This window comes from Herbiconiux liangxiaofengii (genome assembly GCF_041927335.1).
Lineage (GTDB): Bacteria > Actinomycetota > Actinomycetes > Actinomycetales > Microbacteriaceae > Herbiconiux > Herbiconiux liangxiaofengii.
In genome coordinates, this window is record NZ_JBHFHD010000006.1 from 280,318 (window position 1) to 336,788 (window position 56,471).

Here is a 56,471-nt window from a genome sequence, read left to right on the forward strand (position 1 = left end):
GCCGTCTACCGCACCCTCGAAGGCGTGCACGACGTGGTGTCGGGCTACACCGGGGGCACCGTTCCGAACCCCACCTACGAGGAGGTCTGCACGGGTACGACCGGTCAGGCCGAGGCCGTCGCGGTCACCTTCGACCCCGCCGTCATCCCGGCCGACATCATCCTCGACGTGTTCTTCACCCTGCACGACCCGCGCCAGCTCAACCGCCAGGGCAACGACGTGGGCACTCAGTACCGCTCCGCCATGTTCTACGACGGCGACGAGCAGAAGCACCTGTTCGAGGCCGCGCTGCAGCGCGCCGACGAGCTGTGGGACGGCGGGGTCGTCACCACGCTCGAGCCGCTGGGCGAGTTCTTCCGCGCCGAGGAGTACCACCAGGACTTCTTCGCCAAGAACCCGGGCCAGGGCTACTGCATGGCCGTCGCCGTGCCGAAGGTCACCAAGGTGCGTAAGGCCTACGCGAAGTACATCAAGGCCGCGTAGCCCGCACTCCTCCTGCACATCCGCCAACGGGCGGGGCCTGTCCACAGAACAGGCCCCGCCCGTTCGTCGTGTGCTCCGGATGCGCAGACTCGGTGCACCGGAACGCCGCCAGTGGCGCTTCGGCTCACCGACCGCTACCGACAGAAGGAGCACGACATGCCCGACCTCATCACCCTCACCGGCGTCGTCGCCACAGAACCGAGGCACATCACCACGAACGCCGGGCTCGAGATCACGAGCTTCCGGCTGGCTTCGAGTCAGCGCAAGTTCGATCGCGAGCAGAAGCGCTGGGTCGAGGCCGACACGAACTGGTACACCGTCACGGCCTTCCGGCAGCTCGCGGCGAACGCCGCGTCGTGCCTCAAGCTCGGTCAGCGGGTGCTGGTCACCGGCCGGCTCCGCATCCGCGACTGGCAGAACAACGACAAGTCCGGCACCACGGTCGAGATCGAGGCAGAGGCCCTCGGGCACGACTTGAGTTGGGGAACGACGGTGTTCGCCCGTTCGGCACCGCCGGCCGGGGCCGGGTCGGGCGACGCGCCCTCGGCCGAAGCATGGCCGGGCGGTTCGACGGAGGCCGCGGGGCCGGTGGCGACCCAGACCGGCGACGCCGACCATGCGGGCGATGTGGGCGACGTGGGCGATGCGGGGGCCCGCCGCGAAGCAGCCGACCTGGTGCCGTTCTGACCGGGGCGGGGCACTCTCCCAGGCGGGGCCGTCGGGCACCGCATAAACTCGTCACGGTTTCACAGGTCGGAGCATGGGGCACCGCGATCGAGAGGACTGTTCGAGCGATGCAGACGAGAAACGGCGAGCCGCGAGGCACACTCCGACAGCTGATCCGGCGGGGCGCGGTGGCTGTGGCGGTGCCGATCGCGCTGGCCGGGCTGCTGACGGCGTGCACGAGCGATCCGGAGCCCACGGCCACGCCGGTGGCGAGCGCGGCTCCCACGAGCGCCGCGCCCACGACACCGGCGGCTGCTCCCACGGGCACGCTGAAACCCGACGGGTCGGCCGCCGACAACAAGGCCTTCTTCGACGAGACGAACCAGGCGCTGATCGCCTCGAACCCGGCCGCCGGGGGAGTCGAGTTCACCAGCAACCTGCGCAGCAAGGGCTTCGACATCGCGGCCATGCAGGTCACGCCCGACATCACCACCGTCGGGGTGGCCGCCGACTCGATCCAGTTCTCGGTGCGCTGGAAAGACGAGTGCCTGATCGGTCAGTACGGTCAGGGCGCGTACACCAGCAGCGTCATGCCGGTGCTGGGCACGGGCGGATGCCTGATCGGCCAGACCCGGACCATAGACTGGTAGGCATGGCCGAATACATTTACTCGATGGTGCGCGCCCGCAAAGCGGTGGGCGACAAGCTGATCCTCGACGACGTCACGATGGCGTTCCTGCCGGGGGCCAAGATCGGGGTGGTCGGTCCGAACGGTGCGGGTAAGTCCACGATCCTCAAGATCATGGCGGGGCTCGACACCCCCTCGAACGGCGAGGCGAAGCTGACCCCCGGGTTCACCGTGGGCATCCTCATGCAGGAGCCAGAGCTCGACGAGTCGAAGACCGTGCTCGAGAACGTGCAGGAGGGCGTCGGCCCCATCAAGGGCAAGATCGACCGCTTCAACGAGATCAGCGCGCTGATGGCCGAGCCCGACGCCGACTTCGACGCTCTGCTGGAGGAGATGGGCACCCTGCAGGAGGCCATCGACGCCGCCGACGCCTGGGATCTCGACTCCCAGCTGGAGCAGGCCATGGACGCCCTGCGCACGCCTCCGGGCGACGCCTCGGTCGCCAACCTCTCCGGTGGTGAGAAGCGCCGGGTCGCGCTCTGCAAGCTGCTGCTGCAGAAGCCCGATCTGCTGCTGCTCGACGAGCCCACCAACCACCTCGACGCCGAGAGCGTGCTCTGGCTCGAGCAGCACCTGTCGCAGTACCACGGCGCCGTGCTCGCCGTCACCCACGACCGATACTTCCTCGACCACGTGGCCGAGTGGATCGCGGAGGTCGACCGCGGTCGCCTCTACCCCTACGAGGGCAACTACTCCACCTACCTCGAGAAGAAGCGCGAGCGCCTCGAGGTGCAGGGCAAGAAAGACGCGAAGCTCGCCAAGCGCCTCGGCGAAGAGCTCGACTGGGTGCGCAGCAACGCCAAGGGCCGTCAGGCGAAGTCGAAGGCCCGTCTGGCCCGGTATGAAGAGATGGTCACCGAGGCCGAGCGCACCCGCAAGCTCGACTTCGAGGAGATCCAGATCCCGGTCGGCCCGCGCCTGGGTGCTCAGGTCATCGAGGCCAAGAAGCTGCACAAGGGCTTCGGCGAGCGGGTGCTCATCGACAACCTGTCCTTCACGCTGCCGCGCAACGGCATCGTCGGTGTGATCGGCCCGAACGGCGTCGGCAAGTCCACGCTGTTCAAGACCATCGTGGGCTTCGAGCCGCTCGACAGCGGTGAGCTCAAGATCGGCGAGACCGTCGACATCTCCTACGTCGACCAGAGCCGTGGCGGAATCGACCCCAACAAGACGCTCTTCGAGGTCGTCAGCGACGGGCTCGACTACATCCAGGTGGGCAAGACCGAGGTGCCCGCGCGCGCCTACGTCTCGACGTTCGGCTTCAAGGGCCCCGACCAGCAGAAGAAGGCCGGCGTGCTCTCGGGTGGTGAGCGCAACCGCCTCAACCTCGCGCTCACCCTGAAGCAGGGCGGCAACCTGCTGCTGCTCGACGAGCCCACCAACGACCTCGACGTCGAGACGCTCTCGAGCCTCGAGAACGCCCTGCTCGAGTTCCCCGGTTGCGCCGTGGTCATCACCCACGACCGATGGTTCCTCGACCGCATCGCCACGCACATCCTCGCCTACGAGGGCACGGCAGACGACCCGGCCAACTGGTACTGGTTCGAGGGCAACTTCGAGGCCTACGAGGAGAACAAGATCGAGCGCCTCGGTGCCGAGGCCGCGAAACCCGGCCGGGCCACGTATCGCAAGCTCACCCGCGACTAGACCCATGCGGCTGCACGTTCCGATCCAGCTGCGCTGGAGCGATCTCGACGCGTACGGGCACGTGAACAACGCCTCGATGCTGAAGATCCTCGAGGAGGCGCGCGTCTTCGCGTTCTGGGTCGACGGCGACCTCGCCGACCCGGAACAGGCACAGTGGTCGACGGCGGTCATCGACGCCGGCCCTGAGGCCGACACCAAGAGCGTGATCTCCCGCCAGGAGATCGAGTACGTCACCTCGATGCCCTACATCCGCCAGCCGATCGACGTCGAGCTCTGGATCGGGCACCTCGGCGGTGCGAGCCTCGACGTGTACTACGAGGTCAAGAGCCCGGTCGGCGTCGAGCCGCGGGTCACCTACGTCAAGGCCTCCACCACGCTGGTGCTCGTCGATGCGGCCACCGATCGGCCGCGGCGGATGCATCCGCACGAGCGCGCCGCGTGGGAGCCGTATCTCGATGCACCGCTGACGTTCCGCCGCCGGGACTGACCGCGGCGCTCTGCGTCGCGGCATCCGGAGCCGACTTCGGCGCCCTGCGCGGTGCCTGCCTCGCTGCCGACTTCGGCGCCTGCGTCAGCGCTTGACGCGGAGCATGCCCTCCTGGGCCACGGAGGCGATCAGGCGACCGGAGAGGTCGTAGATGTGCCCGAGCGCGAGGCCGCGCCCACTGCTCGCGCTCGGCGAGCTCTGCGTGTAGAGCAGCCATTCGTCGGCGCGCGCGAAGCGATGCCACCACATGGCGTGGTCGAGGCTCGCCATCTTGAGGTCGGGCCGGGCCCAGGCCACGTCGTGGCGCCGCATCACCGGTTCGAGGATGGTGTAGTCACTGGCGTACACCAGGGCGGCCCGATGCAGGTCGGGGTCGTCGGGCAGGGTGCCGAGGGCCTTGATCCACACCGCCTGCCTCGGCTCCCGCTCGCCCTCAACCTGGAAGTACAGCGGGCCGGGAACGTGCCGCATGTCGAAAGCGCGTTCCCGCGCCCAGGTGCGGGCCACGGGATGGTCGACCCGCGAGAGCACCTCGGCGGCGCTCGGCAGCTCGTCGGGGCCGGGCAAGTCGGTGGGCATCTCGAGCTGGTGCTCGAGGCCCTCGTCCTCCGACTGGAACGACAGGATGGCCGAGAGGATCGGCACGCCCTTCTGGTAGGCCTGGGCGCGCCGGGTCGAGAACGAGCGGCCGTCATGGATGCGATCGACCGCGAAGGTGATGTCGGCACTGGCGTCGCCCGGCCGCAGGAAGTAGCCGTGCAGTGAGTGCACCGATCGGTCGTCGTCGACCGTGCGGGTGGCCGCCACGAGCGCCTGCGCGAGCACCTGGCCGCCGAAGACACGACCGTTCGGCATCGACTGCGAGGGGCCGGTGAAGATGTCCTCGGTGGTGCGGGCGCCGGTGTCGACGAGGTCGAGGGTGGTGAGGAAGGCGGTCAGCGCGTCAGTCACGATTCTCTCCTGATGGTTCTGCAGGGTGAGGATGCGTGCGCATCCGTCGCTGTGAAGTAGTTTAGACAGCACAGATGGTCCAGTCCTTCACCCTCATCGACGCCGCTTCGCTCGGCGATCTCAAGGTGTACCTCGGGCGCGCCGCCCGGGTCGAGAACGGGTCGACGCGCCTCCTCGGCGGTCTGGGCGTGCTCGCGGCCTACACCGCCACGCTCACGCCGAAGGGCCTGCTCGATCGTGCGCCGACGGTGCTGGGGCTCCGCACTTTCGCTCTGGCCACCCCGGAACCGTTCGACACGGTGGTGTCGATCCGGGCGCTGCTGGACCGGCTGGCTCAGCTGTCGCTTCTCAGCAACTCCGCCGAGGGGCCGCTGGAGATCCCGTTGCCGCCGGGGGAGCAGGGTGTGGCCTGGGCCGGAATCAGCCCGCCGCGCGGCGGCTGGGAGGCGGCCGGCGTGGTCGACTCCGCGGTGATCGAGGAGGCCGCCCGGGCGGGGATCGCCGAGGTCGCCGCCGCGGTCGGCGACAGCACCGGCGAGCAGCTCGTGCACAAGGTGCGGTCCGAGGTGTGGGGCCGCGATCTCGACGTGCTGCCCGACCTCGAACCGCGCATCCCGGCCGGCGCCGCGTTCAGTGCCGTGAGCCTCGGCTTCGTCAAGCCCGGTGACGATGTCTCGGTCTACGCCTCGGGGCCCTGGGTGCGCCTCAGCACCCGCCGCGGCCACGTCCTGGCCCGCCGCTGAAAGCCCCACCCCCACCCCCACCCCCACCCCCACCAAACCCCTCGCCGACCCGTCGCAAAACGCCCTTTGGGGCAGCTGAAAGGGCTGTTTGCGACGGTTCGGCGCACGGTGGCGCGGGGCGCGGGGCGGGAGCGGCCGTCAGAGGGAGGCGGCCGCCGCGCGGCCCGCGGCGCGGCCCGAGAAGAGGCAGCCGCCGAGGAACGTGCCCTCCAGCGCCCGGTACCCGTGCACCCCGCCGCCGCCGAATCCGCTCGCCTCGCCCGCGGCGTAGAGCCCCGGCACCACCTCGCCCGAGGCCGAGAGCACCCGCCCGCCCAGATCGGTCTGGATGCCGCCGAGGCTCTTGCGCGTGAGCACGTGCAGCCGAACGGCGATCAGCGGCCCGGCCGCCGGATCCAGCAGCCGGTGCGGCTTGGCCACCCGGATGAGCTTGTCGCCGAGATACCGCCGCGCGCCGCGCACCGCGGTGATCTGCGCATCCTTCGTGAACGTGTTCGCGATCTCGCGGTCGCGCGCGTGCACCTCACGGGTGATCTGCGCCGCGTCCAGGGGAACAGAGGGCTCGAGCGCCGCCATCCCGTGCACCAGCTCCGGCAGCGACGAGGCCACGACGAAGTCGGAGCCCTTCGCCTTGAAGGCCTCCACCGGCCCCGGTGCACCCGGCCGGATGCGCTGGGCCAGCAACTTCAGGTCACGCCCGGTGAGGTCGGGGTTCTGCTCGCTGCCCGAGAGCGCGAACTCCTTCTCGATGATCGCCTGCGTGAGCACGAACCAGCTGTGCTCGTACCCCGTCGAGAGGATGTGCTCCAGGGTTCCGAGCGTGTCGAACCCCGGGAACAGCGGCACCGGCAGCCGCTTCCCGGTCGCATCGAGCCAGAGCGACGACGGCCCGGGCAGGATCCGGATGCCGTGCAGCGGCCAGACGGGATCGTAGTTCTCGATGCCCTCGGTGTAGTGCCACATGCGGTCGCCGTTCACGAGTCGCGCACCGGCCCGCTCGCTGATGCCGAGCATCCGCCCGTCGACATGTGCGGGCACGCCCGAGAGCATCGACGCCGGGGCCGGGCCGAGTCGCTCGGGCCACTGCTGCCGCACCAGCTCGTGGTTGCCTCCGATACCGCCGCTCGCCACGATCACGGCTCCGGCCGTCAGCTCGAAGGCACCCACCACCTCGCGCGAGCTGGGTTCACCCCGGCCAACCGTGCTCGCGGCCAGTACCGAGCCCCTGGCGCCCGTGACGCGGGTTCCGGATGTCGGTGCCCCCGCGTCATCCGTCGTCACCGACCCCGCGGCCCCCGACGTGACCAGCTCGTCCACCCGGTGCCGGTGCAGGACGCGAGCTCGTCCCTCCGCCACCCCGCGCGCGAAACGCCGGAGGAACGGCTCGAGCACCCCGGGCCCCGTACCCCAGGTGATGTGGAACCGCGGCACCGAGTTGCCGTGCCCGTTCGCGGTGTAGCCGCCGCGTTCGGCCCAGCCCACCACCGGGAAGAACCGCACCCCGAGCGAGTTCAGCCAGGCGCGCTTCTCGCCGGCGGCGAACTGCAGGTACGCCTCGGCCCACTTGCGGCCCCACTCGTCTTCGGGGCGGTCGAAACCGGCCGAGCCGAGCCAGTCCTGCCGGGCGAGCTCGAGGGAGTCGCGCACGCGCATCCGCCGTTGCTCGGGGCTGTCGATGAGGAAGATGCCACCGAACGACCACCACGCCTGCCCGCCGAGGGAGGAGGCGGGCTCCTGCTCCAGCACGGTGACGCGCTTACCCGTCTCGAGCACCTCGCAGGCGGCCACGAGACCGGCCAGACCGGCTCCGATCACGATCACATCGGTGGATTCCACGGGCAACTCCTTCGTCGCGGTGAGATCGGGGCGCAGGCGGCCGGGTGGGCCGACGTCGAGGTGCCCCTAGTCCTCGAACGTATTCACCATGGCATGCGCGGCGCGCTCGAGATAGTCCCAGAGCAGATCGCGGTCGGCCGGGGCGAGGTCGATCGAGTCGACGGCGGCGCGCATGTGCAGCAGCCAGCGGTCGCGGGCGTCGGGGTTGACCTTGAAGGGGTTGTGGCGCATCCGGAGCCGCGGGTGGCCGCGCTCCTCGCTGTAGGTGCCGGGGCCGCCCCAGTACTGCTCGAGGAAGAGGGTGAGCCGGCGCACCGCACCGTCCCAGTCGTCGGCCGGGTACATGGGCTTCAGCACCGGATCGGTCTCGACGCCCTGGTAGAAACGCTCGACGAGGGCGACGAAGGTGTCGTGGCCGCCCACCTGGGCGTAGAACGGGTTCTCGGGCACCTTCGGGGTGAGGTCCAGGGGCTTGGGCGTGAGATCCATGGACTACTCCTGGTTCGAGGGCGGCGTGGGCGGTTCGGATGACGCCGGCGGCGCGGGCCGGTCGGATGAGGCGGGCTGGTCGGATGAGGCGGGCCGGTCGGATGACGCGGGCTTCGGCGGCTTCGTGAACGACAGCGGGTGCTGCGGCTGCTCCTGCGGTGGCACCGTGCCCTGCCTCGGTGCCTTGGCGGCACGGCCGCGCGGCTTCTTGGTGAGCGCCGGCGGATCCTGCGTGGTCACCGGCCTGGTCTTCGGCGGGCGCGCGCCCTGCACGCTCGCCGCCCCCTCGAAGCCGGTGAGCACCACGGTGCTGAGCGAGGGCAGCGTGACACCGATCTCGTCGACGGCGCGTTTGAGCCGCAGGCGCAGCTCGCGGGCCACGTCGTCCTTCGCGGCGGCACGGGTCTTCACCACGATCCGGATGACCAGGTTGTCGGCCGAGATCGACTCCAGTCCCCAGAGCTCGGGCTTCTCCACGATGCGCGACCGCCACTTCGGCTCGGCGGCCATCGCGGTGGCGGTGGACAGCATGAGCTCCTGCACCCGCTCGAGGTCGGTGTCGTACGGGATGGCGAGGTCGATGATCACGCGCGACCAGCCCTGCGACATGTTGCCCACTCGCAGGATCTCGCCGTTGCGGACGAACCAGAGCGTGCCGTTCACGTCGCGCACCTGCGTGATGCGGATGCCGACGCCCTCCACCACACCCGTCGCGGGGCCGAGGTCGACCACGTCACCCACGCCGAGCTGGTCTTCGAACACCATGAACAGGCCGTTCAGCACGTCTTTCACGATGTTCTGCGCGCCGAAGCCGAGGCCGGCGCCGAGGGCGGCGGTCAGCAGCGCGAGAGACCCGAGGATGCTGGAGTCGATCGTCTGCACCACCAGCAGGATCGAGATCACCACCACCGAGACGTTGATGATGTTCTTCAGCACCGAGCCCAGGGTGCGGGTGCGCTGCACCGTTCGCACCGCGGAGAGCGGCGACACCACCAGTGCCTGGGTGTCGGCCACGTTCTGTTTGCGCTTCACCCCGCTGACCACCTGGTCGACGAGTCGCCGCACCGAGGTCAGCAGCACGGCCCGCACGATCACGGCCCCGATGATGATGACGAGCACGCCGATGGGCTTGCTGTAGTCGTGAGTGAAGGACGTGATGTTCGCCCAGATCATGTTCCAGTCCATAGACCTGCGACCTTACCCGTGGCGTCTTGGCGCGACCTCAGTGCGGGGTGGTGGGTCGGCACCACCACCCCGCACGGAGCGCAGCTAGCTCGCGTCGCGCTTCTGCGCCGCGAGCGCGCGGTCGACGCCCGCGAGGTTCTCGATCACGATGCGGCGAAGCGCCGGCGGCTCGCCGTTCTGATCGAGCCAGGCCTGCGTGGCGTCGCGCAGCTCCTGATTGGCGAGCGCAGCCGGGTAGAGACCGTTGATCACCGAGCTGGCGATGGCGTAGCTGCGGGTCTCCCAGAGCCACTGCAGCGACTCGAAGTAGCGCGCCACGAGCGGCTCGAACAGGGCCGGGTCGCTGCCGCGCTGGAAGCCGAGGCCGGTCGCCCGCACGATCGCGTTCGGCGCCGTGTCGACGTCGACGAGCGACGCGAAGGCTGCGGCCTTGCCCTCGACGGTGGGCAGGGCAGCGCGGGCGTGCGCTGCCGACTGCGCGCCCGAGGCCGTGTTGTCGGCCTCCAGCGTCGCGGCGATCTCGTCTTCTCCGGCCTTGCCGCCCGCCACCAGGGCGATCAGCAGCTCCCAGGTGAGGTCGGTGTCGATGTCGAGGCCCTCGAGCACGACGGTGCCGTTCTTGAGGTGGGCCACGTTCTCGAGCTGCTCATCCGTCGACGCGAGAGCGGCGAAGAACTTCACGAACTGGAACTGGGCGTCGGAACCGGGCGCGGCGTCGAGCACGAGCTGCCACAGCGTGGTGGCGGCCTGCTCGATCACGGCGTCACGCGCATCCGGAGCCACGTAGCTCGAGGCGGTGAGCACGAGCTGGCCGAGCACCGTGCGGATGGTGGTGGACTCGGTCTCGGTGGCGATGTTGCCGAGCACCAGGCGCACGAAGTCGCGCGGGCGGGTCTCGGCGTCGCGCGTCGCATCCCACACCGAGCCCCAGACCAGCGAGCGGGCCAGCGGCGACTCGATCTTCGCCAGGTCGTCGAGGGCGGTGTCGAGCGAGTAGCCGTCGAGCCGGATCTTGGCGTAGGCCAGGTCGTCGTCGTTCAGCAGCACGAGCGCCGGGCGTGAGCGGCCCACCAGCTCGGGCACCGGGGTCGACTCGCCGTCGACGTCGAGCTCCACCCGGTAGGTGCGCACGAGCTTCTCGCCCTCGAGCTCGTAGAAGCCGATCGCGAGGCGGTGCGGGCGGATGGTCGGGTAGTCGAGCGTGGCCTCCTGAGCCACCGCGAACGACACGATCTCGTCGTTCTCGTCGTACTCGATCACCGGGCGCAGCGTGTTGACGCCCGCGGTCTCGAGCCACAGCTCCGACCAGCTCGCGAGGTCGCGACCGCTCGTGGCCTCCAGCTCGACCATGAGGTCGTTCAGCTCGGTGTTCGAGAACTGGTGCTTGTTCACGTAGGCGGCGACGCCCTTCATGAACTCGTCCTGGCCCACCCAGGCCACGAGCTGCTTGAGCACCGAGGCGCCCTTGGCGTAGGTGATGCCGTCGAAGTTCACCTGCACGTCTTCGAGGTCGTTGATGCGCGCCACGATCGGGTGGGTGCTCGGCAGCTGATCCTGCCGGTAGGCCCAGCTCTTCTCCATGGCGGCAAAGGTCGTCCAGGCCTCCTTCCACTCCGTGGCCTCGGCGGTGGCGAGGGTCGACATGTACTCGGCGAACGACTCGTTCAGCCACAGGTCGTTCCACCAGCGCATGGTCACGAGGTCGCCGAACCACATGTGGGCCAGCTCGTGCAGGATCGTGACGACCCGGCGCTCACGCACCGCATCCGTCACCTTCGACCGGAACACGTACGTCTCGGTGAACGTCACCGCTCCCGCGTTCTCCATGGCGCCGGCGTTGAACTCGGGCACGAAGAGCTGGTCGTACTTGGCGAAGGGGTAGGGGAAGTCGTACTTCTCCTCGTAGAACGCGAAGCCCTCTCGGGTCTTGGCGAAGATGTAGTCGGCATCCATGTACTGCGCGAGTGAGGCGCGGCTGAAGACGCCGAGCGGGATCTCGCGGCCGTCGGCGCTCGTGAGCGAGGAGCGCTCGACGATGTACGGGCCGGCCACGATGGCGGTGATGTAGCTGGAGATGCGCGGGGTGGGCTCGAACGACCAGGTGGCGCTCTGCCCCTCGACCGCGACGGTCGGCGTCGGCGTGGGGGAGTTCGACACGACCTCCCAGTAGTCGGGCGCCGTGACCGTGAAGCTGAAGGTGGCCTTGAGGTCGGGCTGCTCGAACACCGCGAACATGCGGCGCGAGTCGGGCACCTCGAACTGGCTGTAGAGGTACACCTCGTCGTCGACCGGGTCGACGAAGCGATGCAGGCCCTCACCGGTGTTGGTGTAGATCATGTCGGCGTCGACCACGAGCGTGTTCTCGGTCTGCAGCGAGGGCAGCTGGATGCGCACGCCGTCGCTCACCTCGGCCGGGTCGAGCGTCTCGCCGTTGAGCGTCACCGAGTGCACCGTGCGCGTGATGGCGTCGATGAACGTCGAGGCCCCCACCGCCTCGGGGATGGCACTGAAGGTGACGGTGGTGGTGCTGCGGAACGTCTCGGGGCCCGTGGTGAGGTCGAGGACGACGTCGTAGCTCGAGACGCTGATGATGGCAGCGCGCTCGCGCGCTTCTGCGCGGGTGAGGTTTTCTCCAGGCACGTGTCTGCTCTCCTTTTCGATTGCCCGATCAGCCTAATGCGATGATGAGACGGTGACTTCAGAGAAGACGAGCGTTGATTTCTGGTTCGACCCCTCCTGCCCCTGGGCTTGGATGACCTCCCGCTGGGTGGACGAGGTGGCGCTGCACCGCGACCTCGACGTCACCTGGCACATCATGAGCCTCGCGGTGCTCAACGAGAACAACGACGTGTCGGAGGAGTACCGGGCCTTCTTCCCGCGTGCCCTGCGCTACACGCGGCTGGTGACGGCGGCGGGCGAGCTGCACGGCCAGGAGGTGGTGAAGCCGCTGTACGACGCACTCGGCACGCGCATCCACCCCGGCGGTTCGATCGACCCCGACGAGGTGATCCCCGCGGCGCTCGCCGAGGTGGGGCTGCCGGCCTCGCTCGCGGCGTACTCCGAGTCGGACGAGTACGACCCGCAGATGCGGGCCTCGCACTTCGACGGCATCGAGCGGGTGGGCCAGGATGTCGGCACCCCCGTGATCGCGGTGAACGGCGTGGCCTTCTTCGGCCCGGTGATCAGCCCGGCACCCACCGGCGAGATGGCGCTGACGCTCTGGGACGGAGTGGTGGCGGCCGCCTCCTACGACGGCTTCTTCGAACTCAAGCGCTCCCGCACCCGCGGCCCCCAGTTCTAGCCGGATCCACGGCGAGACAGGCGCACGGCGGATGGGTCGCGAAGCCCGAGGGCGCTGCACGGTCGATGGCGAGCTCGTCGACGTGCGGCTGCACCTCCACTCCGGGGGTCTCGACCTGCGCGGCGGGCTGCAGCGCACGTTCGACCGCGCCGCCATCCACGACATCAGCGGCGCCGACGGTGTGCTGCGGTTCCGGGTGGCCGACGAGGTCGTCGAGATCGCGCTCGACGACTCCGCCGAGCGCTGGGCCGTGGCCCTCGCCGCCGCGCCGCCCACTCTGCTGAGCAAGCTGGGTCTCGGGCCCGGCGCGACCGCCTTCGTCATCGGAGAGCTGCCGGAACCCCTGGGGCACGTGATCGCACCCCACGCGACGGATGCGGGGTCGGCGGCCATGATCGTCGTCGCGGTGGCCGACGACGGTGTGCTCCGTTCTCTTCCGGGCCTGCTGGAGCCCCTGCACGCCGGCCGGCCGGTGTGGGTGGTGCACGGGAAGGGCGCGTCACCCGCTCCGGGCGCCACGGCCGTTCGGCAGCTCCTGCGCGAGGCGGGCTACCGCGACACGAAGGTCTGCGCCGTCGCGGACGCCTGGTCGGCGACGCGGTACAGCGCCGTCCCGTAGTTCGAGCCCGCGAACGGATGCGCGTGGCCCGCTGCCAATAAACTGGCCAGCATGCGCATCCACATCGGCACCGATCATGCCGGACTCGAGTTCAGCCGGGTCATCACCGAGCACCTCACCGCCGCCGGACACGAGGTCGTCGACCACGGCCCCGAGAGTTACGACCCCATCGACGACTATCCCTCGTTCTGCATCAACGCGGCCCGCGCGGTGGTGCGCGACCAGCAGGCAGGCATCGAGGCGCTCGGCGTGGTGTTCGGCGGCTCGGGCAACGGCGAGCAGATCGCGGCCAACAAGGTGGCCGGCGTCCGAGCCGCCCTGGCCTGGAACGAGGCGACCGCGAAGCTCGCCCGCCAGCACAACGACGCCAACGTGGTGGCCGTCGGCGCCCGGCAGCACTCGGTCGACGAGGCGATCGCGCTGATCGACTGGTTCATCGCCGAGCCGTTCTCGTTCGAGGAGCGCCACGTGCGCCGCATCGCCCAGCTGGCCGAGTACGAGGCCACCGGTCTCATCGCCGACCGCGTCATCGACGCCTGAGCCGTTCCGTCATGCCCGAGGGTCATTCCGTTCATCGCATCGCGCGGCAGTTCGCCGCGAACTTCGTGGGCCATCGCGTCTGGGCGAGCTCGCCCCAGGGGCGTTTCGCCGAGGGCGCCGCGATCCTCGACGGCCGCACCATGACGGGCGCCCGCGCGGTGGGCAAGCAGATGTTCCTCGAGTTCGACGACGGCGTGTGGCTCCGGGTGCACCTCGGCATCTACGGCGCCTGGGACTTCGCGGGCGAGATCACCACCGACGCCACCATCCGCTCGGCGGCCGGCCGCATGGGGCAGACGAACATGCGCGGCACCGACCTCGAACCGGGCCTCGGCGCCCAGGCCGAGGGCACGATCGACGAGCTCGCGGCGGCGGGGGAGCTGCCGGCGCGCGCCCGCGAAGCCCTGGCCGCTGAAGCCGCCGGGGAGCTCGACGACGCCGACGGCGAGGACTCCGTGCGCTCGATCGGGGCGCCGAGGCGCTCCCGCCTGCGCATGGCCGAGCAGGAGAAGGAGACCGAGGAGGAGGGCGCCTTCCCGCCCGCCCCGGTCGGCGCCGTGCGCGTGCGCCTGCTCACCGAGACGGCCGTCGCCGACCTCCGCGGCCCCACCGCCTGCGAGGTGCTCGACGCGGCCCAGGTCGACCTGGCGATCGCGAAGCTCGGGCCCGATCCGCTGCTCGACGACTCGGCGGAGGCCGAGGAGCGCTTCGTCGCCGCGGTGGCCAAGAAGCCCACGCCGATCGGGCTGCTGCTGATGGATCAGAGTGTGGTGAGCGGCATCGGAAACGTCTACCGCGCCGAGATGCTCTTCCGCGCCCGCCTCAACCCGCACACCCCGGGCAAGAAGGTTCCGGCCGAGACCACGCGAGCCCTCTGGCGCGACTGGGCCTACCTGCTCGACCTCGGCGTGCGCACCGGCCAGATGCTCACGATGGACGGGCTCGACCCGGCCGCCAAGGCGAAGGCCATGGCCAGCCGTGCCGACCGCCACTGGGTCTACAAACGCGAGGGCCTGCCGTGTCGTGTCTGCGGCACCAACATCGTGCTGGAGGAGTTCGGCGGCCGCAAGCTCTACTGGTGCCCGGTCGACCAGGCCTGAATCCAGCCAGAACCTGCCCCGTCACCCGCCGACCGCACCCGAGAAAGGCCCGCCATGCGCCACACCCCGTCGTTCGACCTCACCGATCCGGCCGAGGTCGCCGAGCTGGTGCGCCAGAACCCGTGGGCCACGCTCGTCTCCGCCACGACCGACGGCCTCGTCGCCTCGCACTACCCGGTGCTGGTCGAACCGGATGCCGACGGCGCCCTCACACTGGTCACACACGTCGGCCGGCCCGACGAACGCCTGCACGAGCTCGGCGACCATGAGCTGCTCGTCATCGTGCAGGGCCCCCACGGCTACATCTCGCCCGGCTGGTACGACGAGCACCCGGCCGTGCCGACGTGGAACTTCGTGGTGGCCCATCTCTACGGCCGGCCCGAGATCCTCGACCCGGCCGAGAACCTCCGCGTGCTCGAGCAGCTCGTCGACCACTTCGAGCAGCGCCTGCCCGACCCGCAGACCATGCGCGGCACCCTGGCCAACTCCGCCTACGCCGACCGCATCAGCGCGGGCACCGTCGGCATCCGGATGCGCGTCGACCGGTTCACCGCGAAACGCAAGATGAGCCAGAACAAGCCCGAGAGCACCGTTCGGCGGGTCGTCGACGGTCTCGAGGGCGACGGACCCTACGCCAGCGAGGCGCTCGCGGCCGAGGTGCGGCTGGCCAACCCGGCCGTGTTCGCCCCACCGGCGCAGTCGGTCGACACCGAGCACACGACCGACACCGAGCGCACGACCGACACCGAGGAGGTCTCCGGATGACCGAGGCACTGCTCCTGGCCGGTGGCCGGCTGCCCGGCAGCTCGGCCGAGGGCCGCTTCTCCGACGGTGGCGCCGCCGTCGACGTCGTGGTCATCGACGGCGAGATCGCCGTGATCAGCCCGGCGGGCTCCGGAACCCCGAAAGGCTTCGAGCGGATCGAGCTCGACGGCCGCTGGGTGGTGCCCGGCCTCTGGGACAACCACGTGCACTTCACCCAGTGGGCCGCGGCCTCCCGGCGGCTCGACGTGTCGGCCGGCCGCTCGGCGGCCGAGGTCGCCACGCTGGTGGGTGAGGCCGCCCGACGGCAGGCCACCGGATCGCCCGTCACCGACACGGCGGCCGCCGGCGGCGTGGTGGGCGGCGTCGAGCTCGCCGCCGGGGGAGCAGGCGCCTCCGACGTGCTCGTGGGTGTCGGGTTCCGCGACGGGCTGTGGGCCGATCAGCCCACCGCCGCGCTGCTGGACGCCGTGACCGGCAGCCGCCCCGTGGTGCTCGTCTCGGCCGACCTGCACTGCGTGTGGCTCAACTCGGCGGCGCTCGGCCGCTTCGGCCTCGACGGCGACGCCGCCGGTTCGCCGCGCGGACTGCTGCGCGAAGACGCCGCGTTCGGGGTGCACCGCGCTCTGGCCGACACCCCGGATGCCGCTGCCGACGCCTGGGCGCGGGATGCCGCACGCGCGGCGGCGTCCCGCGGCGTGGTGGGCGTCGTCGACCTTGAGATGGCCTGGAACGCCGAGGTGTGGGCGCGTCGCGTCGCGGCCGGCCACGACGCGCTCCGCGTGGAGTTCGGCGTCTACCCGCACCATCTCGATCGCGCCGTGGCCGAGGGGCTGCACACCGGCGACCCGCTCGCGGGCGGGGGCGGACTGATCACCGTGGGCCCGTTCAAGGTCATCACCGACGGCTCGCTCAACACCCGAACGGCCTTCTGCTACGACGAGTACCCCGGACTCGAGGGCCGCGCCGACGCGCGCGGCCTGCTCACGGTGCCGCCGGCCGAGCTGGTCGAGCTGCTCTCGCGGGCGAAGGCGGCGGGTTTCGGCGCCGCCGTGCACGCCATCGGCGACCACGCGAACAGCCTGGCGCTCGACGCGTTCCGGGCCACCGGCATCCGGGGTTCGCTCGAGCACGCCCAACTCGTGGCGCCGGCCGACCTGCCGCGGTTCGCCGAACTCGGGGTGATCGCCAGCGTGCAGCCCGAGCATGCGATGGACGACCGCGACGTGGCCGACCGCTACTGGGCGGGCCGCACGGGGCAGGCGTTCGCGCTCGGCGGTCTGCTGGCCGCGGGGGCCACGCTGGCCCTCGGTTCGGATGCGCCGGTGGCGCCGCTGGACCCGTGGGTGGCGATGGCGGCCGCGGTGGGGCGCGCCCGCGACGGCCGGGAGCCGTGGCACCCCGAGCAGCGCATCCCCGCGCCCGCCGCGCTGGCGGCCTCGACCCGGGGACGCAGCTCGGTGCGCACGGGCGACGTGGCCGACCTCGCGGTGGTGGAGCACGACCCGTTCACGGCGAGCCCTGAGGCGCTGCGGGCGATGCCGGTCGCGCTGACGCTCCTCGCGGGGCGCGCCACCCACCGCGCCCTCTGACCCTTAAACACCAGATCCGTCACTTTCCGCCCCAAAAACCAGGTTATGGGGCGAAAAGTGACGGATCTGGTGGGATGCGTCGGGGCGCGGGTTACTCGGAGATGTGAGCGAAGAGGAACCAGCGGTCCTTGTCGAGGCCGCGGGCGATCTCGATCGCCACGTCCTGCGAAGAGGCGTCGATCTCGCCGAGCTCCTTGACCGCCTTGTTCACGACGCCGAGGGCCACGTCGATCTGGCCGATGATGGCCTGGATCATCGTGTCGGACTTCTGGAAACCGGCCGGCATCGCCACGGTGCCGGTCTTCTCGGCCACGGTCTGGATGCGGGCGTCGATCGGCAGCCCCAGGGCCACGACGCGCTCGGCGGCGGTGTCGGCGTACTCCTGAGCGTGGTCGACCACGGTGTCCAGCAGCTCGTGCACGCCGATGAAGTTCGAACCGCGCACGTGCCAGTGCGCCTGCTTGCCGTTCACCGCGAGAGCCTGCAGCTCGATCACGACGGGGCTCAGGAACTGGGCGGCAGCCGCGACCACATCGGGGCTCGTGGTGCTGGTGGGGGTGGTGATGATCTCGCTCATGGGGGTGTCCTTCCGTTCCCTGTGCCTCTAAATTACTCAGCTCAGAGTCCGGCGCAAGCAAGCTGAGGCTGCACTCACGAAGGTGAGGCGACCCTTCTAAAGGCCCGGTGACGTCGGGAAAGGACGACGGATGTAGGCGTTCGAGGCAGGCAGGTACATGGTGACGATGGCCACCACCGCCACCAGGGCGTGCGCGAGGGCCACTGCCGGATTGCCCTGATACTCCAGCACGACGCCCGCCAGTCCAAGCACGCCCAGGATGGTGAGCGCGTTCCGCGCCCACGGCTTGCCGCGCAGGAGCTTCGCGGCGCACACGATGCGGAACACCGCGAGGGCGACGATCGCGATGCCCGCCACGATCAGCAGCACCACCATCAGCGTCGCCTCGGCGTCCTCGGTGCCCACCACCAGGCCCACGAGCCCGCCCGCGCCGGCCACGAGCAGTCCGCCGATGATGGCGAACACGCCCTCGGCCAGCCAGAGCACGAACGAGAGCTTGATCTCCCAGGGCGCCGCCTCCAAGGGGGTCTCCCCGGTGAACTCGGGGCCGGAGAGTTCGGCGTCTGACATGGCAGCCTGCTTTCGGTCGACGGGATGCGGCATCCGTCGCCGTGCCCCCACCGAGGACACTAGCGTGCCGGCCGTGCCGCGGTGAGGCCCCGAAGGTGGGGGTCGGGCCGCTCGGAAAGGCCCGACGGCGCGCTCAGGCGGGCTCGTCCCACTCGGTCTCAGGGGTCGCGCAAGTGCCCCGGAACACGTACTGCGAGGGCAGCTTGCGCTCGTGGCTCGACCAGTCGATGGCGGGCCGCTGCTGGTCGGCGGGCAGATAGCCCAGCCGGTACACGGCCATCAGCTCGAGATCGTCGGGCACCTCGAGCAGCTGCTCGATCAGCGCCCACTTGCCAGGCACCTCCATCGGGAACGACACGAACTGGATGCCCATTCCGAGCTCGACGGTGGTGAGCCACACGTTCTCCATCGCGGCGCCCATGCTGAACACGGAGTAGAAGGAGCTCAGCTCGCCCGGCCGGTACTCTGCCCGGTCGAGCATCACGCCGATCAGCAGCGGCGACCCGGCCACGAGCTTGCGGTTCTCCTCGCCGAGGGTCTGCGGCACGTGCAGCGAGTTCATCAGCTTCTGCCCGCGGGGAATGAACACCTGCTTGGTGAAGGGGCGCAGCAGCGCCGGCAGCTTGTCGAAGAGCATGCCGCTGCGCTTCTCGGCCATCTCGGCGGCGCTGAAGCGGAAGTAGGGCTTGTAGCGCTCGAAGAACGTGCCGTTCGACATGGCCTCGGTCATGCTCTCGCCGCTGATCCGGGCGATGGCCTCGATGGTGTCGCGCTCGTCGACGAGCACGAACCGCCAGGGCTGGCTGTTCAACTGCGACGGGGCGCGGGCCGCCACCTCCATCAGCAGTCGCTGGTGCTCCCGGCTCACCGGGTCGGGGCGGAACGGGCCGTTGGTGGTCTTGCGGCGCCGCACGACATCGAGGAACTCCACGAGCGTTCTTACCTCCGAGAGAGAATCAGGCCGGCCACGAAGAACGGCGCGGCCGAGAGGGCGACGAGCGGATGCCGCGCAGTACGCGCACTCACCCGCGGGATGACGACGAGCGGCACGGCCGCAGGTGCCAGGGCGAGCGCGGCCCGGAGGCTGCCGCGCCCCGCGGGCAGCAGCGTCGACCCGGCCGCCGCACCCGCCAGCACGCAGGTGACGATGTACAGCGCATGATGCACCCACCGGATGCGCCGGGTGTCGACGAGGCCGACCGCCACCGACGCACCGAGAGCGCAGTTGGCGGTGTAGCTCGCCGTGGCCGCGACGAACAGCGGCTGTGGTCTCATGCCGTCAGACTACGCGGACTGCCGTTTCGAAGCATGGGAGCGAGGGCGTCGGTGGGAGACTGAGGGCGATGCCGCCCACTCCGCCTCTGCCGCCCCTGCCTCCGTCGTTCGGATCGTCTGACGACGACGGTCAGGAGCGCACGCCGTCGGGCGGCGCGGAGGCGGCATCGGGGCCCGTGGTTCCTGGGCTCCCGCCCGTGCCCGACCTCGGCGCCACCTCGCCTGATCGGCCGGCGGTGTCGAACCCGGAGCCTGGGGCCGATGGCCCGACGGCACGTCCGCGGCGGGCCGAGACGTCTCCGGCAGCACCAGCTGCTCCCGCGGTGCCGCCGCGTGTCGGGCCGAGCGTCCAGCGGCCGGAGCCGACGGCACCGACAATCCCGCCGACCATCCCTCAGGCCGTTCTGTGGCCGCCCGGCGGCGGTGCGGCCGGGGGCGGGGCTGCGCCCGGGGCCGACGGGAACCGGTGGCGGATCACCCGGCCCGGAAACCTCGCGCCGGGAACGAAGCCCTCGTCGCAGCGCTCGCGGGGCGCCCGCGGTGCCCGCGCATCCGTCGGACCGGTTCGGCCGACCGGCACGGCTGAGGGCGGCGGGCGGCAGAAGCGCCTCTCGGTGCTCGCTGTCGCCGCCGGTGTGGTCGCGGTGCTGGTGGTGCTCGGAGTGGGGGCCGTGGTGGGCGCCGGGCTGATCGGTGCGGCTACCTCCGCCGGCGGGCCGTTCGGGCCCGTGGCACCGGCCGCCACCGCGAGCGCCGAACCCGACAGCGAGCTGGTGCCCGCCGTGTACGGGCAGACCGTCACGTACGACGACGGCCTGCAGATCTCGGTCAGCGAGCCGCAGTCGTTCTCGCCGTCGCCGGCTGCATCCGGAGCCGACCAGGCCGCGAACGTGGCCGTGACGGTCACGGTGTACAACGGGCGCGATGCCGCCTTCGACCCGGTCGCCTTCACCTCGGTGGTCTCGGCGGGCGTCAACGGCAGCCCGATCGTCGACTCGAACAACGGGATGACCGGGCTGCCGCCGACCACGAGCATCGGCGTGGGCGAGACGTTCACCTACGTGGAGGCGTACTCGGTGGCCGATGCGGATGACGTGGCCTACGTGGTGACGCCGTCGCCGGAGTACTTCCCGGCGCGCTTCAGCCGCTGACGCTGCCCGCTCAGATCGCGGCGGCCTCCTCGCGCACCGACGCGAGCAGCTCCACCGCCTTGAGCGGCTCCGGCCCGCCCGGCATGAGGTAGATCACCGAGAAGCCGAGCTCGCGCGCCTGGCCGAGCAGGCCGAGCAGCTCGTCGCGGCTGGTGTCGGGGCCGAAGGCGCTGATGGTGGTCTTCTCGATGCGGTCGTAGTCGCGGCCGAGGTCGTCGCAGTGCCGACGCAGCACGTCGAGCTTGTGGGCGGCCTCGGGCGTGAAGAAGATGTTGCAGGCGTCGGCGTACTGCGCCACGAGCCGCAGCGTCTTGCGCTCGCCGGAGCCGCCGATCATGAGGTACGGATGCGGGGTGCTGATGGCCTGCGGCTCGCTCAGCGTGCGCCCGAGCCGGTAGTGCTCGCCCTCGAACGGGCCGTCGTCGGGGCTCCACATCTGCAGGCAGATGCGGATGGCCTCCTCGAGCCGCTCGAAGCGCTCCTTCGTGGGCGGGAAGTCGAGGCCGAGGCCGGCGGCCTCCTCCTCGTTCCAGGCGGCGCCGATGCCGAGGCCTGCACGGCCACCGCTGAGCACGTCGAGGGTGGAGATCTGCTTGGCGAGCAGGCCCGGGGCGCGGTAGACCACGCCGGTCACGAGGCAGTGCAGCAGTACCTTCTCGGTGTGCGCGGCCAGGAAGCCGAGGGTCGTGTAGGCCTCGAGCATGGCGTTGTCGACGGGGCCGACACCCGCGATCTGCCAGAGGTGATCCATCACGGTCAGCCGGGCGACCCCGGCGGCCTCGGCGTCGCGGGCGACCCGCGCCAGCGTGGGGGCGAGAGCGGATGTGCCGCCCTCGAAGGTCAGATTCGCGAGGTGCAGCCCGAGTTCCATGGCGGCGACTCTACGCCCCCCACCCGACGCGGGAGTATGCGAACCGATGAATACAGAGGGGATGACGGGAATCGAACCCGCGTGATCAGTTTGGAAGACTGAGGCTCTACCATTGAGCTACATCCCCGCACCCGCCTGCGAGAGCCGGGCACCCGGTACATCGTAGTACAGCTGACGAAGGGCTGTGTGACCGGCTCGGGCTGTGCATTAGACTTGCCGAGGCCATTTCGCCGCCGGGGCGTAGCTCAGCTTGGCTAGAGCGCCCGCTTTGGGAGCGGGAGGTCGCAGGTTCGAATCCTGTCGCCCCGACAGTTCGCCGAACCTCTCAAGACACCAGGAGACACCCAACGTGAAGACCACGGTCGAAAAGCTCAGCCCTACGCGTGTGAAGATCGCGATCTTCGTCACCCCCGAAGAGCTGAAGCCCAGCATTGATCACGCTTACACGCACATCGCCGAGCAGGTCAACATCCCCGGCTTCCGCAAGGGCAAGGTTCCGCCGCCCATCATCAACCAGCGCGTCGGCAAAGAGGCCGTTCTCGAGCACGCCGTGAACGAGGGTCTCGACCGCTTCTACCGCGACGCCGTCACCGAGAACGAGCTGCGCCCCCTGGGCCGTCCCCAGGCCGACATCGTCGAGTGGCCCAAGGCCGAGGACTTCTCCGGAGACCTCGAGCTCGCCATCGAGGTCGACGTGCGCCCCGAGATCGACCTGCCCGACTACGAGGGCTTCGAGGTCGCCGTCGAGCCCGCCGTCGTCGAAGACTCCGACGTCGAGGAGGAGCTCGAGCGCCTGCGCAGCCGCTTCGGCACCCTCGTCACCGTCGACCGCCCGGCCAAGACGGGCGACTTCGCCCAGCTCGACCTCGTGGCCACGGTCGACGACGTCGAGGTCGACACCGCCTCCGGCATCTCCTACGAGATCGGCTCCGGCGAGCTGCTCGAGGGCATCGACGAGGCCCTCGACACCCTCACCGCCGGTGAGACCACCACGTTCGAAGCTCCGCTGCTCGGCGGCGAGTACGCCGGCCGCGACGCTCTCGTCACCGTCACGCTCAACTCCGTCAAGGAGCGCGAGCTGCCCGAGGCCGACGACGAGTTCGCCCAGATCGCCAGCGAGTTCGACACCCTCGACGAGCTGAAGAAGAGCCTCAAGGAGCAGGTCGAGAAGCAGAAGGCGTTCGGCCAGGCTTCCGAGGCCCGCACCAAGATCGTCGAGAGCCTGCTCGAGAAGGTGGAGATCCCGGTTCCCCCGGCACTCATCGAAGACGAGGTGCAGCGTCACCTCGAGAGCGAGAACCGACTCGAAGACGACGAGCACCGCGCCGAGGTCACCGCCTCGAGCGAGAACACCTTCAAGACGCAGATCCTCCTCGACGCGGTCGTCGACCGCGAAGAGGTCAAGGTCTCGCAGGACGAGCTCACCCAGTACCTGGTGCAGTCCTCCGCCCAGTACGGCATGGAGCCGAACGAGTTCGTCAAGATCCTCTCCGAGTCGAACCAGATCCCCGCGATGGTGGCCGAGGTCGCCCGCAACAAGGCCCTCGCCATCGTGCTGTCGAAGGCCAAGGTCGTCGACACCGACGGCAAGGCCGTCGACATCTCGGAGTTCACCACCCTGGCCGATGACGACGCCGACGCCGCCAACCTGGTGGGCGCCGCCGACGAGCACGCCGGTCACGACCACGAGGGTCACTCGCACTAGTCGACCCCGTTCACGAAGGGCCCGCATCCTGCACCGGATGCGGGCCCTTCGTCGTCCGCAGGTCTGCCGACGGCGAACACGGGAGCCGAGCCGCGTCGCACCCGATAGATTCAAACCACTGCAAGTGAATTGGAGCGACACACATGGCCGAAACGGCTTTTCCCACCAGCGTCTTCGACCGACTGCTGAAGGATCGCATCATCTGGCTCGGGTCCGAGGTTCGCGACGACAACGCGAACGAGATCTGTGCCAAGATCCTGCTTCTCGCGGCTGAAGACCCCAAGCGCGACATCTACCTCTACATCAACTCACCCGGTGGCTCCATCACGGCCGGAATGGCGATCTACGACACGATGAAGTTCGTTCCGAACGACATCGTCACCGTGGGCATCGGAATGGCGGCCTCGATGGGCCAGTTCCTGCTCACCAGCGGCACCAAGGGCAAGCGGTACATCACCCCCAACGCCCGCGTACTGCTGCACCAGCCGCACGGTGGCTTCGGCGGCACCGCCTCCGACATCCAGACGCAGGCGCAGCTCATCCTGAGCATGAAGCACCGCCTCGCCGAGATCACCGCCTCGCAGACGGGCAAGACCGTCGAGCAGGTCAATGAAGACGGTGACCGCGACCGCTGGTTCAGCGCGCAGGAAGCCCTCGAGTACGGCTTCGTCGACCACGTGCGCGAGTTCGCCACCGACGTCGCCGGCGGCGGCGGCACCATCGACGCCCCCTCGGCCCTCTAGCCGCACCCGCATTTCGAGAGACACAAGGTAAAGAGAGAACCATGGAAACCCCCACTTTCGGTGCGAGTGCCTACCGCAACGGCACGATGCCGACGGATCGCTACATCCTGCCCAGCTTCGAGGAGCGCACGGCCTACGGCTTCAAGCGCCAAGACCCCTACGCCAAGCTCTTCGAAGACCGCATCATCTTCCTCGGTGTGCAGATCGACGACGCGTCGGCCGACGACATCATGGCCCAGCTTCTGGTGCTCGAGTCGCAGGACCCGGATCGCGACATCGAGATGTACATCAACTCGCCCGGTGGCTCGTTCACGGCGATGACGGCCATCTACGACACGATGCAGTACGTGCGTCCGCAGATCCAGACCGTGTGCCTCGGCCAGGCGGCCTCCGCCGCGGCCGTGCTGCTCGCGGCCGGCTCGCCCGGCAAGCGTCTGGCGCTGCCGAACGCGCGTATCCTGATCCACCAGCCGGCCACCGGTCAGGGCGGCGGCCAGGCCTCCGACATCGAGATCCAGGCTCGCGAGATCCTGCGCATGCGCGAGTGGCTCGAGGGCACGCTCTCGCACCACTCGAACCGTTCGGTCGAGCAGGTCAACAAGGACATCGACCGCGACAAGATCCTGTCGTCGGCCGAGGCCCTCGAGTACGGTCTGATCGACCAGGTGCTCAGCTCGCGCAAGAACGTGCCGGCGCTGGTCAGCTGACCTCCGTCACGGCATGACGCCTCCAGCCCCGTCCGACGACGACTGGCTGAACGACAGCCGGGCCATCCGCAGAGTCTCCTTCTTCGCGGATGCCCCGGCTGTCTCCGGTTCCTGGCCCATGACGGTGCCGGCGGTCGCGAGCCTCCGCGACGGATTCGAGCTGCCGCCGGGCGTCACCTTCCTGGTCGGCGAGAACGGCAGCGGCAAGTCCACGGTGCTCGAGGGCATCGCCGAGGCCTTCGGGTTTCCCGCCGAGGGCGGCAGCCGGCACGGCGGCGGCAGCACCCGGCGCAGCGAGTCCCCGCTGGGGGAGTGGCTGAAGCTCGAGCGCGGGGTCGTGTCACCGAAGTGGGGGTTCTTCCTCCGGGCCGAGACGATGCACGGGTACTTCAGCTACCTCGACGGGCTCGACGGGTCTCCGGATGCCGACCTGCACGAGATGAGTCACGGCGAGTCGTTCCTCGCCCTGCTCGAGCGCAAGATCGACAGCCCGGGCTTCTTCTGCCTCGACGAGCCCGAGGCGGCGCTGTCGTTCCAGTCGACGCTGCGTTATCTCGCTCAGCTCGACTCGCTGGCGAAGGCGGGTGCGCAGATCGTGTGCGCCACGCACTCGCCGGTGCTGGCCTCGCTGCCCGGTGCGACCATCCTGGAATTCGGGGACTGGGGCATCCGGAACAGCGCGTGGGACGACCTCGAGCTGGTGACGCACTGGCGGAACTACCTCGACGCCCCGGGCCGCTACCTGCGGCATCTGCTGGACTGAGGCCACAACATCACGAATGCGGGTCGGTGTCGTGGCATGACGGGGGTTCGGGTTAGGCTCGACGGACTACAGCTTGAGGAGAGTGGGCATGGCACGCATAGGGGAGAGCGCCGACCTGCTGAAGTGCTCGTTCTGCGGAAAGAGCCAGAAGCAGGTCCAGCAGCTCATCGCCGGTCCCGGCGTCTACATCTGCGACGAGTGCGTGGAGCTCTGCAACGAGATCATCGAGGAGCGGCTCTCCGAGGCCAGCGAAGAAGCGGCCGGCGAGTTCGAGCTGCCCAAGCCCAAAGAGATCTTCAGCTTCCTCGAGGAGTACGTCATCGGGCAGGAGGCGGCCAAGCGTGCGCTCTCGGTCGCGGTGTACAACCACTACAAGCGCACGAAGGCCCGCACCGCGATCGTCTCGGCCGAGGCCCAGGCCAACGAGGTCGAGATCGCCAAGAGCAACATCCTGCTGATCGGCCCCACGGGGTGCGGCAAGACCTATCTGGCCCAGACGCTGGCGAAGCGGCTCAACGTGCCGTTCGCGGTGGCGGATGCGACGGCTCTCACCGAGGCCGGCTACGTCGGCGAAGACGTCGAGAACATCCTGCTGAAGCTCATCCAGGCCGCCGACTACGACGTCAAGCGTGCGGAGACGGGCATCATCTACATCGACGAGGTCGACAAGATCGCCCGCAAGGCCGAGAACCCCTCCATCACCCGCGACGTGTCGGGCGAGGGCGTGCAGCAGGCTCTGCTCAAGATCCTCGAGGGCACGGTGGCGAGCGTTCCGCCGCAGGGTGGGCGCAAGCATCCGCACCAGGAGTTCATCCAGATCGACACCACGAACGTGCTCTTCATCGTGGCGGGCGCGTTCGCCGGCCTCGAGGAGATCATCTCGCAGCGGGCCGGTCGCCGGGGCATCGGGTTCAACTCGCCGCTCTACAGCAAGAAGGCCGAAGCCAACCTGTTCGGCGAGGTGCTGCCCGAAGACCTGCACAAGTTCGGGCTCATCCCCGAGTTCATCGGCCGTCTCCCCGTCGTCACCACTGTGACGCCGCTCGACCAGGCCGCGCTCATGCAGATCCTCACCGAACCGCGCAACGCGCTCGTGCGTCAGTACCAGCGCATGTTCGAGCTCGACGGTGTCGATCTCGAGTTCGACACCGACGCGCTCGAGGCCATCGCCGACCTCGCCGTGCTGCGGCAGACCGGTGCGCGCGGGCTCCGGGCCATCCTCGAAGAGGTGCTCGGCCCCATCATGTTCGAGGTGCCATCGACCGACGAGGTAGCGCGCGTCATCGTCACGAGAGAGACGGTGCTCGAGAACGCGGCGCCCACCATCGTGGCTCGCAAGCCCCGCCGCGAAGAGAAGTCGGCCTAACCCCCGCTCGACCCGTCGCAGAACGCCCTCTCAGCGCCGCTGGAGGGCGTTTTGCGACGGCTCGACCCCACCCCCGCTGAGTTGCGGGGCGGGTCAGGAGCGGAAGAGGCCGCTGTAGGCGTTGAGGGCGAGCTGGCCGCCCAGGTGGGCGTAGAGCACCGTGCTGTCGGCCGGGATGTCGCGGCTCGTCACGAGGTCGATCAGCCCTGCGAGCGACTTGCCCTCGTACACCGGGTCGGTGATCATGGCCTCGAGTTCGGCCCCCAGCCGGATGGCGTCGAGAGTGGATTCGACCGGGATGCCGTAGAGGTCTCCGGCCCAGCCGTCGAGCACCTCGATCTCGTCGTCGCGCAGCTCGCGGCCGAGCTCGATCAGCTCGGCGGTGTGGCGGGCGATGCGCGAGACCTGGTCGCGGGTCTTCTCGAGCGTCGCCGAGGCGTCGATGCCGATCACCCGGCGTGGCTTGTCCTGCCCGGCGAAGCCCGCGATCATGCCCGCGTGGGTGGATCCGGTGACCGTGCACACCACGATGGTGTCGAAGAACACGCCGAGCTCGCGCTCCTGCTGCTCGACCTCGTAGGCCCAGTTGGCGAAGCCGAGCCCCCCGAGGTGGTGCTCCGACGCGCCCGCCGGGATGGGATAGGGCTTGCCGCCGGCGGCCACGACCTCGTCGATGGCCTGCTGCCAGCTCGAACGGATGCCGATGTCGAACCCGGCGGAATCGAGCGTCACGGTGGCACCCATGATGCGCGAGAGCTGGATGTTGCCCACCCGGTCGGTGAGCGGGTCGGGCCAGTCGACCCAGTTCTCCTGAACCAGGCGGGCCTTCAGCCCCAGCTTGGCAGCCACGGCCGCGACCTGGCGGGTGTGGTTCGACTGGTAACCACCGATCGAGACGAGCGTGTCCGCTCCCTGGGCCAGCGCATCCGGAACCAGGTATTCGAGCTTGCGCACCTTGTTCCCGCCGAAGGCGAGCCCGCTGGAGACGTCTTCGCGCTTCGCCCACACCTGGGCTCCGCCGAGATGCTGCGTCAGCCGGGGCAGGTGGTGCACGGGGCTTGGCCCGAAGGTAAGCGGGTAGCGGGCGAAGTCGGAGAGAGCCATGGGTGTCCTTCGAGTCGGGATGCGCGTGTACTGCATGCAATATATCGCACGTTCTCCTAGGATGACAGGGTGCCCGTTCCTTCCGCCGACGCCGTGCGCGCCCGCACCCTTCTCCGCGATGACGTGTACGTCACCCTCCGTGACGCGATCGTCGACGGAACGCTGCAACCGGGGGAGCGCCTTCGCGACCCCGAGCTGGAGCGGTGGCTGGGGGTGAGCCGCACCCCGATTCGCGAGGCGCTGCTGCGACTGGAGCGCTCCGGTCTGGTGATCGCGCGCCCCGGGCGGGCCACGACCGTCGCACCGGCCGAGGGTCCAGAGGTGCAGAACGCTCAGCAGGTGGCGGCGGCGCTGCACGAGTTGGCCGCCCGGCTCGCCGTGCCGCAGCTGGTGCCCGCGGAACTCGACGCGATCCGGGGTGCGAACGACGACTTCCGGTTGGCCCTCGATGCAGTCGACGTCGATGCGGCGCTGGAAGCCGACGACCGTTTCCACGGCGTGTTCGTGGCGGCCAGCGGCAACGCCATGATCGCTGAGGTGCTCGAGGGCGCGACGGCCGTGCTCCGACGGGTGGAGCGCATCCGGTTCTCGTCGCTCGACGGTCGCGACTCGGTGCGGCAGCACGAGGGCATCATCGAGGCGGCTCGCGCAGGCGACGCCAAGGCCGCAGCGCTCCGCACCCGCGAGAACTGGATGTCGCTACCCCTCTGAGGTGCCCGCCGAGTTGCGCCGAACAACCCCTTCGCAGCACGCGAGAGGGCGATTCGGCGCAACTCGACGAACAGCGAGCGCGGGGGCTACTCGGGGGCGGTGACCAGGGCCGTGTCGGTGTCGGCGTCGTACTCGATGGTGGTGTCGTCGTCGAGGGTGACGACGGGTTTGCCCTCGAGCCAGGTGAGCGTCCAGCTCCAGTCCTTCGCATCGACGCCCTGCTCGGCGAGCTCGCCCTCCACCTCGAACACGGCGTCGATGACGGTCTGGGGAAGGCGTGAGGGCGGTTCGTCGCCCACCAGCCAGCGTGTTCCGAGCTGCATCAGAGAGCCTTGTCGTAGGTGACCCAGCGGGTCTTCTCGGCGACCGTGTCGTAGAGCGCGCGGGCGGCGTCGTTGTCCTTCGCCGTGATCCAGCGCACGATGCTCGCGCCGCGTCGGCGGCCGATGTCGGAGACGCCCTCGATCAGCGCCGTCGCGATGCCCTGCTTGCGGTGCTCGGGCAGCACGAACAGGTCGTCGATATAGAGGCCGCGGCTGCCGTCGAGCGGGCGGGCGAAAGCACGGAAGTGCGCGAGGCCCACCACCGAGCCCTCGGCGTCGGTGGCGACGAGGCACTCCAGCTCGTTGGCGTCGTCGATGATCCAGCTCCAGACGAGAACGGCCTTCTCATCGTGCAGCGGCTTCTCGTAGAACTCGCCGTAGCCGGTGTACACGGCGTGCCAGGCGAAGAACTCGTTCTGGGCGACCGGGCGCACCTGCACGGCGGTGGTGGGTTCGGTCATCGTCGGCTCCTGGCTCATGCGGTGCCCTCGGTCTTGTCCTCGGGCGCTAGAACTATATCTCCGACGGTCAGCTCCTCGGCGGAGGCATAGCCGAGTTGCGCAATCCGGCCGAGCGCCTTCAGGTCGCCCTCGGCGAGCTTCAGCACGGCCACTTCGGCGTCGGGCCCGGCGATGACGGCGGAGGCGACCGGTGTCTTCTGCGAGGCCTTGGCATCGGTCTTCGCCCGGCGGATAGAGACGATGGCCCGCGAGGCGAGGCCGAGCAGCGCCGCGCCGTCGGACTCCTGCAGCGTGGCGGTGACGCCCTCGGGGAGTGCCTCGAGAACCGACGTGGGCCATCCGCTGGTGTGCACGGAGCCCTCGTGGGTCCACGACCACACCTCTTCGGTCGCGAAGGGCAGGTACGGCGCGAACAGGCGCAGCAGCACGTCGATGGCGGTCTGCAGTGCGAGCACGGCCGAGGCCTTGCCGGCCTCGTCGGAGTCGTCGCGGTAGGCGCGCTCCTTCACCAGCTCGAGGTAGTCGTCGCAGAACGTCCAGAAGAACGTCTCGGTCATCTCGAGGGCGCGGGCGTGGTCGTAGCGCTCGAGCGCGGCGGTGGCCGTGCGCACGACCTCGTCGAGGCCGGCCAGCATGCTGAGGTCGAGCGGCTCCGTGACACTCGAATGGCCGGCCGGCAGCGTGAAGCCGTGCACGAACTTGGCCGCGTTCAAGATCTTGATGGCGAGGCGCCGGCCGATCTTGATCTGGGTGGGGTTCTTCTCGTCGAACGCCGCGTCGGTGCCCAGGCGCGAGGAGGCGGCCCAGTAGCGCACCGCATCCGACCCGTGCGTCTTCAGGATGTCGGCGGGCGTCACCACGTTGCCCTTCGACTTCGACATCTTCTTGCGGTCGGGGTCGACGATGAAGCCCGAGATGGCAGCGTTCTGCCAGGGCTTCTGCCCCTCTTCCAGCGTGGCGCGCAGCATCGTGGAGAAGAGCCAGGTGCGGATGATGTCCTGCCCCTGAGGCCGCAGGTCGTACGGGAAGACGAGCTTCCACAGCTCCTCGTCGCGCTCCCAGCCGCCCGCGAGCTGCGGGGTGAGGGAGGAGGTCGCCCAGGTGTCCATCACGTCGACCTCGCCCTGGAAGCCGCCGGGCACGCCGCGCTGGTCTTCGGAGTAGCCGGGTGCCGCATCCGACGACGGGTCGACGGGCAGCAGGTCGGGGGTGGCCACGATGGGCTGGTCGAACACGGGGTTGCCGTCGCCGTCGAGCGGGTACCAGACGGGCAGTGGAACGCCGAAGAAGCGCTGACGCGAGATGAGCCAGTCGCCGGTGAGGCCGCCCACCCAGTTGTCGTAGCGCACCTTCATGAAGTCGGGGTGCCAGTCGAGCTCGGCGCCGAGCTCGAGCAGACGGGCACGCAGCTTTTCGTCGCGGGCTCCGTTGGCCACGTACCACTGCCGGGTCGACACGATCTCGAGCGGCCGGTCGCCCTTCTCGAAGAACTTCACCGGGTGGGTGATGGGTTTGGGCTCGCCGATCAGCTCCCCGGTGCCGCGCAGCAGCTCCACCACGGCCTGCTTGGCCGAGAACACCGTCTTGCCGGCCAGCTGCGCATACGCGGCGCGGCCGGCCTCGGAGGTGATCGCATCCGGTGCTTCGCTGATGATGCGGCCGTCGAAGCCGATGATCGCGCGGTTGGGCAGGTCGAGGTCGCGCCACCAGATCACGTCGTTCAGGTCGCCGAAGGTGCACACCATGGCGATGCCCGAGCCCTTGTCGGGCTGGGCGAGGTGGTGCGCCACGACGGGCACCTCCACGCCGAACACGGGGGTGGTGACGGTGGTGCCGAACAGCGCCTGGTAGCGCTCGTCATCCGGATGCGCCACCAGGGCCACGCAGGCCGGCAGCAGCTCGGGGCGGGTCGTCTCGATGAACACCGGCGAACCGTCGGGCCGGTGGAACTCGAGGCGGTGGTAAGCGCCCGGCTGCTCCTTGTCTTCGAGCTCGGCCTGGGCCACGGCGGTGCGGAACGTGACGTCCCACAGAGTGGGGGCCATGGCCTGGTAGGCCTCGCCGCGCTCGATGTTGCGCAGGAACGCCAGCTGCGACGCGGCCTGGGACTCACGCGAGATGGTGCGGTACGTCTGGGTCCAGTCGACGGAGAGGCCGAGGTCGTGCCAGAGCGACTCGAACTGCTTCTCGTCTTCGACGGTGAGCACCTCGCAGAGCTCGATGAAGTTGCGTCGCGAGATCGGGATCTGATCGGCGGCCTTCGACGACTTGTTGTCACCGCCCTCGAACGGCGGGGTGAAGTCGGGGTCGTAGGGCAGGGTGGGGTCGCAGCGCACGCCGTAGTAGTTCTGCACACGGCGCTCGGTGGGCAGGCCGTTGTCGTCCCACCCGATCGGGTAGAACACGCGCTTGCCCGTCATGCGGCGGAACCGCGCGATCACGTCGGTGTGCGTGTACGAGAACACGTGGCCGATGTGCAGCGAGCCCGAGGCGGTGGGCGGAGGGGTGTCGATCGAGTAGACGTCGTCGCGCGTGGCATCGTGGCGGTCGAAGAGGTAGGTGCCCTGTTCGGTCCAGGTGGCATCCCATTTCGCCTCGAGGCCTTCGAGAGCGGGTTTGTCGGGCACGTGTGCGGACATGATGGGGCCTCCTGGCGATATGGGCGGCACCGTGTCAGGTGGAGAGGTGCCTCACTGTGCCTCCAGAATACCGGTCGAGGCGAAACTCGGCGCGGACCAGCTGGCGCAGCACCTCGGCCCGATGCGCGGAGATCACCGGTTCCGCGTACTCGTCCGCCGGTGCCTGCAGCTCGGCGAGAACCGAGAGTGCCGGGCCGTGAGCACCGGGGCAGCTCGCCTGCAGGTCTTCTGTTCGATTCCGGAAGAACGAGATGTACGTTCCGTGACGACCATTCGGGCCGATCACCAGGCGGTGCTCGTGCTCGCTGATCACCGCAGCGCCGACGAGATGGGCCGACCCGGTCAGCGCGACATCGCCTCGGAGCTCCAGTCGCCCTGCGCGGTACGCGTCATCTCGAACACTCGGGTACCCAGCCAGTGTCGCCGAGCCGAGCACTCGGGCACGGTCTGCCACCGAGGCGTGCCCCGCGACGTGCGCACGCTCGCCGACCTGGGAGGTGCCGCCTACGACGGCTCTCCCCGAGATCGACGCCTCACCAGAGGCGATCGCTGCTTCGCCGAGGATGGCCTCGTCTGTCACTCGAGCCGATCCGCAGAGCACGGCGTCATCGGCCACCCAGCCGCGATCGGCGAGGTGGGCCGATCCGTCGATGGAGATCCACCCGCCGACATCGCCGGGGCTCACCCGAAGCCGGCCGATCTCGATCGTCGCCTGGATGCGGCGAAGCTGACCCCACTCCATGTCGCGCCGAACGGGCCCGACGAGAACGTAGTGGCGATCGGTCATCCCGGGATCGGCTCACTCTGCGCTCGAGCGGGACTGCCGGGGATGAGCCGGGGAGGCGAGGTCCGCGGATCCTCGGTCTCGAATCCGAGCCAACGGTAGTCGGCGAGGACGTCGTCGATCGGGTGCTTCCTCGAGGCGTGCACGGCCACCAGCCAGGCGGGCACGATCGTCGAGGGGTCGAGCCACGGTGCCCGGCCGTCGTCGTCGTCACTGATCATCCTCAGGTGGCGCGGCCGCACCTGCTTTCGGTGCTCGGGGCTCAGGTCGAGGCTCCGAAGGAACTCCCGCTTGGTCGCACGTTCTGGCGAGAAGCTGTCGGCGTGCTCGGAGAACACGACGCCGAACTCCCGGAATCTCTCCCGCAGCTCGTCCTCCGATCTGCCGAGGAGCTTCGCCGCTTTTCGCAGATGCTTCACGTTAGTGCTCCGGTCGGGTCGGAGGAGCGGGAACTGGCCGTCGAGGTCCTGGCTCAGCATCACCTCATCGTCTGCGGTGGGCTCCGATGAGAACCGGAACCTCGGGAGCTCGCTGAATCCGAGCGCGAGCAAGCCGTCCAGCATCTCCTGATAGGTCGACCCGCTCATGCGCGCCGCCTGGTTCAGGTGCCTGATCGAGATCTCCTCGGCCGTGTCCAGCCATGGGGCTATGCCGTTCAGTCCGCGACTGGCTGCCATCAGAATCGCGGCCGACGGATGCGTGGTCGCGGGGCTGCGTGCGCCTTCGTCGAGTTCGATCGAACGCCTCTCGAGCTCGTCGATCACATCCTCGACGGGCTGTCCGAGCTGCCATGCCGTCTGCAGAAGATCGAAGGCGCTGACTGCCCGAAACGTCATGTCGTCATTCTGGCGCCGACTGAATGACAGGGCCGTTCGCACCGTGTCGTTCGACTCCATGGCGTCGTCGGCCCCGTCGGGGAGCGGGAGTCCTAGCGTTCGAGCACGCGCCACGATCCGCGCCACGGGGTAACGGAGGAGACGCTCGGCTTCGTAGATCGAGGCCGGGCTCGGGAACCACCGGTCCACCGTCTCGACCACGCCGAAGCGGAGGACCGTGTTGAGCGTGCCGAGCAGAATCGAATCCGAGGGCAGTGCCGGTTCAGGCGTGCACGACGACGCCGGGGCCAGGCCGACTCGATCGAAAAGACCTGCAGCGCGATGACGCGCGAGTCGCCAATCGGTCTCCCAGGCTGGTGCTCCGCCCAACGATCGCTTCTCGTCGCCGGGGAGGTACCCCGACACGGATATCGACGTGTCACGCCCCTTGAGAGTAATGAAGCGGTCTGATCGCCGAGCAGCGTCCGCAAGCAGAGCGTCGGCCAGGCGAGGAAATCTCATGACTATCGACGTCAGCCACTTCGGATCCCCGACCAGGTGCCACGAGGTCTCGACGGCCTGTGGGCACATTCCCACGGCGAGGCCTTCGATCAGCGCCCAGTCGATCGACACGATGGTGCGCCGATCGGCTGTGAGGGTGGGCGCATGTCGCCCGTGCAGATTGACGATCATCCCGGTGAGCAACTGCCCCGACCAGATGCCGTCCGCGAGGATTGCTCCGGCGTGGCTGTCCCGCGTCCACCAGAGGGTGCCGGGAACTCCCACCGAGACATCCTGTGGCAACGGCACGGCGACGGCGGATGACGCGTGGTTCAACTCGTCTGGCGCCCAGCGGTGCTCGAGCCCCCGCTGATCGGCCGCGCGCAGGTGCACGGGGCACATGATCACGAGATCACGGAGTGTCGAGACGGCCGAGACCGACGCGCTCGGCTTGAGCCAGAGCCGTACCCGGGTGCCGGGTGACTCCGCCGGCCCGAGGTCGTGGGCGTCGAACGTCGATTCGGGCCCTGACACGTGCATCGAGAGCACATTGCCGATCGACCCGTCGGGATCGAGCCGGGCCGTACTCACGGTCACTTCGTCGGCGATCATGAAGTACGACATGACGCCGATGCCGAAGCGCGAGTTCTGGAACAGCTCGACCGGCGGATCGGCGGACGCGAAGGCCGCGGCCTCGGCGGCGCGCGCGTAGAGATCCGCCGCCCGCACGCCGGCCTGGCAGAAGGCGAGGGTCAGCTCCTCGACCCCCATGCCGGCACCCCGGTCGACGCAGTCGATGTAGGCACGGCCCCGGGCGTCGATGCCCTGTATGAACTCGATCTCCGGAACCTCCGGCGATGCCGGGAGCGCCGGGAGGCGAAGGTACTCCCGCCGAGCGGTGCGCAGTCGCACCGCATCGAGCGCGTTCTGATACGCCTCGCGGATGGCCAGGGAGGGATCTCCGTAGAGGTTCTCGCCCATCAGGAAGTCGCGGATGCGATCCTCGGCCAGATTGAAGCGCAGCCCGCTGGCCACGATCCGTGGAGGGTGGGGCAGGTCGTCGACGCCGTCGTCAAAACTGAGGAAAGATCGCATAATCCGATCGTACCCGTCAAAGATGATCCAGACGACGTCGGAAGCCCGGTCAGCGCAGCGCGGCCTTCAGCGACGAGAGCTGGCGGCGCAGCTCGATCGGCACCCGCTCGCCGCCGATCTCGTCGAAGTAGTCGGCGATCTCCGCCACCTCGTGGGCCCAGGCGGCCCGGTCGACCGAGAGGATGCTCTGCAGCCGCTCGTAACCGAGGTCGAGTCCGTCGATGTTCACGTCGCGCACCTTCGGCAACCGGCCGATCGGGGTGTCGATCGCGTCGACCGAGCCCTCCACGCGGCGCACGATCCACTCCAGCACGCGGGCGTTCTCGGAGAAACCGGGCCAGATGAACGAGCCGTCACCGTCTTTGCGGAACCAGTTCACGCTGAACACGGGCGGCGCGGCAGCCCCCAGCGTCCGCCCGATCTCGAGCCAGTGCGCGAAGTAGTCGGCGATGTCGTACCCGCAGAACGGCAGCATCGCGAACGGGTCGTGCCGCAGCCGTCCCACGGCGCCCTCGGCCGCCGCGGTGGTCTCCGAGGCCATGGTGGCGCCCATGAACACCCCGTGCGCCCAGTCGCGGGCCTCCGAGACGAGCGGCACGGTCGAGGGCCGCCGGCCGCCGAACAGGATGGCGTCGATCACGACGCCGTCGGGCGAGTCCCAGTCGTCGGCGATCGAGGGGCACTGGTCGGCGGTGACCGTGAACCGGGAGTTCGGATGCGCGGCGGGGGTCGTCGAGGCCGGCGTCCAGTCGTTCCCCTCCCAGTCGGTGAGGTGGGCGGGTGCCTTCGGGGTGAGGCCCTCCCACCACACGTCGCCGTCGTCGCGCAGCGCCACGTTGGTGAAGACGGTGTTGCCCCACACCGTGTCGACGGCCGTCGGATTGGTGGTGATGCCCGTTCCGGGAGCCACGCCGAAGAACCCGCGCTCGGGGTTGATGGCCCGCAGGCGCCCGTCGGGGCCGGGCCGCATCCAGGCGATGTCGTCGCCGATGGTCTCCACACGCCAGCCCGGGATGGCGGATTCCAGCATGGCCAGGTTGGTCTTGCCGCAGGCCGACGGGAACGCGGCGGCCACGTGGTGCACGCGGCCCTCGGGCGAGGTGATCTTGATGATGAGCATGTGCTCGGCGAGCCATCCCTCGTCGCGGGCCATCACCGAGGCGATGCGCAGGGCGAAGCACTTCTTGCCCAGCAGCGCGTTGCCGCCGTAGCCCGACCCGAACGACCAGATCTCGCGGGTCTCGGGGAAGTGGCTGATGTACTTCGTGGGGTTGTGCGGCCAGGCCACGTCGTCGTGCCGCACCCCGTCGGCGTCGACCAGCGGCGCGCCCACCGAGTGCAGCGCCGGCACCCAGGGCGTGTCGGGGCCGATCAGGTCGAGGGCCGCCGAGCCCATCCGGGTCATCAGCTGCATGCTCACCACCACGTAGGGCGAGTCGGTGAGCTGCACGCCGAGCTGCGAGATCGCGCCTCCCAGCGGGCCCATCGAGAACGGCACCACGTACATCGTGCGGCCGCGCATGCTCCCGGCGAAGAGGGTGGTCAGCTCCTCGCGCATGGCGAAGGGGTTGCGCCAGTTGTTCGTCGGCCCGGCGTCCTCCTGACGCTCGGAGCAGATGAACGTGCGGTCCTCCACGCGGGCCACGTCGGCGGGGTCGCTCCGGGCCAGGAAGCTGTTGGGGCGCCACTCCGGGTTCAGACGGATCAGCGTGCCCTGCGCCACCATCTCCTTGGTCAGCTCATCCCATTCGCGGGTGGAGCCGTCGCACCAGACGATGCGGTCGGGCTTGGTGAGCAGAGCCACATCATGCACCCACTCGGTGACCGCGGGGTTCTTCGACGCCCCGTCGGTGTCGACCATGCTCGTCGTCTCAAGAATGCTCATCGTCGAACCTCATCTTCGTCAATTGGCGGCTGGTTCTTCCACTATGGGCGCCACAAACGGTAGATTCTGGGGCACCCGGCGGAAAGAACCGCCGATCTTTACAGGAGGCGAAGATGACGGGTGACGGCGACCTCATCACCCTGGGGCGGCGCATCCGTCACCACCGCAAGCAGCTCGGTCTCACCCTCGACCAGCTCGGCGAGCGGGTGGGCGTGGTGGGCAGCCAGCTCTCCCTGATCGAGAACGGCCGGCGCGAACCCAAGCTGTCGCTGCTGCAGGCGCTCGCCGTGCAGCTCGGGTCGTCGGTGACCGATCTGCTGAACGGCGAAGCTCCGGATGCGCGCACCGCGCTCGAGATCGAGCTGGCGAGAGCGCAGCAGGGCCCCCTGTACGCGTCGCTCGGACTGCCGGCGGTGCCGGCGAGCCGCAGCCTGCCGCTGGAGACCCTGGAGTCGCTCGTGGGACTGCACCGTGAGCTGCTGCGACGCGCATCCGAATCGATCGCCACGCCGGAGGAGGCCCGCCGGGCGAACACCGAGAACCGGCTGGCGATGCGTGACAAGGCCAACCACCTGCCCGAGCTGGAGAAGCTGGCCGAGCAGACCCTCGCCATCGTGGGCCACACCTCGGGCGCCCTCACCCACCGCAGCGTGTCACTGCTGGCCGAGCACCTCGGCTTCACGCTGATCTACGTCGACGACCTGCCCCACTCGGCGCGATCGGTGACCGACCTGGAGAACGGCCGCATCTACCTGCCTCCTGCCTCCATCCCGGGCGGGCACGGGCTGCGGTCGATGGCGCTGCAGGCGATGGCGCACCGGCTGCTCGGGCACACGCCGCCGCGGAGCTACGCCGAGTTCCTGCAGCAGCGGCTCGAGATCAACTACGTGGCCGCCGCCTGTCTGATGCCCGAGACGGCGTCGGTGGCGTTCCTCCGCGCGGCCAAGCAGCGGAAAGACCTGTCGGTCGAGGACTTCCGCGACGCGTTCGGCGTCACCCACGAGGCGGCGGCGCTGCGGATGACGAACCTCGCCACCTCGCACCTGGACATGGGGGTGCACTTCCTTCGGGTGGGGGAGGACGGCGCGATCTACAAGGCCTACGAGAACGACCGGCTCCCGCTGCCGGCCGACGTCACCGGAGCAGTCGAGGGCCAGCTGGTGTGCCGCAAGTGGGCCGCGCGCGGGGCGCTCGGGCGCACCAACCGCACCACGGAGTTCTACCAGTACACCGACACGCCTGTCGGCACGTTCTGGTGCGCGACGCAGACGGGCAAGACCGATGCGGGGGAGTTCTCGATCACGTTCGGGGTGCCGTTTGCCGAGGCGAAGTGGTTCCGCGGGCGTGACACGGCGATGCGTCAGCAGTCGCGCTGCCCCGACGAGTCATGCTGCCGCCGGCCGGCCTCGGAGCTCGCCGAACGCTGGTCGCAGGCGGCCTGGCCGAGCGCGAAGCTGCACGCGCACATCCTGTCGCCGCTGCCCTCGGGCAAGTTCCCGGGGGTCGACGAGAACGAGGTGTACCAGTTCCTCGAGGCCCACGCCGGCTCGGAGTGAGGGCGGCTCTCAGGCTCGCCCGATCTGCTCCAGCTGCTCGAGCAGGCCGGCGCCGTCGGGCGCGAACACCCACGGCACGGCCGAGGCGGTGAGCTCCTGGTCGACCCGCGAGCGGCCGCCCGCGAGCACCGCCTCGCCGGCCGAGAGCTGACGGATGACGACGGCCCGCACGTGCTCCGGCTGCTCCAGCGCGAACTCGCCGTAGATCGACTCGTCGTGCTGCCCGTCGTCGCCGATCAGGATCCACTTGATGTCAGGGAACTCGCTCGCCAGGCGGCGGAGGTTCTTCTCCTTGTGCTCGCGCCCGTTGCGGAAGAACCGGTCGTGGGTCGGCCCCCAGTCGGTGAGCAGCAGCGGGCCGCGGGGGTAGAGGTTGCGCGAGAGGAACCGAGTGAGGGTGGGCGCGACGTTCCAGGCCCCGGTGGAGAGGTAGATCACGGGCGCCGCCGGGTGGTCGACCGTGAGGCGTTCGAGGAAGACCGACATGCCCGGGGTGGGCGTGCGGGCGTGCACGTCGAGCACGAACGTGTTCCAGAAGGCAAGGAAGGGCCGGGGCAGTGCCGTGACCATCACCGTGTCGTCGATGTCGCACACCACGCCGAAGTCGGTGCCCGGAGCCACGATCGACACGGGTGCCTCCGCCGGCTCCGACCCCTCGGAGGTCATGGTGATGGAGTGCCAGCCGGGCTCGAGCTCCACGTCGACCGAGACGTCGATCACGCCGCCGCGATCGGCCCGCACGGTGCGTTCGATGCCCTCGACCTCGATCACCACGTCGACGTCGCCCACGGGCACGCTCGTGAAGCTGCGCCAACCCCGCACCCGGTCTTCACGACGCTGCTGGGTGCGTGCCGAGCGGGATCCGGGCTTGGGCTGCTTCGCCAGCACCACGCGGCCGAGCACGCGGATGCGGCTCGTCGAGCCGTACCCGGCGTACGGGATGACGGTGGGCACATGGCCGCGGCGCCTGGCCCATTTCAGGCGGATGCCGTGGATCGCATCGTCGATACGCGCGGCACGATGCAGTCGAGGTGCCGCGGCGGGGTTCTGTGGCACACCCTCAGTCTGTCACGGCTCGACCTGAGAAACCCGGTCGTGCGCCCGAATGACGGAAACTCGGATCTAGACTTGCAGAGGTATTCGGGAAGGGACGGGCGAGTGGCATTCAACGACCTGATCAGCGGGGCGCTCACGACGAGCGGCCAGGTGCGCAACGAGCCGGTGCAGGCGCGCAGCAGCGAGCGCATCGCGACGCTGCTGGATGCGGCATCGGCCGTCGTCACCGACGTCGGCATCGAGCGGCTCACCACGGCCATGGTGGCCGAGCGGGCGGGTGCCTCGATCGGGACGGTGTACCGGTACTTCCCCGACCGCATCGCGGTGCTCGCGGCCATGAGCCAGCGCGGGTTCGAGCGCTTCCTGCGGGTGAGCGTCGACAACCTCGAGGCCGCGAAGCCCGACTCCCTGGATGCGGCGATGGACTGCCTGATCGACGCGGCGGTGCACCTGCATCGCACCGAGCCCGGCTTCACGTCCATCCGGCTCAGCGACCAGATCGCCCTGCCCGAGGTCGACGGGGGCACGGCCTCCTCGGCGCGCATCGCCGGGCCGCTCGCGGCCATCTTCGCCGACGAGCTGGGCGTCGAGCCCGAAGGTCTGGCCGAACGGCTCGACATCGCTCTCACCGCCGCCGACGCCCTGCTCGTGCGCGCGTTCGTGATCGATGCGAACGGTGACGCCGACGCGATCGCCGCCGCGCGGTCGCTCGTGTCGTCGTACCTCGCGGGAGCGCCGAGCGCCGTCTGACCGGCCGGCCATCCGCGTCCCGGCGGGCCGGAATGTGACGGAGTTGTGCACGGCACTTTGCGTTTCCCGGTCGAAGTGTTTGGCTGGTCAGGCGGGCCGCACGGTGCAGCCCACCGACGATTGGGCTGAACGATGATCGAGTTCCGGTCGGTGACGAAGCGCTTCCCCGACGGCACCGTGGCGGTCGACAGCTTCGACCTGGTGATCCCGCCCCGCAAGACCACTGTTCTGGTGGGATCGTCGGGCTGCGGCAAGACGACGCTGCTGCGCATGATCAACCGCATGATCGACCCGACCTCGGGCAGCATCCTGATCGACGGCGAGGACACCTCGACCCTGAAGCCGGTGGCGTTGCGCCGCCGCATCGGGTACGTGATGCAGAACTCCGGGTTGCTGCCGCACCGCAAGGTGATCGACAACGTCGCCACCGTGCCGGTGCTGAACGGCACTCCGAAGGCCGAGGCCCGCCGGCACGCCCTGGAACTGCTCGACACCGTGGGCCTGGACCGCTCGCTGGCGGAGAAGTACCCCCGCCAGCTCTCCGGCGGTCAGCAGCAGCGCGTGGGAGTGGCCAGGGGCCTCGCGGCCGACCCGAACATCCTGCTGATGGACGAGCCGTTCGGTGCCGTCGACCCCATCGTGCGCGCCGAACTGCAGCAGGAGACCATCCGGCTGCAGCAGGGCCTCGGCAAGACGGTGGTGTTCGTGACGCACGACATCGACGAGGCGTTCCTGCTCGGCCACCAGGTGGTCATCTTGCAGAAGGGCGGCCACATCGCCCAGGCCGGCTCGCCGGCGGAGATCCTGGCCGCGCCGGCGAACGACTTCGTCGCCTCGTTCGTGGGCGCCGACAAGGGCAAGCGGGCGCTGCGCATCCAGCGGATCGGGGATCGCGACGTCGTGGTCGACGAGAACGGCACGCCGACGGGAGTGCTCCAGCCGTGAAGTGGCTCGAGTCGAATCTCGATCTGGTCTGGGAGCTGGTGCTGGCGCACCTGGCGCTCAGCGTGCCCCCCATCCTGATCGGGTTCGTGATCTCGATCCCGATCGGCTGGCTGGCGAACCGCTACCGGCCGTCGCGCGGCGTGATCCTGGTGGTGCTCGGCCTGCTCTACACCGTGCCCTCGATACCCCTGTTCATCTTCATGCCGATCTTCCTCGGCACCCCTCTGCTGTCGCCCGTGAACGTGGTGGTGGCGCTGACCCTCTACGCCGTCGCGCTGATGGTGCGCACGGCGGCCGACGGGCTCGCCTCGGTCGACGGCGACACGCTGCTCGCGGCGTCGGCGATGGGCTACTCCGGATGGCAGCGGTTCTGGCGCGTCGAGCTGCCGCTGAGCGGTCCGGTGCTGCTGGCGGGGCTCCGGGTGGTCTCGGCCAGCACCGTGAGCCTGGCCACGCTCGGCGTCATCATCGGCGTGCAGAGTCTCGGCTACCTGTTCACGAACGGGTTCCAGCGCAACATCCCCGCCGAGGTGGTGACCGGCATCCTGGCCACCTTGCTGATCGCGGTGGTGTTCGACCTGCTGCTCGTGCTGCTCGGCCGCATCCTGATGCCGTGGAGCACGCCGGACCGCCGCCGCCGGGCCTCCCGCAGCACCACGCCCGCCCTGGTGGCCGGAGGCGTCTCGTGAACCTCATCGTGGGCGGTTTCGCCTGGATCTTCGACCCGGCCAACATGCAGGGCCCCTCGGGCTGGATCGCCCGGCTGCTCGAGCAGCTCGGCTACACCTTCGGCGCCGTCGCCATCGCCGCGGTGATCGCGGTGCCGCTCGGCTACCTCGTGGGCCACACCGGCCGGGGGCGCGACGTCGCGGTGGCGGTGTCGGGTGGTCTGCGGGCACTGCCGAGCCTCGGCGTGCTGATCCTGTTCGGGTTCGCGCTCGGCATCGGCTTCCGGGCCCCGATGCTCACCCTCGTCATCCTCGCCATCCCCCCGCTGCTGGCCGGCGCCTACGCCGGGTTCGAGGCCGTCGACCGCCGCACGATCGACGCGGCACGGGCCGTGGGCATGACCGAGCTGCAGGTGGTGGCCAAGGTGGAGGTGCCGCTGGGGCTGCCGCTCCTGATCGGGGGAGTGCGGTCGAGCATCCTGCAGGTCGTGGCCACCGCCACCCTCGCGGGTTACATCGGCGGCGGGGCGCTCGGCACGTTCATCTTCCAGGGCGCGGCCACCCGCAACTACGACATGATGCTCGGCGCCTCGATCCTCGTCACAGCGCTGGCGCTGGTGCTCGAGGGAATCTTCGCCCTGCTGCAGAAGTTGGTGGTTCCACGCGGCGTCGCCGCCCGGGAGCAGAAAAACGTCCGTGCGCGGTCATCCCGTTCGCGCGCGGTGATGGGGTCCCCCATCCACGAAGGGAAATGATCACATGTTCACAGCAATCAGGAAAGGCCGGCTCGTCACAGGGCTAGTCGTGGTCAGCGCGGCGGTGGCGCTGGCAGGGTGCTCGTCGGGAGATCCGCTCGACACCTCCTCCTCATCGGCCGCGGGCTCGACCGACGGTGGAGCCATCGTCATCGGCTCGCAGGCCTACTACTCCAACGAGATCATCGCCGAGATCTACGCCCAGGCGCTCGAGGCCAATGGCGTCGAGGTCACCCGGCAGTTCAACATCGGCCAGCGCGACGCCTACCTCCCCGCGCTCGAGAGCGGCGAGGTGCAGCTGTTCCCCGAGTACTCCGGCAACCTGCTGCAGTACTACGACCCCGAGACCACCGCCAAGACCAGCGACGACGTCTACGCCGCACTCGCCGGCGCGCTGCCCGAGGGTCTCGAGGTGCTCGACCAGTCGCCCGCCACCGACCAGGACTCCTACAACGTCACCAAGGAGTTCTCCGAGGCCAACGGCGTCACCAGCCTCGCCGACCTCGCCAAGGTCACGACCCCGCTGACCCTCGGCGGCAACTCCGAGCTGGCCACGCGGCCCTACGGCCCCGATGGCCTGAAGAGCACCTACGACGTCACCGTCGGCTTCACGCCGATCGAGGACTCGGGCGGACCGCTCACCATCCAGGCGTTGAAGGCGAACACCGTGCAGCTGGTGAACATCTACTCGGCCGACCCGAACATCAAGACGAACGACCTCGTGACGCTGGACGACCCGAAGGGCCTCTTCCTGGCATCGAACGTCGTTCCCCTGATCAACGCGGATGCGGCGACGGACGAGGTCAAAGAGGTCATCAACAAGGTCTCCGCGGCCCTGACCGCCGCCGACCTGGTCGACCTCAACTCGCAGAGCGTCAACGATCAGGAGTCGCCCGACACCATCGCGAAGAACTGGCTCGAGAAGGTCGCACTCTTCTAGGAGTCGCGCGAGCCCGTCGAGGCCCCGTCCTCCCCGTCGTCGACGTGGGAGGGCGGGGCCTCCTGCATGTGCCGCGACTCCACCTTGTTGATGATCTTCTTCACGCCGAACACCCCCAGTGCGAAGAGGGCGATGGCGGCCACGAAGAGGTAACCCGCCCCGTGCAGCTCGGTCGAGAGCTCCCGGTAGCCGCCGGCCGCCGCGCTGCCCACCGAGACGTAGGCGAACGCCCAGAGGATGCACGCCGGCACCGTCCAGGTCATGAACCGGCGGTAGCTCATCGGGCTCATCCCCACGGTCAGCGGGATGAGCGAGTGCAGCACCGGGATGAAGCGCGACAGGAAGACGGCCAGCCCACCCCGCCGCGCCAGATAGGTCTCGGCCCGCACCCAGTTCTTCTCGCCGATGCGCCGGCCGAGCCGCGAGGCCCGGAGTCTCGGCCCGAACCAGCGCCCGATGGCGAAGCCGACGCTCTCGCCGATCAGGGCTCCGACGATCACCACGGCCACCATGGACGTGTATTCAACCGGCCCCTCGACGCCCGTCGACGCCACCAGCACCACGCTGTCGCCCGGAACGACGAGCCCGACCAGCACGCTCGTCTCGAGCATGATCGCGATGCCCGCCAATAGCGTCCTGACCAGGGGATCGACTGACTGGACAGTATCCAGGATCCAGGACAGCGCCTCGTTCATGCCTGTATTCCACACCGCATGCCCGCCACTCTAGCGGTGCAACCATGGGAATCCCCGATGGGTTTGGAGGCTTGTATACAAGCAGCTAATATAGGTGTGTCGCAATCCACTGCGACGGCAGCGTGGCCTCACCTTTCCGCGCTAGGAGTTCCGCGTGAACGAACTGCTCGACCCCCTCATCCTGTCCCGGTGGCAGTTCGGTCTCACGACGATCTACCACTTCCTCTTCGTGCCCCTCACCATCGGCCTCGCGGTCACGGTCGCGATCTTCCAGACGGCCTGGGTGCGCACCGACAAAGAGAAGTACCTGCAGCTCACGCGGTTCTTCGGCAAGATCTTCCTGATCAACTTCGCGATGGGCGTCGTCACCGGAATCGTGCAGGAGTTCCAGTTCGGCATGAACTGGAGCGATTACTCCCGCTTCGTGGGCGACGTGTTCGGCGCCCCGCTCGCGCTGGAGGGACTGCTCGCGTTCTTCCTGGAGGCCACCTTCATCGGCCTCTGGATCTTCGGCTGGGACAGGCTGCCGCGAAAGCTGCACCTGGTCAGCATCTGGGCCGCCGCGGTGGGCAGCGTGCTCTCGGCCTACTTCATCATCGCCGCGAACGCGTTCATGCAGAACCCGGTGGGCTTCCAGATCAACGAGGCCAAGGGCCGGGCCGAGCTCACCGACATCTGGGCCCTGCTGACCAACAAGGTGGCGCTGGCTGCCTTCCCGCACACCATCTTCGCGTGCTTCATGGTGACGGCCGGCCTCATCATCGCGGCATCCGCGTGGCACCTCTACCGCAACCAGCACCTCGAGACCATGCGCCCGGCGCTGAAGTTCGGGCTCTGGATGATGGTGATCGCGGGAGCGCTCACCGTGCTGAGCGGCGACCAGCTCGGACTCGCCATGGTGGAGACGCAGCCGATGAAGATGGCGGCGGCCGAGGCGTTGTACAACACCTCCACGGGGGCTGCGGCATCCTTCTCGATCTTCACGCTCGGCACGCCCGACGGCACGAGCGAGCTGTTCTCCATCCGCATCCCGTACCTGCTGTCGTTCCTGTCGACCCACACCTTCGACGGCACGGTGGAGGGCATCAACGACCTGCAGGCGCAGTACGTGCAGGCCTACGGCCCCGGCGACTACACGCCCACCGTGTGGATCACCTACTGGGCCTTCCGCTGGATGATCGCCCTCGGCATGCTGCACGTCGTGATCGCCGTGGTGGGCCTCTGGCTCACCCGCAAGGGCCGCGACCCGAAGTGGCGCTGGATGTGGCGTGTTGCCATCTGGGCCTTCCCGCTCTCGCTCGGCGCGATGATCGTGGGCTGGATCTTCACCGAGATGGGCCGGCAGCCCTGGATCGTGTTCAGCCTGCTGAAGACCTCCGACGCGGTGTCGCCCGGCATCTCGGGCCTGGACGTGCTGATCTCGCTCGTGGCCTTCACGGCCATCTACGGCACGCTCGCCGTGGTCGAGTTCCGGCTCATCAAGAAGGCCATCCAGAAGGGGCCGGACGCGCCCCCGGAGACCGACCCCGAGACCGGCGAGCTGCAGCACGCCGCCACGGTCTACTAGGAGAGCATCATGGACCTCACCATCCTCTGGTTCTGCATCGTCGCCTTCCTCTTCGTGGGCTACTTCGTGCTCGACGGCTTCGACTTCGGTGTCGGGATGTCGCTTCCCTTCCTCGGTCGCGACGACACCGACCGGCGCGTGCTCATCAACACCATCGGCCCCGTCTGGGATCTCAACGAGACCTGGGTGATCGTGGCCGGAGCGTCGTTGTTCGCCGCCTTCCCGGAGTGGTACGCCACCCTGTTCAGCGGCTTCTACCTGCCGCTGCTGCTCATCCTGCTGGCGCTCATCCTCCGCGGCGTCTCGTTCGAGTACCGTCACCAGCGGCCCGAGAAGGCCTGGAAGACCCGCTTCGACCGGATGATCGTGGTCGGCTCGGCCGTGCCCGCCTTCCTCTGGGGCGTCGCCTTCGCCAACATCGTGCAGGGCGTGGCGCTGGACGCCAACCACGACTACACGGGCACGGTCTTCGACCTGCTGAACCCCTACGCGCTGCTCGGCGGCCTCACCACGCTGCTGCTGTTCTTCACCCACGGGGTGGTGTTCGTGTCGCTGAAGACGGATGGCGAGATCCGTGCGCGTGCCCGCCGCCTGGCCACCCGCTCGGGAGCCATCACCATCGTGGTGGCCGCCGTGTTCCTGCTCTGGACGACGCTCGCCTTCGGCAGTCTGCTCTCGGCGGTGTTCGCGGCCGTGGCGGCGGTGGCGCTGATCGCCTCGTTCCTGGCGAACCTGCGCGGGCGCGAGGGCTTCGCGTTCGGGCTCATGGCCGTCACGATCGGGCTGGCCGTGCTGAGCCTGTTCGCGAGCCTGTTCCCCGACGTGATGCCGGCCTCGAACGACGCGGCGAACAGCCTCACCATCGAGAACGCCTCGTCGTCGGCGTACACCCTGCAGATCATGAGCTGGGTGGCGCTGATCTTCCTGCCGCTCATCCTGCTCTACCAGGGCTTCACCTACTGGGTGTTCCGCAGGCGCGTCACCCGGGCGCACATCCCGGTCGAGACCGTTCAGGCGGAGGGCGCACACTAGTACCGTGCGACCTGTCGACCCCCGGCTCCTGAAGTACGCCGCCTCGGCCCGGGCGTTCTTCGCCGCGGGCGGGGTGCTCGCCCTGGCGCAGACCGGCACCATCGTCGCCTTCGCCTGGCTCGTGACGCAGGTGATCGTGCGGGCCATCGCCGGCGCATCCCTCACCGAGCTCGGCGCACTGCTGGGCGCGCTCGCCGGCGTGGTGGCGCTGCGGTTCGTGCTCGGCTGGCTCGCGGAGGTCAACTCGGCCCGCGGTGCCGCCGTGGTGAAGAGCCAGCTGCGGCGCCGGGTGCTCGATGCGGTCACCGCTCTCGGCCCCGGCTGGCTGCGGTCGCGCAACAGCACGGCGGTGGGGGTGACGGTCGGCCCCGGCCTCGACGCCCTCGACACCTACTTCTCCAAGTACCTCCCGCAGCTCATCCTCACGGCTCTGGCGATGCCGCTCGTGGTGGTGGTGATCTGGTGGCAGGACTGGGTCTCGGGTCTCACGGTGGCCCTCACGCTGCCGATCATCCCGGTGTTCATGGTGCTCATCGGCTGGGCGACCCAGGCGGTGCAGCAGAAGCAGTGGGAGAAGCTCACGCGGCTGTCGACCGCGTTCCTGGACGTGGTGAGCGGGCTGTCGACGTTGACGGTGTTCGGACGGCAGCACCGCCAGGCCGCCCGCATCCGCTCGGTCACCGAGGAGTACCGCACGCAGACCATGCGGGTGCTGCGGGTGTCGTTCCTCAGCGGGTTCGCGCTGGAGCTCGCGGCGAGCCTGTCGGTGGCGCTCGTGGCGGTGTCGATCGGGGTGCGGTTGATCGACGGCAGCCTGGCGCTGGGCGTCGGCCTGTTCGTGCTGCTGCTCGCCCCCGAGGCGTTCCTGCCGCTGCGCAACGTGGGGGCGCAGTTCCACGCGGCCGCCGACGGGGTGGCGGCGTCGACGGCCGTGTTCGAGATCCTGGATGCCGCGGAGGCGGCGGCTCCGGCCGCTCCGGCCGCGGGCTCGCCTGCACAGGTGCCCGCTTCGGCGTCCGGCTCCGCGTCGGGCCCGGCGTCGGGCTCCGTGCCCTCCTCCGCGCCTGGCGAACGGGTCGATGTCGGTGGCGATGAGGTCTCGGGGCTCGAGGTGCGAGCGCTGGCGGTGCGGTACGGCGAGACGGAGGCCTTTCCGCACCTGACCGCACGCCTCGCCCGAGGGCAGGTCACGGCGGTCACCGGGCCGAGCGGCAGCGGCAAGTCGTCGTTCGTGGCGGCGCTGCTCGGGTTCGTGCCCACCGAGGGGCGGATCCTCCTCGACGGCCGAGACGTCACCGGCGACGCCGTTCCCCGGCCCTGGCTCGCCTGGGCGGGGCAGAGCGCCTCGCTGGTCGAAGGCACGGTGCTGCAGAACGTGGGCCTCGGCCGGGATGCGCCCGACCCGGCCCGCGCGCGGGAGGCGCTGGATCTGGTGGGAGCCGGCGCCATCCGACTCGAGGAGAACGTCGACCCCCGAGGCGAGGGGCTGTCGGGAGGTCAGGCGCAGCGCGTCTCCAGCGCCCGGGCTGTCTACCGGGCGCGTGCGCTCGGCAGCGACGTCGTGGTGTTCGACGAGCCGACATCGGCGCTCGACGCGGCCACAGAGGCCGAGTTCATCCGCTGTCTGCGCGCCCTGGCCGACGAGGGGCGCGTGGTGGTCGTGGTGAGCCATCGGAAGGCCGTGATCGACGCGGCCGACGCCGAGCTCGTGTTCGAGGCGGTCGAGACCTCCGACGGGGCTCGGAGCGACGATTCGCCGCTCGTCGGGCCCGACACGGCGCCCGCGCTCGCATCGCCGACCGTTCAGGTGGTGTCGTCGTGAGGCGGGCCGAGGTGCTGCGCCTGGCGCAGCCGCGGCCGGCGCGATTCGCGCCCGGGGTGGTGCTCGGCCTTCTCAGTGCGCTCTGCGCGGTGGGACTGCTGGCGGTGTCGGCCTGGCTCATCACGCGCGCGGCGGAGCAGCCGCCCATCCTGTTCCTCTCGGCCGCGATGGTGGGGGTGCGGGCGTTCGCGCTCGGGCGGGCGTCGTTCCGCTACCTGGAGCGGCTGGTCAGCCACGACGCCGCGTTCGCCACGCTGCCCGACCTGCGGGTGGGCGTGTACGAGCGGCTCGTGCCCGTGGCCCCCGACGGTCTCGGCTCGCGGCGCAGCGGAGACCTCCTCAGCCGTCTGGTCTCCGACGTCGACGAGCAGCAGAACCTGCCGCTGCGGGTGGTGCAGCCCATCGTGGTCTCGGGCCTCACCGCACTGGCGATCGTGGTGGTGGTGTGGCTGCTGCTGCCCGCAGCCGGGCTGGTGCTCGCTGCCTCGCTTCTGGCCGCCTTCCTGGTGGGAACGGTGCTCAACACCGCGCTCTCGGGCCGGGCGGAGCGCTCGATCGCCGAACTGCGGGGCCGTCACCAGGCCGAGATCGCCGACTACCTCACCCACCTCGACGTGCTCACCGCCTACGGTGCCGCCGACGCCGCCCGGCGCGATCTCGCGAGCGTCGACCGCGATCTCACCGGTGCGCTGCGACGTCGAGCGATCGGCGCCGGGGTCACGGCTGCCAGCGTCACGCTGTTCGCGGGAATGGCCACGGTGCTCGCCCTCGTGGTGGGGGTGCCGATGCTCGGCTCGGGCGGGTTCGACGGGCCGGCGCTCGCCGTGGTCGCCCTGGTGCCGATGGCGGCGTTCGAGGTGTTCGCCATGATCCCGCTCGCCACCGGCGCATGGCGGCAGGTGCGGTCGAGTGCCGACCGCATCGCCTCGGTGGTGCCCGACGAGGTGCCGGCGGGCATCCCGGTCGACGGCCCGGCGGCAGTGCGGCCGGCCCCCACCGCACCGGTGCGGATCGAGCTCGACGGCGTGACGGCGCGTTGGCCGGGGGCCGACGCCGATGCGCTCGGGCCCGTTACCCTGAGCCTCTCGCCCAGTGACCGCGTGCTCGTGCGCGGCGCGAGCGGCGCCGGCAAGACCACGCTCGCGCACGTGCTGGTGCGCTTCCTCGACCATTCTGGTTCGTACCGGCTCGACGGCCACGACGTGCGCGACTACCCGGCCGACGCCGTGCGCACGGTCGTCGGCCTCTGCGAGCAGCGGCCGCACCTGTTCGACGACGACCTGCGCCAGAACCTGCTGTTCGCCCGCGACACGGCCACCGACGACGAGCTCGAGGCGGTGCTCGACCGGGTCGGCCTCGGCGAATGGATGCGCGCCCGCGGCGGGCTCACGGCCCGGGTGGGCGAGCACGGCGGCCTCGTCTCCGGCGGGCAGGCGCAGCGCATCGCGCTGGCGCGGGCGTTGCTGGCCGACTTCCCCGTGCTGGTGCTCGACGAGCCCACGGCCAACGTCGATCCCGACCGGGCCGACGCGCTCGTGGCCGACCTGCTGGGAGCCGCCGCATCCGACGACCGTGCCGTGCTGCTCATCTCGCACACGCCGATCGACCCCGCGCTCGTGACGCGCACCCTCGACCTCGCGCCCCCCCTCTGAGAACCAGATCCGTCACTTTTCGCCCCAAAACGGGTCTTTTGGGGCGAAAAGTGACGGAACCGGTCTAGAGGGGGCGGCTGAGGGCGGCAAGTCGGCGGCGCCAGCTCGCGGCCCGCGTGGGGCGCGCCACGAGCGTGGGGCCGCCCACCCAGCCCTCCACCACCGTGATGCCGTGCAGTGCGCTCACCGACCACACCTCGCAGCCCTCGAGGTCGGCGGGCCGCGCGCGCTCCTCCACCACGGGCACGCCGGTGGCGGTGGCGATCAGACGGATGCTCCGCGCCGTCACGCTGGCCACGCGCGGCAGATCGCTGGCCGGCGCCACGAGCGTCTCTCCGCGCCACCACAGCAGGGCCGAGGTGCTGCCGTCGACCACGAGGCCGTCGCGCAGCAGCACGAGTTCGTCGGCGCCGTCGTCGAGTGCGGCAGCCCGGAGGGCCAGCAGGGGCTCGAGGTCGGGACCCTTCAGGCGCGGGGTGGTGCGCGGATCGGGGCCGTCGTGGGTGGCGAGCACCGTACTGGTGCGCAGGCGCGGGGCGAGCCGCACGCGCAGGCGGAGTTCGAGGAGGTCGGCGGCGGCGGGAGCCGGGTCGCCGGGGGCTCTGGCGCCCGCGGGGGAGCCGGCGGCACCGTCCGCATCGAGCAGCGCGAGTTCGACCCGCGGGAACAGGGCGCTGCCGCCGTACGAGCGCAGGCGGCCGATGGCGGCACCCCAGAAGCGCTCGGCGCCGGCCAGCATCCGTTCACCCGGGTCGACGCCCGTCTCGGCGGCCAGGCGGTCGGCCTGTTCGACCACTCCCGCGAGGAAGCGGTCGCGATGCGCGTCGATGGCGCGCGTGCGTCCCTCGGGCGAGACGTACCAGGAGTCGGCCACGGCGAGGCCGCGATGGGCCGTGAGCTCGGTCTCGACGAGCGCGCCGCCGTGCCAGGCGAAGGTCGCGGGAGCGTCGGCCACGGGGTCGGTTCCTCTCATCGGATGCTCCCCACGGTAGTACAGCGGGCAGCGTCGGCCACCGGCATCCGTCGCCCCCGCCGCGTGCGGTGAACCGGCCGCCCGGCGGGAACAGGCGGGGATTCGCTACTGTTGACATCTGGTGCGCCCTCGAGCGCGCCGTCCGAGCGACCCACCCCCTTGGCAGACCTGCCCGCACCGGTGGTTCGCCTGCGCAAGCGATGAATTGAGAGTCACGTGGTCACCGAGAACCCCTCTGCCCCGGCCGATCAGGCCGCCGCCGACCAGCACGCCGACGAGCGTGACGGCGCCGAACGCTACGACTTCCGGGCGCTGCAAGACAAGTGGTCGCCGGTGTGGGAGGAGATCAAGCCTTTCCGCACCGACATCGAGGGCGACAAGCGCCCCCGCAAATACGTGCTCGACATGTTCCCCTACCCCTCGGGCGACCTGCACATGGGCCACGCCGAGGCCTACGCGCTCGGCGACGTGGTGGCGCGCTACTGGCGCCAGCAGGGCTTCAACGTGCTGCACCCCATCGGCTGGGACTCCTTCGGCCTGCCCGCCGAGAACGCCGCCATCAAGCGCGGCCTCGACCCGCGGCAGTGGACCTACGACAACATCGAGCAGCAGCGCGTGAGCATGAAGCGCTACGCCCCGTCGTTCGACTGGGACCGCGTGCTGCACACGTCCGACCCCGAGTACTACAAGTGGAACCAGTGGCTGTTCCTGAAGATGTACGAGAAGGGCCTCGCCTACCGCAAGGCCAGCTGGGTGAACTGGGACCCGGTGGACCAGACGGTGCTCGCCAACGAGCAGGTGCTGCCCGACGGCACCTCCGAGCGCTCCGGCGCCGTGGTGGTGAAGAAGAAGCTCACCCAGTGGTACTTCCGCATCACCGACTACGCCGACCGCCTGCTGGACGACCTGCGCCAGCTGGAGGGCACCTGGCCCGCCAAGGTGATCGCCATGCAGCGCAACTGGATCGGTCGCTCGATCGGCGCCGACGTCGACTTCGCCGTGGAGGGCCGCGACGAGCCCGTCACCGTGTTCACCACCCGCCCCGACACGCTCTACGGCGCGACGTTCATGGTGGTGGCACCCGACTCCGACCTCGCCATCGAGCTGGCGGCCGGTTCGCCGTCGCAGGATGTGCGTGACCGGTTCACGAAATACCTCGCCGAGGTGCAGAAGTCGTCCGAGACCGAGCGCCAGGCCACCGACCGGCCGAAGACGGGCATCTTCCTCGAGCGCTACGCCATCAACCCGGTGAACGGCGAGCGCCTGCCCATCTGGGCCGCCGATTACGTGCTCGCCGACTACGGCCACGGCGCCGTGATGGCCGTTCCCGCGCACGACCAGCGCGACCTCGACTTCGCCCGCGCGTTCGGGCTGCCGGTGCGCGTCGTGGTCGACACCCTGGCACCGGTCACCGGCGTCATCCCGGTGCTCGACCCCGACGACCTGCCCGAGCTCGAAGACCTCAACCCCGGCACCACGGGCATCGCGCTCGCGGGCGAGGGGCGGCTGATCAACTCGGGTTCGCTCGACGGGCTGTCGAAGTCGAACGCCATCCGCAAGATCATCGAGATGCTGGAGGCGGCGGGCACCGGCCGGCCCGCCAAGAACTACCGCCTGCGCGACTGGCTCATCTCACGCCAGCGTTACTGGGGCACGCCCATCCCGATCATCCACGGTGAGGATGGGCAGGAGTACGCGGTTCCCGAGGATCAGCTGCCGGTCGAGCTGCCGCCCACCGAGGGGCTCAACCTCACGCCGAAGGGCTCGTCGCCGCTCGGCGCCGCCGAGGACTGGGTGAACGTGCCCAACCCCGTCGACGGCTCGCCGGCCCGCCGCGACCCCGACACGATGGACACCTTCGTCGACAGCTCGTGGTACTTCCTGCGCTTCCTCTCGCCGAACGACGAGACGAAGGCCTTCGACCCGCGCGAGGTCGACAAGTGGGCGCCCGTCGACCAGTACGTGGGCGGCGTGACGCACGCCATCCTGCACCTGCTCTACGCGCGGTTCATCACCAAGGTGCTGTTCGACCTCGGCTACGTGTCGTTCACCGAGCCCTTCAGTGCGCTGCTTAACCAGGGCATGGTGCTGATGGACGGCTCGGCGATGTCGAAATCGAAGGGCAACCTCGTCCGCCTCTCCGACCAGCTCGACGAGCACGGGGTCGACGCGGTGCGCCTCACGATGGCGTTCGCCGGTCCGCCGGAGGACGACATCGACTGGGCCGACGTGTCGCCGGCCGGGTCGGCGAAGTTCCTGGCGCGGGCCTGGCGGCTCGTGGGCGACGTGACCTCTCCGCCGACGGTGAATTGGCGCGACGGCGACCGTGCCCTGCGCCGGCAGACCCATCGGTTCCTGGCGGAGGCGCCGGGCCTGATCGAGGCGTTCAAGTTCAACGTGGTGGTGGCCCGCCTGATGGAGCTCGTGAACGCGGCCCGCAAGGCCATCGACTCGGGCCCCGGCGGTGCCGACCCCGCGGTGCGCGAGGCGGTCGAGACCATCGCGCTCGGCCTGTCGCTGTTCGCGCCCTACACGGCCGAGGACATGTGGGCGCGGCTCGGGTACGAGCCCTCGGTGGCGAACTACGGATGGCGCAAGGCCGACCCGTCGCTGCTCACCGAAGACGCGGTCACCGCCGTCGTGCAGATCGACGGCAAGGTGCGCGACCGCATCGAGGTGTCGCCGAAGATCGACGGCGCGGCGCTGGAGACCACCGCCCGCGAGCTGGCCTCCGTGCAGCGCGCCATCGGCGACCGCACGATCGTGACCGTGGTGTCGCGGCCCCCTCGCCTGATCAACTTCGTCACCAGGCCGGCGTCGTAGGGGTTTCTCCACAGATCTCGCGCGGGTGACGCCCGGCGGGGCGCGGGTTCGTAGGGTGACGGGATGTCAGCCTCAGAACCCGCCCCGCCGGGCGTCTCTGCGCGGTCGGAGTCGACGCAACCGGTCGGGCCGTCGGTGCGCGTGCGCGTCGGGGTCGGTGCGGCGATCGTGCTCGTCGTCGCGGCGCTGGTGGCGTCGGTGCTCATCACGGCGCTCACCCCGGTGGGGGCCACGACGGTGGTGTCGGATGCGCGCACGTCCGCGCCGTCACCGGCGGTACCGGCGGCTGCGCCCGGTGGTGCTTCCGCGCCGCCGGCCGGCGGCGCGGCGGCATCGGGGGTGCCACCGTCGGGCGGCCCTGTCGCGGGAGGCTCGGTGCTCCTCGTGCACGTGCTCGGGGCGGTCGCCTCCGCGGGCGTCTACGAGCTGCCGGAGGGGTCTCGGGTGGTCGACGCGGTCGCCGCGGCCGGAGGGCTCCTCCCCACCGCGGAGGCGGGCTCGATCAATCTGGCGCGCCCGCTCACCGACGGCGAGCAGCTGCGCGTGCTCGCTGTCGGTGAGGCTCCGCCCGAGGCGGCCCCGCCCGGTGCGGCGGCCGGCGGCCAGGGCTCGGCGGGTTCCGGCTCAGCGGGGCCCGGCCCGTCGGGCGGCGCTCTCATCAACCTCAACGCCGCCTCCGAGATCGACCTCGACGCCCTCCCGCGGATCGGCCCCGCCATGGCATCCCGCATCGTCGAGTACCGCAGCACGAACGGCCCGTTCACCTCGGTCGACGACCTCCTCCAGGTGCCCGGCATCGGAGAGAAGACCCTGGAGAACCTCCGCCCCCTGGTGACGGTGTGATGGCGCGGCATCAGCTTCGGCGCCGGGTTCGCGACGTGCGGGCCGCGGGGGCGCGATGACCATCGATCTGCGATTGGTTCCGTCGGCGGTCGGTGCGTGGGCTGTCGTGTGGTTCCTCGGCGCATCGCCGGAGTGGTCGGCCGTCGTCGCGGCTGGAGGGTGGGCGGCGGTGCTCGCGCTGCTGCTCGTCCTGCTGTCGCGCCGCGATGGCCGGTCGCAGCGCGGAAGCGGCCTGGGCAGGGCGTCGCTGGGCGGAGGCCCGGTTCGGGTGCGCCGGGCGGTGCCGGCGGGGGCGATGGCGGTGGGGGCGGTGGCGTTGGTGGCGACGGCGGTGTTCGCGGGCGACGGCGTGCGTCGGCCGGACGGGCTCGAGCTCGGGCGGCCGATCGCCGGCGACGCGGTGCTCGTGGTCACTGGGGTACCTGAGGCCGCTCAGGCGGGCTTCTTCGACGCCGACGACGGCGCATCCGTCGCCGCCGGCGAGACCTCACCGCCCTCGCGCTTCACCATCGGTGCGGTGCTGCGCGAATTCACCGCCGCCGGCCGGGCGACTGCCGCGCGGGCGCCGACGCTCGTGTTCGCCTCCCTCGCCGATCCCGATGCGTTCCGCATCGGAAGCACCTTCCGTGTGCGGGGGTCGCTCAGCCCCGAACCGCCGGGCGGATCGCACGACTTCCTGCTCTTCGCCCGTGAACCGCCGGCCGTCGTCGCCGACCCGCCCTGGTACCTCGGCTGGGCCGGCGGCGTGCGCGAGGCCTTCCGCACCGCCACCGCCCACCTCCCCGGCGACGGCGCACAACTGCTCACCGGGCTCGCCATCGGCGACGACAGCCTGGTGGCCGACGACCTGGTCGACGACATGACCGTGTCGGGCCTCACCCACCTCACCGCGGTGTCGGGCGCCAACTGCGCCGTCGTCGTGACCGCCGTGATGCTCGTGGGGGGAGCGGTGGGCCTCGGCCGGCGTCTGCGTATCACCGTGTCGGTCGTGGTTCTCGGTCTGTTCGTGGTGCTCGTCACACCCGAGCCCAGCGTGCTGCGGGCCGCCACCATGGCGGTGATCGTGCTGGTGGCGCTCGCCGCCGGGCGACCGGGGGCCGGCCTCCCACCGCTCGCCCTCTCGGTGGTGGTGCTGCTCGCGCTCGACCCGGCGCTCGGCCGCAGCGCCGGGTTCGCGCTCTCGGTGCTCGCGACAGCCGGGCTCCTCGTGCTCACCCGCCCCCTGGCCGCCGTGGCCGCCCGCATCATGCCGCGGCCGC

The 56,471-nt window shown here is 69.9% G+C and carries 52 protein-coding genes and 2 tRNA genes (2 of these 54 only partly in view); 33 read left to right on the plus strand and 21 right to left on the minus strand.

Annotated features, from left to right (window positions below; translation table 11 throughout):
• From msrA to ACEXOR_RS05105, 5 genes are all read left to right on the plus strand, one after another.
• A protein-coding gene (gene msrA / locus ACEXOR_RS05085; RefSeq protein ID WP_374848309.1) for a peptide-methionine (S)-S-oxide reductase MsrA crosses the window boundary here: on the plus strand, nt 1–483 show its 3' portion. It extends 45 nt beyond the left edge of the window; the window shows 483 of its 528 coding nt (coding positions 46–528); the start codon falls outside the window, past its left edge; the stop codon is at nt 481–483.
• Between the two features lie 156 nt (nt 484–639).
• Nucleotides 640–1,170, plus strand: a complete 531-nt coding sequence (locus ACEXOR_RS05090; protein WP_374848310.1) for a single-stranded DNA-binding protein — start codon at nt 640–642, stop codon at nt 1,168–1,170.
• A 107-nt stretch (nt 1,171–1,277) separates the two neighbouring features.
• Nucleotides 1,278–1,799: a DUF6993 domain-containing protein gene (locus tag ACEXOR_RS05095; protein ID WP_374848311.1), complete on the plus strand. Its 522-nt coding sequence runs from the start codon at nt 1,278–1,280 to the stop codon at nt 1,797–1,799.
• A 2-nt stretch (nt 1,800–1,801) separates the two neighbouring features.
• Complete coding sequence (gene ettA, locus ACEXOR_RS05100; protein WP_374848313.1) at nt 1,802–3,484, plus strand: energy-dependent translational throttle protein EttA; 1,683 nt, start codon at nt 1,802–1,804, stop codon at nt 3,482–3,484.
• Between the two features lie 4 nt (nt 3,485–3,488).
• Nucleotides 3,489–3,971: an acyl-CoA thioesterase gene (locus ACEXOR_RS05105; RefSeq protein WP_374848314.1), complete on the plus strand. Its 483-nt coding sequence runs from the start codon at nt 3,489–3,491 to the stop codon at nt 3,969–3,971.
• 84 nt (nt 3,972–4,055) lie between these two features.
• On the opposite strand, the gene ACEXOR_RS05110 is transcribed toward ACEXOR_RS05105, so the two are convergent.
• Nucleotides 4,056–4,946, minus strand: a complete 891-nt coding sequence (locus ACEXOR_RS05110) for an acyl-CoA thioesterase (protein ID WP_374848438.1) — start codon at nt 4,944–4,946, stop codon at nt 4,056–4,058.
• A 50-nt stretch (nt 4,947–4,996) separates the two neighbouring features.
• Between ACEXOR_RS05110 and ACEXOR_RS05115 the strand changes: the two genes are divergently transcribed.
• The gene (locus tag ACEXOR_RS05115; protein ID WP_374848315.1) at nt 4,997–5,665 is read left to right on the plus strand and encodes a DUF8185 domain-containing protein; all 669 of its coding nucleotides are present in this window, start codon (nt 4,997–4,999) and stop codon (nt 5,663–5,665) included.
• A 138-nt stretch (nt 5,666–5,803) separates the two neighbouring features.
• Here the strand turns inward: ACEXOR_RS05115 and ACEXOR_RS05120 are convergent, their stop codons facing one another.
• The 4 genes from ACEXOR_RS05120 to pepN form a co-directional block, all read right to left on the minus strand.
• Complete coding sequence (locus tag ACEXOR_RS05120; protein ID WP_374848316.1) at nt 5,804–7,507, minus strand: FAD-binding dehydrogenase; 1,704 nt, start codon at nt 7,505–7,507, stop codon at nt 5,804–5,806.
• A 60-nt stretch (nt 7,508–7,567) separates the two neighbouring features.
• Nucleotides 7,568–7,990: a globin gene (locus ACEXOR_RS05125; RefSeq protein ID WP_374848318.1), complete on the minus strand. Its 423-nt coding sequence runs from the start codon at nt 7,988–7,990 to the stop codon at nt 7,568–7,570.
• Nucleotides 7,991–7,993: 3 nt separating this feature from the next.
• The gene (locus tag ACEXOR_RS05130) at nt 7,994–9,163 is read right to left on the minus strand and encodes a mechanosensitive ion channel family protein (RefSeq protein ID WP_374848319.1); all 1,170 of its coding nucleotides are present in this window, start codon (nt 9,161–9,163) and stop codon (nt 7,994–7,996) included.
• A gap of 96 nt (nt 9,164–9,259) precedes the next feature.
• On the minus strand, nt 9,260–11,815 hold the full coding sequence (pepN, locus tag ACEXOR_RS05135) for an aminopeptidase N (protein WP_374848320.1): 2,556 nt from the start codon (nt 11,813–11,815) through the stop codon (nt 9,260–9,262).
• 52 nt (nt 11,816–11,867) lie between these two features.
• On the opposite strand from pepN, the gene ACEXOR_RS05140 reads away from it, so the two are divergent.
• Genes ACEXOR_RS05140 through ACEXOR_RS05165 form a run of 6 tightly spaced genes read left to right on the plus strand, consistent with a single transcriptional unit; the run spans nt 11,868 to nt 17,089 of the window.
• Nucleotides 11,868–12,476: a mycothiol-dependent nitroreductase Rv2466c family protein gene (locus ACEXOR_RS05140; protein ID WP_374848321.1), complete on the plus strand. Its 609-nt coding sequence runs from the start codon at nt 11,868–11,870 to the stop codon at nt 12,474–12,476.
• A gap of 31 nt (nt 12,477–12,507) precedes the next feature.
• The gene (locus ACEXOR_RS05145; RefSeq protein WP_374848322.1) at nt 12,508–13,095 is read left to right on the plus strand and encodes a hypothetical protein; all 588 of its coding nucleotides are present in this window, start codon (nt 12,508–12,510) and stop codon (nt 13,093–13,095) included.
• A 51-nt stretch (nt 13,096–13,146) separates the two neighbouring features.
• Nucleotides 13,147–13,635: a ribose-5-phosphate isomerase gene (locus ACEXOR_RS05150; RefSeq protein ID WP_374848323.1), complete on the plus strand. Its 489-nt coding sequence runs from the start codon at nt 13,147–13,149 to the stop codon at nt 13,633–13,635.
• 11 nt (nt 13,636–13,646) lie between these two features.
• The gene (locus tag ACEXOR_RS05155) at nt 13,647–14,735 is read left to right on the plus strand and encodes an Fpg/Nei family DNA glycosylase (RefSeq protein WP_374848324.1); all 1,089 of its coding nucleotides are present in this window, start codon (nt 13,647–13,649) and stop codon (nt 14,733–14,735) included.
• A 54-nt stretch (nt 14,736–14,789) separates the two neighbouring features.
• Nucleotides 14,790–15,500: an FMN-binding negative transcriptional regulator gene (locus ACEXOR_RS05160; protein ID WP_374848325.1), complete on the plus strand. Its 711-nt coding sequence runs from the start codon at nt 14,790–14,792 to the stop codon at nt 15,498–15,500.
• Nucleotides 15,497–17,089: an amidohydrolase gene (locus ACEXOR_RS05165; RefSeq protein WP_374848326.1), complete on the plus strand. Its 1,593-nt coding sequence runs from the start codon at nt 15,497–15,499 to the stop codon at nt 17,087–17,089. Before ACEXOR_RS05160 ends, ACEXOR_RS05165 begins: the two co-directional genes overlap by 4 nt.
• Nucleotides 17,090–17,180: 91 nt before the next feature.
• On the opposite strand, the gene ACEXOR_RS05170 is transcribed toward ACEXOR_RS05165, so the two are convergent.
• The 4 genes from ACEXOR_RS05170 to ACEXOR_RS05185 form a co-directional block, all read right to left on the minus strand.
• Nucleotides 17,181–17,666, minus strand: a complete 486-nt coding sequence (locus tag ACEXOR_RS05170; protein WP_374848327.1) for a Dps family protein — start codon at nt 17,664–17,666, stop codon at nt 17,181–17,183.
• A 96-nt stretch (nt 17,667–17,762) separates the two neighbouring features.
• Nucleotides 17,763–18,236, minus strand: a complete 474-nt coding sequence (locus tag ACEXOR_RS05175; RefSeq protein WP_374848328.1) for a hypothetical protein — start codon at nt 18,234–18,236, stop codon at nt 17,763–17,765.
• Nucleotides 18,237–18,369: 133 nt separating this feature from the next.
• Nucleotides 18,370–19,167: a nitroreductase family protein gene (locus ACEXOR_RS05180; RefSeq protein WP_374848329.1), complete on the minus strand. Its 798-nt coding sequence runs from the start codon at nt 19,165–19,167 to the stop codon at nt 18,370–18,372.
• A gap of 8 nt (nt 19,168–19,175) precedes the next feature.
• Nucleotides 19,176–19,511 (minus strand): hypothetical protein, encoded by a 336-nt coding sequence (locus ACEXOR_RS05185; RefSeq protein ID WP_374848330.1) that lies wholly within the window; start codon nt 19,509–19,511, stop codon nt 19,176–19,178.
• Between the two features lie 68 nt (nt 19,512–19,579).
• Between ACEXOR_RS05185 and ACEXOR_RS05190 the strand changes: the two genes are divergently transcribed.
• Nucleotides 19,580–20,662 carry a hypothetical protein gene (locus tag ACEXOR_RS05190; protein WP_374848332.1) on the plus strand — a complete coding sequence of 361 codons (1,083 nt, stop codon included), beginning with the start codon at nt 19,580–19,582 and terminating at the stop codon, nt 20,660–20,662.
• 10 nt (nt 20,663–20,672) lie between these two features.
• Here ACEXOR_RS05190 and ACEXOR_RS05195 read toward each other — a convergent pair whose 3' ends face one another.
• On the minus strand, nt 20,673–21,533 hold the full coding sequence (locus ACEXOR_RS05195; protein WP_374848333.1) for an LLM class F420-dependent oxidoreductase: 861 nt from the start codon (nt 21,531–21,533) through the stop codon (nt 20,673–20,675).
• A 56-nt stretch (nt 21,534–21,589) separates the two neighbouring features.
• Nucleotides 21,590–21,660: transfer RNA gene (locus ACEXOR_RS05200), tRNA-Gly, on the minus strand.
• A 107-nt stretch (nt 21,661–21,767) separates the two neighbouring features.
• Between ACEXOR_RS05200 and ACEXOR_RS05205 the strand changes: the two genes are divergently transcribed.
• From ACEXOR_RS05205 to clpX, 6 genes are all read left to right on the plus strand, one after another.
• Nucleotides 21,768–21,842: transfer RNA gene (locus ACEXOR_RS05205), tRNA-Pro, on the plus strand.
• Nucleotides 21,843–21,882: 40 nt separating this feature from the next.
• A complete protein-coding gene (tig, locus tag ACEXOR_RS05210) occupies nt 21,883–23,238 on the plus strand; it encodes a trigger factor (protein ID WP_374848334.1) in 1,356 nt (451 codons plus the stop codon).
• Between the two features lie 143 nt (nt 23,239–23,381).
• Complete coding sequence (locus ACEXOR_RS05215; protein WP_374848336.1) at nt 23,382–23,981, plus strand: ATP-dependent Clp protease proteolytic subunit; 600 nt, start codon at nt 23,382–23,384, stop codon at nt 23,979–23,981.
• A 41-nt stretch (nt 23,982–24,022) separates the two neighbouring features.
• Complete coding sequence (locus ACEXOR_RS05220) at nt 24,023–24,688, plus strand: ATP-dependent Clp protease proteolytic subunit (protein WP_374848337.1); 666 nt, start codon at nt 24,023–24,025, stop codon at nt 24,686–24,688.
• Nucleotides 24,689–24,701: 13 nt separating this feature from the next.
• Nucleotides 24,702–25,451 carry an AAA family ATPase gene (locus tag ACEXOR_RS05225; protein ID WP_374848338.1) on the plus strand — a complete coding sequence of 250 codons (750 nt, stop codon included), beginning with the start codon at nt 24,702–24,704 and terminating at the stop codon, nt 25,449–25,451.
• An 88-nt stretch (nt 25,452–25,539) separates the two neighbouring features.
• Complete coding sequence (gene clpX, locus ACEXOR_RS05230) at nt 25,540–26,817, plus strand: ATP-dependent Clp protease ATP-binding subunit ClpX (RefSeq protein ID WP_374848339.1); 1,278 nt, start codon at nt 25,540–25,542, stop codon at nt 26,815–26,817.
• A gap of 93 nt (nt 26,818–26,910) precedes the next feature.
• Here clpX and ACEXOR_RS05235 read toward each other — a convergent pair whose 3' ends face one another.
• A complete protein-coding gene (locus ACEXOR_RS05235; protein ID WP_374848340.1) occupies nt 26,911–27,921 on the minus strand; it encodes a 1-aminocyclopropane-1-carboxylate deaminase in 1,011 nt (336 codons plus the stop codon).
• A gap of 69 nt (nt 27,922–27,990) precedes the next feature.
• On the opposite strand from ACEXOR_RS05235, the gene ACEXOR_RS05240 reads away from it, so the two are divergent.
• The gene (locus ACEXOR_RS05240) at nt 27,991–28,632 is read left to right on the plus strand and encodes a GntR family transcriptional regulator (protein WP_374848341.1); all 642 of its coding nucleotides are present in this window, start codon (nt 27,991–27,993) and stop codon (nt 28,630–28,632) included.
• 86 nt (nt 28,633–28,718) lie between these two features.
• On the opposite strand, the gene ACEXOR_RS05245 is transcribed toward ACEXOR_RS05240, so the two are convergent.
• From ACEXOR_RS05245 to ACEXOR_RS05270, 6 genes are read right to left on the minus strand one after another with little or no spacing between them, the layout of a single operon-like run.
• Nucleotides 28,719–28,955, minus strand: coding sequence for a hypothetical protein (locus ACEXOR_RS05245; protein WP_374848342.1), 237 nt, complete (start codon nt 28,953–28,955; stop codon nt 28,719–28,721).
• Entirely contained in the window at nt 28,955–29,416 is a 462-nt protein-coding gene (locus tag ACEXOR_RS05250; RefSeq protein ID WP_374848343.1) for a GNAT family N-acetyltransferase, read from the minus strand. The genes ACEXOR_RS05245 and ACEXOR_RS05250 overlap by 1 nt, the downstream gene beginning before the upstream one ends.
• A gap of 14 nt (nt 29,417–29,430) precedes the next feature.
• The gene (valS, locus tag ACEXOR_RS05255; protein ID WP_374848344.1) at nt 29,431–32,055 is read right to left on the minus strand and encodes a valine--tRNA ligase; all 2,625 of its coding nucleotides are present in this window, start codon (nt 32,053–32,055) and stop codon (nt 29,431–29,433) included.
• A 34-nt stretch (nt 32,056–32,089) separates the two neighbouring features.
• Nucleotides 32,090–32,842 carry a hypothetical protein gene (locus ACEXOR_RS05260; protein ID WP_374848345.1) on the minus strand — a complete coding sequence of 251 codons (753 nt, stop codon included), beginning with the start codon at nt 32,840–32,842 and terminating at the stop codon, nt 32,090–32,092.
• Nucleotides 32,839–35,250 (minus strand): wHTH domain-containing protein, encoded by a 2,412-nt coding sequence (locus ACEXOR_RS05265; RefSeq protein WP_374848346.1) that lies wholly within the window; start codon nt 35,248–35,250, stop codon nt 32,839–32,841. Before ACEXOR_RS05265 ends, ACEXOR_RS05260 begins: the two co-directional genes overlap by 4 nt.
• Nucleotides 35,251–35,299: 49 nt before the next feature.
• A complete protein-coding gene (locus tag ACEXOR_RS05270) occupies nt 35,300–37,135 on the minus strand; it encodes a phosphoenolpyruvate carboxykinase (GTP) (protein ID WP_374848347.1) in 1,836 nt (611 codons plus the stop codon).
• Between the two features lie 113 nt (nt 37,136–37,248).
• Here ACEXOR_RS05270 and ACEXOR_RS05275 point away from each other — a divergent pair, with 113 nt between their 5' ends.
• Nucleotides 37,249–38,691 (plus strand): helix-turn-helix domain-containing protein, encoded by a 1,443-nt coding sequence (locus ACEXOR_RS05275; protein ID WP_374848348.1) that lies wholly within the window; start codon nt 37,249–37,251, stop codon nt 38,689–38,691.
• Nucleotides 38,692–38,700: 9 nt separating this feature from the next.
• Here the strand turns inward: ACEXOR_RS05275 and ACEXOR_RS05280 are convergent, their stop codons facing one another.
• Complete coding sequence (locus ACEXOR_RS05280) at nt 38,701–39,747, minus strand: App1 family protein phosphatidate phosphatase (protein WP_374848349.1); 1,047 nt, start codon at nt 39,745–39,747, stop codon at nt 38,701–38,703.
• A gap of 102 nt (nt 39,748–39,849) precedes the next feature.
• On the opposite strand from ACEXOR_RS05280, the gene ACEXOR_RS05285 reads away from it, so the two are divergent.
• The 5 genes from ACEXOR_RS05285 (at nt 39,850) to ACEXOR_RS05305 (ending at nt 43,805) form a co-directional block, all read left to right on the plus strand.
• Complete coding sequence (locus tag ACEXOR_RS05285; RefSeq protein ID WP_374848350.1) at nt 39,850–40,497, plus strand: TetR/AcrR family transcriptional regulator; 648 nt, start codon at nt 39,850–39,852, stop codon at nt 40,495–40,497.
• 132 nt (nt 40,498–40,629) lie between these two features.
• Nucleotides 40,630–41,442, plus strand: coding sequence for an ABC transporter ATP-binding protein (locus ACEXOR_RS05290; RefSeq protein ID WP_374848351.1), 813 nt, complete (start codon nt 40,630–40,632; stop codon nt 41,440–41,442).
• Complete coding sequence (locus ACEXOR_RS05295) at nt 41,439–42,131, plus strand: ABC transporter permease (protein WP_374848352.1); 693 nt, start codon at nt 41,439–41,441, stop codon at nt 42,129–42,131. The genes ACEXOR_RS05290 and ACEXOR_RS05295 overlap by 4 nt, the downstream gene beginning before the upstream one ends.
• Nucleotides 42,128–42,865 (plus strand): ABC transporter permease, encoded by a 738-nt coding sequence (locus ACEXOR_RS05300; RefSeq protein ID WP_374848353.1) that lies wholly within the window; start codon nt 42,128–42,130, stop codon nt 42,863–42,865. Before ACEXOR_RS05295 ends, ACEXOR_RS05300 begins: the two co-directional genes overlap by 4 nt.
• A gap of 4 nt (nt 42,866–42,869) precedes the next feature.
• Nucleotides 42,870–43,805 (plus strand): ABC transporter substrate-binding protein, encoded by a 936-nt coding sequence (locus ACEXOR_RS05305; protein ID WP_374848354.1) that lies wholly within the window; start codon nt 42,870–42,872, stop codon nt 43,803–43,805.
• Here the strand turns inward: ACEXOR_RS05305 and ACEXOR_RS05310 are convergent.
• Nucleotides 43,802–44,500, minus strand: a complete 699-nt coding sequence (locus tag ACEXOR_RS05310) for a DedA family protein (protein WP_374848355.1) — start codon at nt 44,498–44,500, stop codon at nt 43,802–43,804. The genes ACEXOR_RS05305 and ACEXOR_RS05310 overlap by 4 nt on opposite strands.
• Nucleotides 44,501–44,654: 154 nt before the next feature.
• Between ACEXOR_RS05310 and ACEXOR_RS05315 the strand changes: the two genes are divergently transcribed.
• From ACEXOR_RS05315 to cydC, 4 genes are read left to right on the plus strand one after another with little or no spacing between them, the layout of a single operon-like run.
• A complete protein-coding gene (locus ACEXOR_RS05315; RefSeq protein WP_374848357.1) occupies nt 44,655–46,067 on the plus strand; it encodes a cytochrome ubiquinol oxidase subunit I in 1,413 nt (470 codons plus the stop codon).
• Between the two features lie 9 nt (nt 46,068–46,076).
• Nucleotides 46,077–47,099, plus strand: a complete 1,023-nt coding sequence (gene cydB, locus ACEXOR_RS05320) for a cytochrome d ubiquinol oxidase subunit II (protein ID WP_374848358.1) — start codon at nt 46,077–46,079, stop codon at nt 47,097–47,099.
• A gap of 4 nt (nt 47,100–47,103) precedes the next feature.
• Nucleotides 47,104–48,921: a thiol reductant ABC exporter subunit CydD gene (gene cydD, locus ACEXOR_RS05325; RefSeq protein ID WP_374848359.1), complete on the plus strand. Its 1,818-nt coding sequence runs from the start codon at nt 47,104–47,106 to the stop codon at nt 48,919–48,921.
• On the plus strand, nt 48,918–50,573 hold the full coding sequence (cydC, locus tag ACEXOR_RS05330) for a thiol reductant ABC exporter subunit CydC (RefSeq protein ID WP_374848360.1): 1,656 nt from the start codon (nt 48,918–48,920) through the stop codon (nt 50,571–50,573). Before cydD ends, cydC begins: the two co-directional genes overlap by 4 nt.
• Before the next feature lie 64 nt (nt 50,574–50,637).
• On the opposite strand, the gene ACEXOR_RS05335 is transcribed toward cydC, so the two are convergent.
• On the minus strand, nt 50,638–51,546 hold the full coding sequence (locus ACEXOR_RS05335) for an aminotransferase class IV (RefSeq protein ID WP_374848362.1): 909 nt from the start codon (nt 51,544–51,546) through the stop codon (nt 50,638–50,640).
• A 216-nt stretch (nt 51,547–51,762) separates the two neighbouring features.
• Between ACEXOR_RS05335 and leuS the strand changes: the two genes are divergently transcribed.
• The 3 genes from leuS to ACEXOR_RS05350 form a co-directional block, all read left to right on the plus strand.
• Nucleotides 51,763–54,369, plus strand: coding sequence for a leucine--tRNA ligase (gene leuS / locus ACEXOR_RS05340; protein ID WP_374848363.1), 2,607 nt, complete (start codon nt 51,763–51,765; stop codon nt 54,367–54,369).
• A gap of 63 nt (nt 54,370–54,432) precedes the next feature.
• Complete coding sequence (locus tag ACEXOR_RS05345) at nt 54,433–55,212, plus strand: ComEA family DNA-binding protein (protein WP_374848364.1); 780 nt, start codon at nt 54,433–54,435, stop codon at nt 55,210–55,212.
• A 55-nt stretch (nt 55,213–55,267) separates the two neighbouring features.
• Nucleotides 55,268–56,471, plus strand: the 5' end (the start) of a protein-coding gene (locus tag ACEXOR_RS05350) for a ComEC/Rec2 family competence protein (protein ID WP_374848365.1). 1,205 nt of this gene lie beyond the right edge of the window; only the first 1,204 of its 2,409 coding nucleotides appear in the window; it begins with the start codon at nt 55,268–55,270; its stop codon lies off the right edge, out of view.

Excerpts from the sequence above, each read along its gene's own strand:
- ACEXOR_RS05090 (WP_374848310.1), top strand. The coding sequence starts at position 640 with ATGCCCGACCTCATCACCCTCACCGGCGTCGTCGCCACAGAACCGAGG.
- ACEXOR_RS05095 (WP_374848311.1), top strand. The coding sequence starts at position 1,278 with ATGCAGACGAGAAACGGCGAGCCGCGAGGCACACTCCGACAGCTGATC.
- ettA (WP_374848313.1), top strand. The coding sequence starts at position 1,802 with ATGGCCGAATACATTTACTCGATGGTGCGCGCCCGCAAAGCGGTGGGC.
- ACEXOR_RS05105 (WP_374848314.1), top strand. The coding sequence starts at position 3,489 with ATGCGGCTGCACGTTCCGATCCAGCTGCGCTGGAGCGATCTCGACGCG.
- ACEXOR_RS05115 (WP_374848315.1), top strand. The coding sequence starts at position 4,997 with ATGGTCCAGTCCTTCACCCTCATCGACGCCGCTTCGCTCGGCGATCTC.
- ACEXOR_RS05125 (WP_374848318.1), bottom strand. The coding sequence starts at position 7,990 with ATGGATCTCACGCCCAAGCCCCTGGACCTCACCCCGAAGGTGCCCGAG.
- ACEXOR_RS05130 (WP_374848319.1), bottom strand. The coding sequence starts at position 9,163 with ATGATCTGGGCGAACATCACGTCCTTCACTCACGACTACAGCAAGCCC.
- ACEXOR_RS05145 (WP_374848322.1), top strand. The coding sequence starts at position 12,508 with ATGGGTCGCGAAGCCCGAGGGCGCTGCACGGTCGATGGCGAGCTCGTC.
- ACEXOR_RS05150 (WP_374848323.1), top strand. The coding sequence starts at position 13,147 with ATGCGCATCCACATCGGCACCGATCATGCCGGACTCGAGTTCAGCCGG.
- ACEXOR_RS05155 (WP_374848324.1), top strand. The coding sequence starts at position 13,647 with ATGCCCGAGGGTCATTCCGTTCATCGCATCGCGCGGCAGTTCGCCGCG.
- ACEXOR_RS05160 (WP_374848325.1), top strand. The coding sequence starts at position 14,790 with ATGCGCCACACCCCGTCGTTCGACCTCACCGATCCGGCCGAGGTCGCC.
- ACEXOR_RS05165 (WP_374848326.1), top strand. The coding sequence starts at position 15,497 with ATGACCGAGGCACTGCTCCTGGCCGGTGGCCGGCTGCCCGGCAGCTCG.
- ACEXOR_RS05170 (WP_374848327.1), bottom strand. The coding sequence starts at position 17,666 with ATGAGCGAGATCATCACCACCCCCACCAGCACCACGAGCCCCGATGTG.
- ACEXOR_RS05175 (WP_374848328.1), bottom strand. The coding sequence starts at position 18,236 with ATGTCAGACGCCGAACTCTCCGGCCCCGAGTTCACCGGGGAGACCCCC.
- ACEXOR_RS05185 (WP_374848330.1), bottom strand. The coding sequence starts at position 19,511 with ATGAGACCACAGCCGCTGTTCGTCGCGGCCACGGCGAGCTACACCGCC.
- ACEXOR_RS05190 (WP_374848332.1), top strand. The coding sequence starts at position 19,580 with ATGCCGCCCACTCCGCCTCTGCCGCCCCTGCCTCCGTCGTTCGGATCG.
- ACEXOR_RS05195 (WP_374848333.1), bottom strand. The coding sequence starts at position 21,533 with ATGGAACTCGGGCTGCACCTCGCGAATCTGACCTTCGAGGGCGGCACA.
- ACEXOR_RS05215 (WP_374848336.1), top strand. The coding sequence starts at position 23,382 with ATGGCCGAAACGGCTTTTCCCACCAGCGTCTTCGACCGACTGCTGAAG.
- ACEXOR_RS05220 (WP_374848337.1), top strand. The coding sequence starts at position 24,023 with ATGGAAACCCCCACTTTCGGTGCGAGTGCCTACCGCAACGGCACGATG.
- ACEXOR_RS05225 (WP_374848338.1), top strand. The coding sequence starts at position 24,702 with ATGACGCCTCCAGCCCCGTCCGACGACGACTGGCTGAACGACAGCCGG.
- clpX (WP_374848339.1), top strand. The coding sequence starts at position 25,540 with ATGGCACGCATAGGGGAGAGCGCCGACCTGCTGAAGTGCTCGTTCTGC.
- ACEXOR_RS05235 (WP_374848340.1), bottom strand. The coding sequence starts at position 27,921 with ATGGCTCTCTCCGACTTCGCCCGCTACCCGCTTACCTTCGGGCCAAGC.
- ACEXOR_RS05245 (WP_374848342.1), bottom strand. The coding sequence starts at position 28,955 with ATGCAGCTCGGAACACGCTGGCTGGTGGGCGACGAACCGCCCTCACGC.
- ACEXOR_RS05250 (WP_374848343.1), bottom strand. The coding sequence starts at position 29,416 with ATGACCGAACCCACCACCGCCGTGCAGGTGCGCCCGGTCGCCCAGAAC.
- valS (WP_374848344.1), bottom strand. The coding sequence starts at position 32,055 with ATGTCCGCACACGTGCCCGACAAACCCGCTCTCGAAGGCCTCGAGGCG.
- ACEXOR_RS05260 (WP_374848345.1), bottom strand. The coding sequence starts at position 32,842 with ATGACCGATCGCCACTACGTTCTCGTCGGGCCCGTTCGGCGCGACATG.
- ACEXOR_RS05265 (WP_374848346.1), bottom strand. The coding sequence starts at position 35,250 with ATGCGATCTTTCCTCAGTTTTGACGACGGCGTCGACGACCTGCCCCAC.
- ACEXOR_RS05270 (WP_374848347.1), bottom strand. The coding sequence starts at position 37,135 with ATGAGCATTCTTGAGACGACGAGCATGGTCGACACCGACGGGGCGTCG.
- ACEXOR_RS05275 (WP_374848348.1), top strand. The coding sequence starts at position 37,249 with ATGACGGGTGACGGCGACCTCATCACCCTGGGGCGGCGCATCCGTCAC.
- ACEXOR_RS05290 (WP_374848351.1), top strand. The coding sequence starts at position 40,630 with ATGATCGAGTTCCGGTCGGTGACGAAGCGCTTCCCCGACGGCACCGTG.
- ACEXOR_RS05305 (WP_374848354.1), top strand. The coding sequence starts at position 42,870 with ATGTTCACAGCAATCAGGAAAGGCCGGCTCGTCACAGGGCTAGTCGTG.
- ACEXOR_RS05310 (WP_374848355.1), bottom strand. The coding sequence starts at position 44,500 with ATGAACGAGGCGCTGTCCTGGATCCTGGATACTGTCCAGTCAGTCGAT.
- cydB (WP_374848358.1), top strand. The coding sequence starts at position 46,077 with ATGGACCTCACCATCCTCTGGTTCTGCATCGTCGCCTTCCTCTTCGTG.
- ACEXOR_RS05335 (WP_374848362.1), bottom strand. The coding sequence starts at position 51,546 with ATGAGAGGAACCGACCCCGTGGCCGACGCTCCCGCGACCTTCGCCTGG.
- ACEXOR_RS05345 (WP_374848364.1), top strand. The coding sequence starts at position 54,433 with ATGTCAGCCTCAGAACCCGCCCCGCCGGGCGTCTCTGCGCGGTCGGAG.